This is a genomic window from Chryseobacterium taichungense (assembly GCF_900109935.1).
In the GTDB taxonomy this organism is placed as follows: Bacteria; Bacteroidota; Bacteroidia; order Flavobacteriales; family Weeksellaceae; genus Chryseobacterium; species Chryseobacterium taichungense.
In genome coordinates this window covers 115343-173013 of the sequence record NZ_FOBV01000005.1, presented here as the reverse complement: position 1 = coordinate 173013, position 57671 = coordinate 115343, and the positions used below count along the sequence as shown (strand labels likewise).

At 36.7% G+C, this 57671-nt stretch carries 53 protein-coding genes and 7 tRNA genes (2 of these 60 running past the window's edge); 9 read left to right on the top strand and 51 right to left on the bottom strand.

Going from position 1 to position 57671, the window contains the following annotated elements:
• From BMW64_RS12490 to dapA, 4 genes are all read right to left on the bottom strand, one after another.
• Positions 1–263, bottom strand: partial view of a response regulator gene (locus tag BMW64_RS12490; RefSeq protein ID WP_090000291.1) — the 5' portion only. 181 nt of this gene lie to the left of the window's left edge; the window shows 263 of its 444 coding nt (coding positions 1–263); it begins with the start codon at positions 261–263; its stop codon lies beyond the left edge, outside the window.
• Positions 260–838 carry a helix-turn-helix domain-containing protein gene (locus tag BMW64_RS12485; RefSeq protein WP_090000290.1) on the bottom strand — a complete coding sequence of 193 codons (579 nt, stop codon included), beginning with the start codon at positions 836–838 and terminating at the stop codon, positions 260–262. The genes BMW64_RS12490 and BMW64_RS12485 overlap by 4 nt, the downstream gene beginning before the upstream one ends.
• A gap of 289 nt (positions 839–1127) precedes the next feature.
• Positions 1128–1634: a GNAT family N-acetyltransferase gene (locus BMW64_RS12480; protein WP_090000289.1), complete on the bottom strand. Its 507-nt coding sequence runs from the start codon at positions 1632–1634 to the stop codon at positions 1128–1130.
• 132 nt (positions 1635–1766) lie between these two features.
• Positions 1767–2639, bottom strand: a complete 873-nt coding sequence (gene dapA, locus BMW64_RS12475; protein WP_090000288.1) for a 4-hydroxy-tetrahydrodipicolinate synthase — start codon at positions 2637–2639, stop codon at positions 1767–1769.
• 183 nt (positions 2640–2822) lie between these two features.
• Between dapA and BMW64_RS12470 the strand changes: the two genes are divergently transcribed.
• The 4 genes from BMW64_RS12470 to recO are packed head-to-tail and all read left to right on the top strand — an operon-like array spanning position 2823 to position 7505.
• Positions 2823–3581: a 5'-nucleotidase C-terminal domain-containing protein gene (locus BMW64_RS12470; RefSeq protein WP_090000287.1), complete on the top strand. Its 759-nt coding sequence runs from the start codon at positions 2823–2825 to the stop codon at positions 3579–3581.
• Positions 3581–4531, top strand: coding sequence for a bifunctional metallophosphatase/5'-nucleotidase (locus BMW64_RS12465; protein WP_090000286.1), 951 nt, complete (start codon positions 3581–3583; stop codon positions 4529–4531). Before BMW64_RS12470 ends, BMW64_RS12465 begins: the two co-directional genes overlap by 1 nt.
• A gap of 2 nt (positions 4532–4533) precedes the next feature.
• Positions 4534–6819: a type IX secretion system anionic LPS delivery protein PorZ gene (porZ, locus tag BMW64_RS12460; RefSeq protein ID WP_177175285.1), complete on the top strand. Its 2286-nt coding sequence runs from the start codon at positions 4534–4536 to the stop codon at positions 6817–6819.
• Positions 6819–7505, top strand: coding sequence for a DNA repair protein RecO (gene recO / locus BMW64_RS12455; RefSeq protein ID WP_090000285.1), 687 nt, complete (start codon positions 6819–6821; stop codon positions 7503–7505). The genes porZ and recO overlap by 1 nt, the downstream gene beginning before the upstream one ends.
• 231 nt (positions 7506–7736) lie before the next feature.
• On the opposite strand, the gene BMW64_RS12450 is transcribed toward recO, so the two are convergent.
• Complete coding sequence (locus tag BMW64_RS12450) at positions 7737–10394, bottom strand: MGH1-like glycoside hydrolase domain-containing protein (protein WP_090000284.1); 2658 nt, start codon at positions 10392–10394, stop codon at positions 7737–7739.
• A 268-nt stretch (positions 10395–10662) separates the two neighbouring features.
• Between BMW64_RS12450 and BMW64_RS12445 the strand changes: the two genes are divergently transcribed.
• The gene (locus BMW64_RS12445) at positions 10663–10851 is read left to right on the top strand and encodes a hypothetical protein (RefSeq protein WP_090000283.1); all 189 of its coding nucleotides are present in this window, start codon (positions 10663–10665) and stop codon (positions 10849–10851) included.
• A gap of 115 nt (positions 10852–10966) precedes the next feature.
• Here the strand turns inward: BMW64_RS12445 and BMW64_RS12440 are convergent, their stop codons facing one another.
• The 6 genes from BMW64_RS12440 to BMW64_RS12415 all read right to left on the bottom strand — a co-directional run bounded on the left by BMW64_RS12440 (position 10967) and on the right by BMW64_RS12415 (position 16888).
• Positions 10967–11776 (bottom strand): glucose 1-dehydrogenase, encoded by an 810-nt coding sequence (locus tag BMW64_RS12440; RefSeq protein ID WP_090000282.1) that lies wholly within the window; start codon positions 11774–11776, stop codon positions 10967–10969.
• A 544-nt stretch (positions 11777–12320) separates the two neighbouring features.
• On the bottom strand, positions 12321–12794 hold the full coding sequence (locus BMW64_RS12435; protein ID WP_090000281.1) for a GNAT family N-acetyltransferase: 474 nt from the start codon (positions 12792–12794) through the stop codon (positions 12321–12323).
• A 3-nt stretch (positions 12795–12797) separates the two neighbouring features.
• Positions 12798–13412: a DUF1684 domain-containing protein gene (locus tag BMW64_RS12430; RefSeq protein ID WP_090000280.1), complete on the bottom strand. Its 615-nt coding sequence runs from the start codon at positions 13410–13412 to the stop codon at positions 12798–12800.
• Between the two features lie 224 nt (positions 13413–13636).
• Positions 13637–14041, bottom strand: a complete 405-nt coding sequence (locus BMW64_RS12425; protein ID WP_090000279.1) for a hypothetical protein — start codon at positions 14039–14041, stop codon at positions 13637–13639.
• Positions 14042–14113: 72 nt separating this feature from the next.
• Positions 14114–15619: a malate dehydrogenase (quinone) gene (mqo, locus tag BMW64_RS12420; protein WP_090000278.1), complete on the bottom strand. Its 1506-nt coding sequence runs from the start codon at positions 15617–15619 to the stop codon at positions 14114–14116.
• Between the two features lie 231 nt (positions 15620–15850).
• On the bottom strand, positions 15851–16888 hold the full coding sequence (locus BMW64_RS12415) for an NAD(P)H-dependent glycerol-3-phosphate dehydrogenase (protein ID WP_090000277.1): 1038 nt from the start codon (positions 16886–16888) through the stop codon (positions 15851–15853).
• A 227-nt stretch (positions 16889–17115) separates the two neighbouring features.
• Between BMW64_RS12415 and BMW64_RS12410 the strand changes: the two genes are divergently transcribed.
• Positions 17116–18117: a M23 family metallopeptidase gene (locus tag BMW64_RS12410; RefSeq protein ID WP_090000276.1), complete on the top strand. Its 1002-nt coding sequence runs from the start codon at positions 17116–17118 to the stop codon at positions 18115–18117.
• Positions 18118–18188: 71 nt separating this feature from the next.
• Here the strand turns inward: BMW64_RS12410 and BMW64_RS12405 are convergent, their stop codons facing one another.
• From BMW64_RS12405 to BMW64_RS12380, 6 genes are all read right to left on the bottom strand, one after another.
• A complete protein-coding gene (locus BMW64_RS12405) occupies positions 18189–18839 on the bottom strand; it encodes an NAD(P)-dependent oxidoreductase (protein ID WP_090000275.1) in 651 nt (216 codons plus the stop codon).
• Between the two features lie 59 nt (positions 18840–18898).
• Positions 18899–19309, bottom strand: coding sequence for an Rrf2 family transcriptional regulator (locus tag BMW64_RS12400; RefSeq protein WP_090000274.1), 411 nt, complete (start codon positions 19307–19309; stop codon positions 18899–18901).
• 60 nt (positions 19310–19369) lie between these two features.
• Entirely contained in the window at positions 19370–20836 is a 1467-nt protein-coding gene (locus tag BMW64_RS12395; protein WP_090000273.1) for a serine hydrolase, read from the bottom strand.
• Between the two features lie 86 nt (positions 20837–20922).
• The gene (locus BMW64_RS12390) at positions 20923–21498 is read right to left on the bottom strand and encodes a helix-turn-helix domain-containing protein (protein WP_090000272.1); all 576 of its coding nucleotides are present in this window, start codon (positions 21496–21498) and stop codon (positions 20923–20925) included.
• A gap of 38 nt (positions 21499–21536) precedes the next feature.
• Positions 21537–22487 carry a hypothetical protein gene (locus tag BMW64_RS12385; protein WP_090000271.1) on the bottom strand — a complete coding sequence of 317 codons (951 nt, stop codon included), beginning with the start codon at positions 22485–22487 and terminating at the stop codon, positions 21537–21539.
• A 107-nt stretch (positions 22488–22594) separates the two neighbouring features.
• On the bottom strand, positions 22595–23029 hold the full coding sequence (locus BMW64_RS12380; protein WP_090000270.1) for an FKBP-type peptidyl-prolyl cis-trans isomerase: 435 nt from the start codon (positions 23027–23029) through the stop codon (positions 22595–22597).
• A 185-nt stretch (positions 23030–23214) separates the two neighbouring features.
• Between BMW64_RS12380 and BMW64_RS12375 the strand changes: the two genes are divergently transcribed.
• On the top strand, positions 23215–24216 hold the full coding sequence (locus BMW64_RS12375; protein WP_090000269.1) for a catalase family protein: 1002 nt from the start codon (positions 23215–23217) through the stop codon (positions 24214–24216).
• Between the two features lie 494 nt (positions 24217–24710).
• Here the strand turns inward: BMW64_RS12375 and BMW64_RS12370 are convergent, their stop codons facing one another.
• The 8 genes from BMW64_RS12370 to BMW64_RS12335 form a co-directional block, all read right to left on the bottom strand.
• Complete coding sequence (locus BMW64_RS12370; RefSeq protein WP_090000268.1) at positions 24711–25754, bottom strand: TerC/Alx family metal homeostasis membrane protein; 1044 nt, start codon at positions 25752–25754, stop codon at positions 24711–24713.
• A 160-nt stretch (positions 25755–25914) separates the two neighbouring features.
• Positions 25915–26526, bottom strand: coding sequence for a TerD family protein (locus BMW64_RS12365; protein ID WP_090000267.1), 612 nt, complete (start codon positions 26524–26526; stop codon positions 25915–25917).
• 79 nt (positions 26527–26605) lie between these two features.
• On the bottom strand, positions 26606–27532 hold the full coding sequence (locus tag BMW64_RS12360; protein ID WP_090000266.1) for a hypothetical protein: 927 nt from the start codon (positions 27530–27532) through the stop codon (positions 26606–26608).
• Positions 27533–27568: 36 nt separating this feature from the next.
• Positions 27569–28741, bottom strand: coding sequence for a toxic anion resistance protein (locus tag BMW64_RS12355; RefSeq protein WP_177175284.1), 1173 nt, complete (start codon positions 28739–28741; stop codon positions 27569–27571).
• 7 nt (positions 28742–28748) lie between these two features.
• Entirely contained in the window at positions 28749–29303 is a 555-nt protein-coding gene (locus BMW64_RS12350) for a TerD family protein (protein WP_090000265.1), read from the bottom strand.
• Positions 29293–30117: a phosphoribosyltransferase family protein gene (locus BMW64_RS12345; protein WP_090000264.1), complete on the bottom strand. Its 825-nt coding sequence runs from the start codon at positions 30115–30117 to the stop codon at positions 29293–29295. Before BMW64_RS12345 ends, BMW64_RS12350 begins: the two co-directional genes overlap by 11 nt.
• A gap of 3 nt (positions 30118–30120) precedes the next feature.
• Entirely contained in the window at positions 30121–30795 is a 675-nt protein-coding gene (locus tag BMW64_RS12340) for an HAD family hydrolase (RefSeq protein ID WP_090000263.1), read from the bottom strand.
• Positions 30796–31039: 244 nt separating this feature from the next.
• Positions 31040–32575 (bottom strand): SulP family inorganic anion transporter, encoded by a 1536-nt coding sequence (locus tag BMW64_RS12335; protein WP_090000438.1) that lies wholly within the window; start codon positions 32573–32575, stop codon positions 31040–31042.
• Between the two features lie 185 nt (positions 32576–32760).
• Here BMW64_RS12335 and BMW64_RS12330 point away from each other — a divergent pair, with 185 nt between their 5' ends.
• The gene (locus BMW64_RS12330) at positions 32761–33210 is read left to right on the top strand and encodes a VOC family protein (RefSeq protein WP_090000262.1); all 450 of its coding nucleotides are present in this window, start codon (positions 32761–32763) and stop codon (positions 33208–33210) included.
• A gap of 63 nt (positions 33211–33273) precedes the next feature.
• Here BMW64_RS12330 and BMW64_RS12325 read toward each other — a convergent pair whose 3' ends face one another.
• From BMW64_RS12325 to BMW64_RS12230, 20 genes are all read right to left on the bottom strand, one after another.
• Complete coding sequence (locus BMW64_RS12325; protein ID WP_090000261.1) at positions 33274–34371, bottom strand: slipin family protein; 1098 nt, start codon at positions 34369–34371, stop codon at positions 33274–33276.
• 913 nt (positions 34372–35284) lie between these two features.
• A complete protein-coding gene (locus BMW64_RS12320) occupies positions 35285–35824 on the bottom strand; it encodes a 3'-5' exonuclease (RefSeq protein WP_090000260.1) in 540 nt (179 codons plus the stop codon).
• An 84-nt stretch (positions 35825–35908) separates the two neighbouring features.
• Complete coding sequence (locus tag BMW64_RS12315; protein WP_090000259.1) at positions 35909–36472, bottom strand: metallophosphoesterase; 564 nt, start codon at positions 36470–36472, stop codon at positions 35909–35911.
• A 7-nt stretch (positions 36473–36479) separates the two neighbouring features.
• On the bottom strand, positions 36480–36857 hold the full coding sequence (locus BMW64_RS12310) for a cyclic-phosphate processing receiver domain-containing protein (RefSeq protein WP_090000258.1): 378 nt from the start codon (positions 36855–36857) through the stop codon (positions 36480–36482).
• Positions 36858–36938: 81 nt separating this feature from the next.
• Complete coding sequence (locus BMW64_RS12305; RefSeq protein ID WP_090000257.1) at positions 36939–37424, bottom strand: ribonuclease H-like YkuK family protein; 486 nt, start codon at positions 37422–37424, stop codon at positions 36939–36941.
• Positions 37425–37512: 88 nt separating this feature from the next.
• Positions 37513–37583 (bottom strand) — tRNA-Trp (locus BMW64_RS12300).
• Positions 37584–37590: 7 nt separating this feature from the next.
• A tRNA-Gln gene (locus tag BMW64_RS12295) sits at positions 37591–37663 on the bottom strand.
• A 105-nt stretch (positions 37664–37768) separates the two neighbouring features.
• A tRNA-Phe gene (locus BMW64_RS12290) sits at positions 37769–37841 on the bottom strand.
• 108 nt (positions 37842–37949) lie between these two features.
• Positions 37950–38031 (bottom strand) — tRNA-Cys (locus BMW64_RS20700).
• Between the two features lie 281 nt (positions 38032–38312).
• A tRNA-Asp gene (locus tag BMW64_RS12285) sits at positions 38313–38387 on the bottom strand.
• A 95-nt stretch (positions 38388–38482) separates the two neighbouring features.
• Positions 38483–38556: transfer RNA gene (locus tag BMW64_RS12280), tRNA-Lys, on the bottom strand.
• Between the two features lie 94 nt (positions 38557–38650).
• Positions 38651–38723, bottom strand: a tRNA-His gene (locus BMW64_RS12275).
• Positions 38724–39476: 753 nt separating this feature from the next.
• Positions 39477–40496, bottom strand: coding sequence for a tetratricopeptide repeat protein (locus tag BMW64_RS12265; protein ID WP_090000255.1), 1020 nt, complete (start codon positions 40494–40496; stop codon positions 39477–39479).
• Positions 40493–42169, bottom strand: coding sequence for a hypothetical protein (locus tag BMW64_RS12260; RefSeq protein WP_090000254.1), 1677 nt, complete (start codon positions 42167–42169; stop codon positions 40493–40495). The genes BMW64_RS12265 and BMW64_RS12260 overlap by 4 nt, the downstream gene beginning before the upstream one ends.
• Positions 42153–44552: a hypothetical protein gene (locus tag BMW64_RS12255; protein WP_090000253.1), complete on the bottom strand. Its 2400-nt coding sequence runs from the start codon at positions 44550–44552 to the stop codon at positions 42153–42155. Before BMW64_RS12255 ends, BMW64_RS12260 begins: the two co-directional genes overlap by 17 nt.
• Complete coding sequence (locus tag BMW64_RS12250; RefSeq protein ID WP_090000252.1) at positions 44543–45286, bottom strand: hypothetical protein; 744 nt, start codon at positions 45284–45286, stop codon at positions 44543–44545. The genes BMW64_RS12255 and BMW64_RS12250 overlap by 10 nt, the downstream gene beginning before the upstream one ends.
• Complete coding sequence (locus tag BMW64_RS12245; RefSeq protein WP_090000251.1) at positions 45259–46392, bottom strand: AAA family ATPase; 1134 nt, start codon at positions 46390–46392, stop codon at positions 45259–45261. Before BMW64_RS12245 ends, BMW64_RS12250 begins: the two co-directional genes overlap by 28 nt.
• Before the next feature lie 81 nt (positions 46393–46473).
• On the bottom strand, positions 46474–47112 hold the full coding sequence (locus tag BMW64_RS12240) for a hypothetical protein (RefSeq protein ID WP_090000250.1): 639 nt from the start codon (positions 47110–47112) through the stop codon (positions 46474–46476).
• Positions 47113–47485: 373 nt separating this feature from the next.
• On the bottom strand, positions 47486–48196 hold the full coding sequence (gene deoD / locus BMW64_RS12235) for a purine-nucleoside phosphorylase (RefSeq protein WP_090000249.1): 711 nt from the start codon (positions 48194–48196) through the stop codon (positions 47486–47488).
• A gap of 397 nt (positions 48197–48593) precedes the next feature.
• The gene (locus BMW64_RS12230; RefSeq protein WP_177175283.1) at positions 48594–49151 is read right to left on the bottom strand and encodes a dual specificity protein phosphatase family protein; all 558 of its coding nucleotides are present in this window, start codon (positions 49149–49151) and stop codon (positions 48594–48596) included.
• A 280-nt stretch (positions 49152–49431) separates the two neighbouring features.
• Here BMW64_RS12230 and BMW64_RS12225 point away from each other — a divergent pair, with 280 nt between their 5' ends.
• On the top strand, positions 49432–49935 hold the full coding sequence (locus BMW64_RS12225; RefSeq protein WP_394332263.1) for a hypothetical protein: 504 nt from the start codon (positions 49432–49434) through the stop codon (positions 49933–49935).
• A 670-nt stretch (positions 49936–50605) separates the two neighbouring features.
• On the opposite strand, the gene BMW64_RS12215 is transcribed toward BMW64_RS12225, so the two are convergent.
• The 6 genes from BMW64_RS12215 to BMW64_RS12185 form a co-directional block, all read right to left on the bottom strand.
• Positions 50606–53569 carry a VIT domain-containing protein gene (locus tag BMW64_RS12215; protein ID WP_090000246.1) on the bottom strand — a complete coding sequence of 988 codons (2964 nt, stop codon included), beginning with the start codon at positions 53567–53569 and terminating at the stop codon, positions 50606–50608.
• Positions 53570–53814: 245 nt separating this feature from the next.
• On the bottom strand, positions 53815–55227 hold the full coding sequence (locus BMW64_RS12205; protein ID WP_090000244.1) for an MBL fold metallo-hydrolase: 1413 nt from the start codon (positions 55225–55227) through the stop codon (positions 53815–53817).
• A 355-nt stretch (positions 55228–55582) separates the two neighbouring features.
• Positions 55583–56305, bottom strand: coding sequence for a metallophosphoesterase (locus BMW64_RS12200; protein WP_090000243.1), 723 nt, complete (start codon positions 56303–56305; stop codon positions 55583–55585).
• 34 nt (positions 56306–56339) lie between these two features.
• Positions 56340–56702 (bottom strand): hypothetical protein, encoded by a 363-nt coding sequence (locus tag BMW64_RS12195; RefSeq protein ID WP_143052694.1) that lies wholly within the window; start codon positions 56700–56702, stop codon positions 56340–56342.
• Between the two features lie 125 nt (positions 56703–56827).
• On the bottom strand, positions 56828–57241 hold the full coding sequence (locus BMW64_RS12190; protein WP_143052693.1) for a hypothetical protein: 414 nt from the start codon (positions 57239–57241) through the stop codon (positions 56828–56830).
• Between the two features lie 6 nt (positions 57242–57247).
• Positions 57248–57671: the 3' portion of a hypothetical protein gene (locus tag BMW64_RS12185; protein ID WP_090000240.1), read on the bottom strand. The gene runs 41 nt beyond the window's last position; only the last 424 of its 465 coding nucleotides appear in the window; its start codon lies beyond the right edge, outside the window — the gene reads right to left on this strand; the stop codon is at positions 57248–57250.

Below are 57671 nucleotides of genomic sequence, written 5' to 3'. Positions count from 1 at the left end.
ATAATGGTAATCATATGATCAAATCTGCGATCAGCCCTAATTTCAGATAAAAAATTCAAACAGTTTTTTCCCGGAATGTGATAATTCATAAACAGAACCTCCGGAACTAAAATATTGTGCTGAAGATAATCTAATAAACTATTCGAGCTACTGAAAGTTTTAATTTTAGAATGAATCTTCAAATCCCGCAATATTTTCTCTAAAAGTATAAGCTTCCCTTCATCATCGTCCGCTAAAAAGATATTAAGGTACTCTTTATTCATATGACTTGAGAATATTGATGACCATATTGCTGGACTTTCCTTCTCATTGCAACAATTTTTTGAAACTGGGAAGGAGTGATACCTGTTGTATTTTTAAACTGCGTGCTCAGATGTGCAACGCTGGAGTAATTCAGCTTTTGGGCAATTTCTGTAAGATTTTGTTTGCTGTTAATGATCAGGTCCTTGGCGTACTCTATCTTTTGAATAATGATAAAATTTTCTATCGAAGTATTTGCAACCTCAGAAAAAAGGGTCGAAAGATAACCGTAACTATGATTAAGCCTTTCCGCTATGTAGATTGAAGCCTTCACTGGAATAATGTCATCAGATCCAACAAGTTCTGAGATGGCATCTTTTATTTTCTGAACTAATGCAGTTTTTTGACTTTCAATAATTTCTATTCCGTAATCCTCAAGGTTTTCCTTAAAAGCCTTGCATTGTTCGTCGGTAAGAGATTCATACAACTCTACTTCTCCAAAGTTGAGGACTCTGTATTTTATCCCCTGGTCCTTAAGTTTTTCCTCCAATACCTTCCTGCAAAGCGTATTGAAATCGAATTTTACATACATTTTCATCCCTATTTTATGTATTTAATGTTAATGGTAAATATAATATTTTTATATCAATTACAGGTGATATAAAATAAAAATAGTATTCTTTACATGTGAATAAAAAAATTCCTGCATTAATACTACAGGAATTTAAACACTAAGGATGAAAAAAAATATACTGATAAAAGCTAAAATCCAGCTTAAAATCAAGCATATAAATATTGTTACATGTGATTTGGTTCTTTCACAAAGATGAAAAAAATAAATACATCACATTTTATAGAATTACAATAAAATATTACAAAATTTTAAGTCATATCCATGTGATATAAAATTCCATTTCATAATCATCCATTATAAACCCTTCTCCAATATCTACAACTACCTCATTATAAACACAAAAGCCTTGAGATTCGTAAAATTTTCTTGCTTTATTTTCTTTATTTACATTCAGAATTATCCTTGCATCCAAACTTTTTGCTACTTTTTCTTTTAAAAAGTCAAGTGCCATTTTACCAATTCTTTTTCCTTTGCTTTCCGGTATAAGATAAATTCTGTGGAGTTTTGTAGTTTTTTCTTCGTAGCCATGCTGATAACCTAAAAAACCATCGAATGAACTATTAACTTCATCAAAAATCAGATAATAATGATAGTCCGGATTCTGTAAATGATTTCCGATCTCTTTCTCAGAATACATCGTATTTAGCATATATTCTATTTGTTCCGGTGACAGTATTTCTGCGTATGCATGCATCCAGGATCTTCTCGCAAGATCCTGAATAACTGGAATATCTTTTTCTGTTGCTTTTATAAATTTCATGATCTTAAATTATGATTAAAAAAGGTGAAAAGACTTTGCCTTTTCACCCGTTATAAGTTGTCATTGTTCGTTTAAATAAATCGTTATTTAAATTGCAAATGATATTCACAATTAAATTATTGGCACATGACCTTAAATATTTGCCATTTCAGCTTTAATTTTTGCATATAATCCTTCTGATGCGGGAACTAAAGGAAGTCTCAAATAATTTTTAATAATTCCTTTTTCAGTTAGAATAACTTTAATTCCGCACGGATTTCCTTCTGCAAAGATCAGTCTTGTAATTTCAACCAGTTTGTTATGAATTTCATAAGCTTCTTTTACTTTTCCTTCAAAAGCCAGCTGAACCATTGTTGAAAATTCTTTAGGATATGCCTGGGCAATTACGGAAATCACCCCATTTCCGCCCGCAAACGTTACCGGAAGTGTAAATTCATCATCTCCTGAAACCAGATTGAATCCTTCAGGTTTCTTTCTTAGAATATCAAAATACTGTAAAATATTTGGTGCAGCCTCTTTAATTAAAAACAAATTCGCAAATTCTTTTGCCAGACGTAAAGTTGTTTCAGCTTCAATATTTTGTCCGGTTCTTGACGGAACATTGTAAATAATAATATTTTTTCCTGTGGAAGCCAACGCTTTATAATGCTGATAAAGACCTTCCTGATTAGGTTTATTATAATAAGGAGAAACAGAAAGTACCGCATCAAATGCAGAAAGATCTGCCTCTTCAATCTGTTTTTTAACTTCAAGAGTATTGTTGCCCCCGATTCCTAAAACCAATGGCAGGCGTTTATTATTAACCTTAATGATATGCTCAATCACCTGTTTCTTCTCTTCAGCAGAAAGCGTTGCAGCCTCGGCTGTAGTTCCCAAAACAACTAAATAATTGGTTCCGTTTTCGATGTTGTATTCAACTAATTTTGTTAAACTTTCAAAATCTACGGATAAATCTTCATTAAAGGGCGTCACCAACGCAACACCTACTCCTTTTAAAATGCTCATCTGTTAGAATAATTTTTTCCAAATTTAATAATTTACCCTAAGAATTTGTTATAAATAATAATGTTTTATTATACATATAATTATATTTGCATATACTAAAAGATATTATGGATTGCTATGTCCGAAAATTGTTTTTTATAAAAACATGCCGGTATAAAGTTTCATGATAATAATTTGATGCATATGAAAAATAAATTCTTGTTATTAGGAATTGCTCTGACTGCTCTTTCTGCCTGCAAAACAGCTTCACCGCTGCAGGTAGCGGATGTACAGACCCAGAAAAATATTTCTATTAATAATGAGCTGAAAAATGATGAGGAGTTTGTAAAAGTTATTGAACCCTATAAACAGAAACTGGATAAAGAAATGAACCAGAAGATCTCACATACAAATGTAGATCTTACCAAACAGGGAGATAACAGTAATCTGGGTAATCTTTTAGCTGACTATACATTTGACGGAGCTGATACATGGGCAAAAACAAATCTTAAAAAAGAAGTTGATGCTGCTTTGATCAATATCGAAGGAATACGAACAACCATTGGAAAAGGAGATATTTTGCTGAACAGCGTTTTTGAGGTGATGCCTTTCGAAAATGAGATAATCATTGTAAAAATGAAAGGAACAGATTTACAGGGACTTTTTGATTATTATGCAAAAACTCAGGTAAATAATCCTGTTTCTCATTTGTATATTGAAATCAATAATGGACACGTAACTAAAGCTTTGATCAATGGAAAAACAATCAATCCGGATCAGGAATATTACATTGCCACGTCAGATTATCTGGCTTTGGGTGGTGACAATATGAAGTTTTTTTTGAAGGGAGAAATGATTCATACAGGAATCAAAATGAGAGATCTTTTTATAGATTATTTTAAGAGATCTCCAGAAGTAAATCCTAGTACAGATATTCGTTTAAATTTTATTGGTAAAAAGTAATGGATAGAAAAAGTTTTTTAAAAGCAATAGGTGGCGGAACTCTGGCAATGGCTTTAGCTCCCAATATGATGATGGCGGAAGAACTAAAGATTTTCGATCTGAAATCCGCAAACAAACTTACCATTCTCCATACCAATGATCAGCACAGCAGAATAGAACCTTTTGATGCAAGCTATACCAAAAATCCCAATCAGGGAGGGTTTGCAAGACGGGCAAGCCTGATTCAGCAGATCAGAAATCAGGAAAGTAATGTTCTGCTTCTTGATTCAGGGGATATCTTTCAGGGCACTCCTTATTTTAATTTTTTTGGAGGTGAGCTGGAATTTAAATTAATGTCCATGATGAAATATGACGCCTCAACCATGGGAAATCATGATTTTGATAATGGTCTTGACGGATTCTTAAAAGTGTTGCCAAACGCTCAGTTTCCATTTATCTGTTCAAATTATGATTTTAAAAATACCGTTCTAGACGGAAAAACTTCACCCTATAAAATCTTTAATAAAAACGGAATTAAGGTAGGAATTTTTGGGGTAGGCATTCAGCTTGACGGGCTGGTAGGAAAAAAACAATATGGAGAAACGGTGTATTTAGATCCTGTAGATGTTGCTCAGCATTATTCTAACTTCCTTAAAAACGAACAGAAATGTGATCTTGTGATCTGTCTTTCTCATATCGGATACGATTACAAAGATGAACCTGACAAAATAAACGATAAAATCTTAGCCGCTAAAACAGAAAATATAGATATCATTCTGGGTGGCCATACCCATACTTTTTTGCCTGAACCTCAGACTTTCACCAACAGACAAGGCAAAAATGTTCTTGTAAATCAGGTAGGATGGGCAGGTCTTCTGTTAGGCAGAATAGATTTTTTCTTTGATTCCAATAAAAATGTAAAACATATTGCCTGGAATAATCAGGTGATAGACAGCAGCATAATAGCATAAGTATGAAAAAACTCTCTTTAATTTCTCTTGGTGTTTTAGCATCCCTGCAAATGGCAAATGCACAAACTATTTCTTCAAAAAAATGGGCTGACCTTTTTTCTTATAACAATGTCACCGCCATGAAAGAAGATAATGGAAAAATAGTTGCAGCCGCAGAAAACGGGATATTTTATTATACAATTTCATCAGGTGAAATTACCAAGCTGTCTAAAGCAAACGGTTTGCATGAGGTTAAAATTTCAGCATTTGATTACAATCCACAGAACAAGATTGCCCTTATCGGGTATCAGAATGGTTCGCTGGATGTAATTACTCCGGATGGTGTCACTTATGTTGTAGATATTCCTATTGCAACGGGATATAATGGAAGTAAAAAAATTAATCACATCTCGATAACTGGAGACCTTGCCGTAATTTCTGTAGGTTATGGAGTTTCTATTTTTGATTTAAAGAAAAAAGAATTCAAAGATTCGGCTTTCTTCTTAACAGGAGGAATCTATGAAGCGAGCAACGAAGCAACTATTTTCGGAAATAAAGTATATTCGGTTACAAATACAGGGCTGAAAAGCCATGAAATGAACACCACATTTCCTGTTTTTTCAACATGGAATACAGAGATGGCAGGATCTTTCAGGCATATTGATTCGGAAGGAGTTTTAAGTTTTTCGTCAGCAACAACGGCATATCTTTACAGCGGCGGGGTTTCATCTCCTCTATCCCAGACTTTCGGTAATGTAAGAGATGTTGTTGTAAACAGTAATAATATTGTTGTAACAGATGTTAACAGAGTTTATACATTTAATACTAACGGAAACTTTACTAATACTGTCAGTTTCGGCGAAGAATGTAATACGGCAACAACTGTCGGAGGCAGCGTGTATGGCGGAACCGTTTTATCCGGAATAAAGAACGAAAGTAGTAATTCCTTCAAGCCAGATGGCCCTTACTTTAATTATGCTTATAAAATGAGTCTGTATGGTGATAATCAAATTCTGGTATCTACGGGAGGAAGAGAAGGAAGATTTAATACCGGCATTAACAATCCGAAAAATCCGGGCTTCTATTATTTCAATGGGATGGAGTGGATCTATCCTTCATATTTCATAGGAAGTACAACTTGGTTCAACATTTTGGATGTGGTTTCAGACCCGGCAAGTCCGGATGACGTTTTCTTTACAAATTATGTAACATCTCCGGAACGTGGTATTTATAAAATGAAATATAATGCCAGCAGCAAAGATTTTACTTTCACCAAAAATTATAACCTGGGAACCACCGACAGTTTTACAAGACGACCGGTAGGCCTAACTTTTGACGATTCCAACAATCTTTTTGCAACAATTGCTTTTTCGGGAGAAGGATCGGCACAAGGCCCTTTTACAGCAATTGGTGCTTACGACAGAGCAACCGATGATTTTCTCATAAAAAATACCACCTCAAGTTTTGGTGCCGCACAAAAGCCTTTGTTTTATGAAGGTTTATTATGGATACCAATTCCGAGGGTTAATAGTTTTATTGCTTATGATGCAAAAAAAACAGTAAACACGTCTGACGATACAGCTTATATTTTAAATCAATCCAATGGTTTTGCAACAAATTCAGGAGGAACAATTTCTGTAGCTCTCGACAAATCAGGAGATGCATGGATCGGTGGAGATATGGGATTAAGAATTTTATCGGATGCTGTTTCAGCTGTTAAAACACCTGCTACTGCGACCGTAGAACCAATCATTATCGAACAAAACGGCTTGGGAGAAGAGCTTTTCAGAGATTCTCAGATTTTGCAGATTGAAGTAGACGCAGGGGATCATAAATGGGTTTCTGTAGACGGCGGCGGTGTTTATTATTTATCTGCTGACGGACAACAGACGGTAAAGCATTTTACGAAAGAAAACTCTCCTCTTCCTACCAATAGCATTACAGATATTAAAGTAGATAAAAAAACAGGAAAGGTATATTTTGCATCTTATGACGGAATTGTAACTTATCAGGGAGATGTCGCCGATGTAGGATCAGGTTTCGGAAACGTGCTTGTTTACCCGAATCCTGTTGTATATTCCAATTTTAAAGGGAAAGTGACCATCAAAGGGCTGGCAGAAGTAACGAATATCAGAATTGCTGATGCTGCGGGTAATGTAGTGCATTCTGCAGTAGCAAGAGGTGGATATTATGAATGGGATCTTAATAATCAGAGAGGGACAAGAGTGGCTTCCGGTGTATATTTTGTCCTGATGACTAATGAAGACGGCTCCGACAAAGCAACAGCAAAGATTGCGGTAGTTAATTAATGAATTCACAGAACGGATTTTTATTATCATATATCAAATACGGTGAAAACGATGCAGTTCTGCATTGTTTTACAGAAGATGAGGGCTTTCAGTCTTATTTTTTAAAGGGGATCTATACCCGGAAAAATAAAAAAAAGGCATTGCTTCTGCCATTAAGTAAACTTAATTTTTCCCTACTTCCGGCAAGAGGAAATGGGATACAGACCATTTCTAAATTTGAAATGATAAAAAGCAACGATATCTATTCAGACATCCGATGTAATTCTGTTGTATTTTTCGTTTCAGATTTTTTAAATCAAAATCTAAAGCACGAGAATAAAAACCATCATATTTTCTTCTGTCTGGAAGAATTCATTGATGAACTGGAAAACCAGAATTACCAGTCACATCTGATTTTTTTGATTAAAGTTTTAAAAATTCAGGGCGTTGCACCTTTATTAAATGATGGAAAATTCCTGGATCCTGAAACAGGAACCTTTTCATTTGAGATCATGCATCAGATTTTTACTGAAGAAATTTCCGTGATATGGCAAACGCTTTTGTCTTCAGAAAATCCTTATCAGATAAAAATTCCTTCCGCATTCCGGAAAGACTTCCTGGATAGTCTCTTGGTCTATTATCATTATCATATTACCGATTTCAGAATCCCTGCATCGCTTGAAGTAATACAGCAGATATTTGAATAAAAGTGTAAGAGCCTGTTTAAATTTATAAATTATTTTTAACATTAAGAAATTAAGAGCCTTTAGCTTAAAAAACTTAGTAAAAATCAATTTATTGATTCGTTATGGGAAGTCTAACTCACTAAAATTCTTAATGTTAAATTAAAGAATAAACAAAGTTTATTTAATTAAAGAAATTAAGAAAAAACTATAAAAATTTAAGCAGGCTCTAAGACGGGCATTAAAATATGGGTTTTACGATTTTGTCTCTCCCGGCATCTCTGTTTCAGACTCTGCAATTTTCTTTTTAGAAAATCTTGGCATCAGGATCTTTGCAATGAGGCCTGTCCATCCGGTTTGATGTGATGCTCCTACTCCACGGCCATTGTCACCGTGGAAATATTCATAAAATAAGATGTAATCTTTAAAATCAGGATCAGTCTGAAATCTAGGATATTGTCCGTTAAAAGGTCGATTTCCATTTTCATCCTTTAAAAATATCTTTGCTAGCCTTTTGCTCAGCGCATCAGCAATCTGATCCAAACTTGAATAATTCCCGCTTCCGGTAGGATATTCAACCAGAAAATCGGGGCTATAGTAAAAGAAAAAGCGCTGTAGACTTTCAATAATTAAAAAATTAACCGGAAACCATATTGGTCCCCTCCAATTGCTGTTTCCACCGAACATATGGCTGTCACTTTCGGCAGGAGTATATTTTACTGTATAATCTGTACCATCCAGATTGATGTTGAATGGATTTTTTTCATATTCTTTGGAGAGTGCACGAACCCCAAACTCACTGAGAAATTCATCAGTATTGAGCATTCTGTTAAGCAGTCTTTTCAAACGGTGGCCACGCAGAAGTGACAGAAGATGTTTGGATTCTTCACCTTTCACTTCCCAATGCGATACAAGAGCGGCAAGCTGAGGTTTATTATCCAGCACCCATTGCATTCTTTTCTTAAAATTAGGCAGTCTCTCGATCATTTCATCATCAATCACCTCTACGGCAAACATCGGGATAAGACCAACAATCGTTCGCATTTTTAAGTACATATGATTACCATCTCCCAGGGAAAGCGCATCATAAAAGAATTCGTCCTGTTCGTCCCAGAGGCTGAAGCATTCGTCGCCCATATTATCCAGCGAGTTGGCGATTGCGAGGAAATGTTCGAAGAATTTTATAGCCATTTCTTCGTAAATAGGATTGTATAAAGCGAGCTCCAGGGCAATTCTCATCATATTCAGGGCAAACATGGCCATCCAGCTGGTACCATCCGATTGTTCGAGATGCTCACCATTAGGGAGCTCAGTATTACGATCAAATACCCCAATATTATCAAGTCCTAAAAAGCCTCCCTCGAAAATATTGTTGCCGTTATTGTCTTTTTTATTGACCCACCAGGTGAAGTTCATGAGTAATTTCTGGAATGCGCTTTCCAGAAACTGGATATCCGGCTTATCTTTCAGGTATTCGTCAATTTTAAACACTCTGAAGACCGCCCATGCATGGACTGGCGGATTAACATCATTGAAATTCCATTCGTAGGCCGGCAGTTGGCCGTTGGGATGCATATACCATTCAAAAAGAAATAATTTCAGCTGATGTTTTGCAAAATCAGGATCGATCAGGGAAAAGCTTATTGTGTGGAAAGCCAGATCCCATGTTGCATACCAGGGATATTCCCATTTATCAGGCATGGAAATAATATGTTCATTGTTGAGGTGCTTCCACTGGAAATTACGGATTTTCTCACGCGACTTTGGCGGCGGAGCTTCTGAGGGATCTCCTTTCAGCCACTTTTCTACGTTGTAATGATAAAACATTTTGCTCCACAACATCCCGGCAAAAGCCTGCCGCTGTATCATTTTTTCGTCTTCAGACTCAATTCCTTTCTGGATCTCTTCATAAAATTCGTCAGCTTCCTTTTTTCTGTTATTAAATATTGTGTCAAAATTTTTAAATGGCTGGGACAGTTCCTTATCAGTAAGTCGGAATTCAAAAGTTTTGGCTTCCTTTGGAGTAAAGTTTTCATCAATCACAAATGCGGCTTTGGTTCCGGTGTGATTCGGATTGACGGAATGTGAATTTCCGTTTATTATAAAATCATTGATTCCGTCTTTGCTGTAACGGGTTTCATTGGCACACTGATAAAGCTTCTCATTATTGGTTTCATTATCACAGAAAAGAACTTTTTGGGAGTTTTTTGCATATAGGTTTTTAATTTGTACATCCTGATGATTAATTTTTATGGAATCCGGTTCATCGGAAGTCAGCTGTGGAAGATAATCATCATATCCCCATCGCCATGTGTTCCTGAACCATAATGTCGGAAGGATAACCAATGGTGCTTCGCTCTCAGATTTATTAATAATGGTCAGCCGGATCAGAATATCGTTTGCATCGACCTTTGCGTATTCGATGAATATATCGAAATATTTATTATTGTCGAAAATTCCGGTATCAATTAGTTCGTATTCTGGTTCCTGCTTGCTTCTTCTCGCGTTTGTCTGGATGAGATCTTCATACGGAAATGCCTTCTGAGGATATTTGTAGAGCATTTTCATATAAGAATGCGTAGGCGTAGAATCGAGGTAATAATAATATTCTTTTACATCTTCACCGTGATTTCCCTGTCCATTGGTAAGGCCAAAGAAGCGCTCTTTTATCATTTTATCTTTTTTGTTCCAGAATCCTACCGAGAATACCAGTTTCTGAACATCATCACATATTCCGCAGATGCCTTCTTCTCCCCAGCGGTATGTTTTGGCTTCGGCTCCATCATGGGTGGTATAGTTCCACGCATCACCATCGGCACTGTAATCTTCACGTACCAATCCCCATTCCCGGTTACTGACGTAAGGACCCCATTTTTTCCAGGCAATATCGGAGAGTCTTTCTTTTTCTTTCATGCTTTTATAAATGATGATTGATAAATGATAGTTGATGGTCTAAATTACAAACCTCTTTCGAGAAATGTATAGTTTTTAAGTTATAAGTTTAAAAAATAAATCTTCATTGATTCTGTCATTCTGAATGAAACGAAGTGGAATGAAGAATCTCAACATACAATAGATTCTTCCTTCGGCGGAATGACAAATAAAACAATTATTTCTTAATCACAAGCCTCTTTCGAGAAATTGTGTAGTTTTTAAAAGTTATAAGGCTTAAAAATAAATTATGCCTGTCATTCTGAATGAAACGAAGTGGAATGAAGAATCTCAACATACAATAGATGCTTCCTTCGTCAGAATGAAAAATAAAACAATTATCTTCGACATCCTTTTAATTGACAGTAAAACGAATTCACTTTTCACAATTGACTATTTATCGCTGACTTCAAATGTCTGCCATTTCTATTTTGTCTAAAATGCGCCCCGGATTGAACGGCCTGTCTGAGCTCTTTTTGGTTTTCGGCGGCGGCTTCGCCGCCGCCGAAAACCAAAAAAGCGAGTAGTGAAAGCCGGAAATGTGCGCCCAAATATTAGCCACCAGAAGCAAAACTTTCGAAAGTGGTCATTCCACCGTCTACAAAAATGCTTGCTCCGGAGATGTAGTCGGAAAAATCACTGGCCAGGAACACGGCGAGGTTTCCGATATCTTCCGGTTTTCCGATCCTGTTATAGGGGATAAGAGTCATCAGGGAATGTAAAGCCTGTGGAGTATCCCAGGCGTCTTTATTGATCGGGGTTTTGATGGCACCCGGACAAATGGAATTGACACGAATCTTATCGGGCCCGTATTCTTGGGCGAGCGTCTGCATCAGCATACGGATGGCCCCTTTACTGGCTGCATAGTTGGCATGTCCCGCCCATGGAATAACCTCGTGAACCGAGCTGATATGAATGATTTTCCCGCAGGCTACGGATCTTGAAGGATCAACGCCACGTCGAAGAAATTCTTTGATGGCTTCCCGCGCACAGAGGAACTGACCAGTAAGATTGATATCGATTACGGTATTCCACTGTTCCAACGTCATTTCCGTAAATTTTGCATCTTTCTGAACACCGGCATTATTAACAAGAATATCCACTGTACCGAATTGTGAAATAACATCCTGGAACATGCTGATGACCTGATCTTCCTTTGAAACATCGCATTGATAGGTAATACCTTTTCCGCCTGCATCGGTGATTTGTTTTAAAACGGCTTTTGCCTCATCGGTTGAGCGTTCAGATGAATGATTAACGATTACGATCGCACCGGCTGCGGCAAGTGATTTTGCGATTCCTGAACCTATTCCGCTTGAGGCTCCGGTAACAATGGCAACCTGATTATTGAGAGAAATTTCCATGCTTTATTATTTGATGTTATTCGGATACTGCTGAAAGGATCACGCCAAACACGAAAATTTTCACTTAAAAAATTCTTAAAGTTGCAGGGATAAAGACAATTAGCTGTTGGTTTTTGCTTCTTTGTATATGATTAAAGCTGTTTTGCAAATGATTAAAACCGTTCTGCATATGATTAAAGTGATTTTCATAGGATAATGGCTTACTTCACATGGTTAAAGCGAATTTGCACATGGTTAAAACCGTTCTGCATACGATTAAAGTTAATTTTCATAGGGTAATGGCTTACTTCACATGATTAAAGTGAATTTGCAGATGGTTAAAACCGTTTTGCATATGATTAAAATTGATTTTCATAGGTTAATGGCTTACTTCACATGATTAAAGTGAATTTGCACATGGTCAAAACCGTTCTGCATATGATTAAAGTTGATTTTCATAGGATAATGGCTTACTTCACATGATTAAAGCGAATTTGCACATGGTTAAAGCAGTTTCTATATAATTAAAAGCTTACTTCACCAGGAGCAAACTTTCTTTTCTATCTTATAACTTTTTAGACATGAGATATTGCGGTCCGCTTCTTCCTATTCTGGTTTTTCCTTCGTATTGATAACCGACTGCGAGATAAAGCCGGTAGGCGGAAATATTGTTCTGGTTAACGGCAAGAACGATCTCATCACAATCTTTGAAATTTTCCCTAACGAAATCATCAACCTGAACCATTGCTGCTTTTCCGATTCCTTTTCCCTGTCGTTTGGAATTTATAGAAAATGACCGCAATAACATAGAATTGTGATTGTCCGTTAATTCCAGTTTATCATTCCCGAAATCCAGCACAAAAAAACCTGCAGGCTCATCATTTTCAAAAATAGTGATCGGAAAGGCAAGGGTATCCTTGCGTTCTTCAATTCTTTTTAATGCCTGCTCTGCAGTTGCCGTATATTGTAACTGATTTTCATCCAGAGTGTAGCTCACCTCGGGAAAATCTTTCTGTTCAAAAAACTTTAATTTTACCATATTTTAATGATGATAGATGTCTTCATACATTACTCCGGCGCGGATCTCAGTCGAAAGCCTGTTTTCTTCTGGAACTACCGGACAGTTGTAATCGTAAGCATTATATGCACAATACGGCTGGTAAGATTTGTTGAAATCCAGAATGATCGAGTTTCCTTTTGGGATCTTTAAATCCATATACTTTCCGCCGCCATAGGTTTCTTTTCCGTTGGTCAAATCACGGAACGGCAGAAACAGATAATCTCTGTACTTTTTTTGTTTGATTAAATCTAAACTTTGATAAAGGATTAAAGTATATGTTTGTCCGTCAAGTTCAAAGGTTGCCTTCCCATATTCTCTGTAAGATTTTGTTTTTCCGGAAGAGGTTGGCAGATCAAAAGGTTCTGCATTTTCCGTTTTAGTAAATTTTGCAGTTACCCTGTATTTTAAATCAATCGGAAAGAAGGGATGCTGTTTGAAATTGTTGAAATTATCTCCACGCAAAGGTGTTTCTTTCGGATTGAGATATTCTGCATTCAGTTCCTGCTGGAATTTTTTTATTTCAGATTCTTCTCTGGAAGTCTTTTGTGAAAAAACCAGAACAGGCAAAAGTAAGAGTATGAATAAATAGTTTTTCATGATAAAATATTTTTAACCATTAAAAAAATACCTGCAACAAAAAGATCAACAAACCTCAATCTTAACCTTTCTTTGAACACAAAGTCCACAAGGTTTTCTATATGCTTACTGCTTCAAGTTCACAAAGCCGTTACACTTATAAGAGAGCGCAGAGATCTTCTACAATATCGTCAGGCTGAAGTTATAGGATCTTCACAATCTTAGTCTTTATCTTAGCCTCAACCTTATACATACGATTCTGAAATCTTCACCCGGTAAATATCAGAAGAATTTCTTTTGATCGATTCTACGAAAAATCCGCCTTCTTCGGGGATTACTTCTTTCAAATCAAAACTTTTGCAATCTTTCGGCAGTCCTGAAAAAATCAAAGTAAACCAGAAATCACGCATAAATGGCACCGGCGTCCAGTTGGGATAAATGGTAATATTTTCCGCATGAATCAGCCTGCTTTTATGATCCGACTGGTTATCGAACAAATACGTGGAATGCCATATCCTGATAAGGTTTCCTAGAAATGGTGACGCCGGAAAACAACAATGCACGATGACCTGCTGTTCTTCCTGCACATCAGTCTGAAGCGATTCAAGTAATTCTTTAACGATAACAGGTTTGACAATGGTTTCTGACATATTCTTATGGTGAATAGTGAAAATAGTCAATAGTCAATTTTAAATTCACAACTGACCATTGACTATTCATTTTTAATATTCGAGTTCTAATTTTTCTTTAGTATAATTTCTCATCTTTTCGGTAAGCTCTGGATTGTCCGCCAATTTTTGTCCGTAAGAAGGTATCATTTCCATCAGCTTATCTTTCCATTCTCCGTGCAGTTTTTCAGGGAAACATTTTTCAAGGACATTCAGCATGGCATAAACTGCTGTTGATGCTCCCGGTGAAGCTCCCAATAAGGAGGCAATGGTTCCTTTTTTATTGACCACTACTTCGGTTCCGAATTCCAGTTTTCCACCATTTTTTTCGTCTTTTTTAATGATCTGAACTCTTTGTCCTGCTACTTTAAGTTCCCAATCTTCTTCTTTGGCATCTTTAATAAATTCTCTCAAATGCTGAATTCTCTGAGCTTTGGTCATCGCTACCTGCTGAATAAGGTATTTCGTTAAAGGAATATTGTGCCACCATGCTCCGAAAAGAGATCGTATATTTTTTGTATTCACACTTTCAGGAAGATCCAGATAACTTCCCTCTTTCAGGAACTTTGTTGAAAATCCTGCAAAAGGTCCGAAAAGCAAAGCTTTTTCACCATCGATAATTCTGAGGTCAAGGTGAGGAACTGACATTGGTGGAGCGTCTACGGTTGCCTGAGTATATACTTTTGCCTGATGTTTCTCCACCAGCTCCTGATTATGACTTACCAGCCATTCTCCCGACACAGGAAATCCTCCGTATCCCTCGCTTTCTTTAATATCCGAGCTGTCCAGCAACGGCAGTGCATATCCTCCGGCACCTATGAATACAAAATCAGCTTCCACTTCCTGCTTATGGTTGTGTATCCTGTCCTTTACTTTCATTTCCCAGGTTCCGTCTTCTTTAGGATCTATATCTTTTACCTCATGATAAAGGAAAACCTCAACATTGGAATCTTCCAGCAAATGTCTTCCCATTTTTCTGGTAAGCGTTCCGAAGTTGACATCCGTTCCCAGATCCATTTTGGTTGCTGCCATCACTTCCGAAGCATTTCTTTTTCTCATGATGAGCGGAATCCATTCCTGCAGTTTTCCGTGATCTGTTGAAAATTCCATTCCTTTGAACAAGACTGATTCCGACATTTTCTGATGGCGTTTTTTAAGATATTCAGCATCTTTTTCACCAAATACCAGACTCATGTGCGGACATGAATTGATAAAATCCTTTGGCCTTTGAATGTATCCTTTGGTGATCAGGTAAGACCAAAACTGTTTTGAAATTTCAAATTGTTCAGCTATACTTTCTGCTTTTGAAATATCGATGGTCCCATCTGGTTTTTCGGGAGTATAGTTAAGCTCACAAAACGCTGAATGACCTGTTCCTGCATTATTCCAGGCTGCCGTGCTTTCTTTGGCAAACCTTCCCAGTCTTTCGAAGATGGCGATCTCAAGGTTGGGATCAAATTCATGTAATAATGTAGCTAACGTGGCACTCATAATTCCGCCACCTATGAGAACAACGTCGTATTTTGGTTTCGGCGTTCTGTTTGTAAGCGATTGTGACATAATTTAAATTTTATTATATCAAAGTTCGTGAAAAGTTCTTAAAATAAAGGGCTGTTTATGGATATTTAACATCATTTTTGAAGCAGGTTAAGATTGAGGTTGAGGTTTAGGTTGAGATTAATGAGGAGGAAACTGCATTTCTTGGTACGATGCTAAAAGAACAAGCATGATATCAGTAAATAATCTCAAATTATTTGCGATGATATCATGCTGGGCTTTATGTAATAGGGATTAATTCAATTTCGTTGTCAGTTTCTTGAACTGTTTTTCAGCATTTTTCCCCTCGTAAAGGATCCCATAAATCGTATCAACAATTGGAAGTTTCAGCCCTTTATCTTTAGATGTTTTATAAATAGAATCTGCTGCATAATATCCTTCTGCAATCATATTCATCGACTGGATCGCTGATTTTACAGTATATCCTTTTCCGATAAGGTTTCCTAGATTTCTGTTTCTTGAGAATAAGGAATAAGCCGTTACAAGTAAATCTCCCAGATATGCGCTTTCGTTAACATCTCTTGGTGCTTCATAGATGGCTTCCAGGAAGGTTTCCATTTCACGGATGGCATTGGAAACAAATACTGCGGTAAAGTTGTCCCCATATCCTAACCCGCTTGCAATACCCGCACCTATCGCAAAAATATTTTTAAGAATTGCGCTGTACTCATTTCCCAGAATATCTTTACTGGAATGAACTTTAATAAAATCGGAGTTGAAGATATCCAATAGTTTCGCAGAAACCTCATCTTCTACCGTTGCCAGCGTAAGATAAGAAAGTCTTTCCATCGCAACTTCTTCCGCATGACATGGCCCGGCAATAACGGCCTGATTGCGGAAACCTATTTTAAATTCGTCTCTTAAATAGTGTGCTACGACATCATTTACCTTAGGAATGATTCCCTTAATGGCGGAAACAAAAACTTTATCTTTATAATCACAAGTCATTTTATCCAGGGTATCAGATAGATAGATCGAAGGCGTCGCCAAAACGATGGTATCACAGGAAGAAACAAGCTCGTTGATATCAGTAGTAAGCTTTAGATTTTTAAGGTTAAAATTGACCGCAGTAAGATACGTCGGATTGTGCCCTCTTTGTTCAATAGCTCCTTTTACATATTCGTTTCTTACGCACCAATGCACGACTTTGCAGTTTTCAACCAGCATTTTTACGATAGCCGTTGCAAAACTTCCGCTTCCTACTACCCCAACGGCGACGTCATTTTTGCTTTTTTTTGGATTCGATTCTGTATTCGTTTTCTTTTTAGCCATAATAGAAATGTGAACTGCAAATATATTAAAACAAAGAAAGATGAGACCTTTTCATTACATGATAAAAGCTATTTTATTTTAAAATTAATATATCAGGACAATTAAATATTTAATTATACGTTAATTATAGAAATATTTATTTTTTTGCTAAACATAAGTACCAAAGTTTAATTTTAATTAAATTTGCAGGCTTAAAATCGTTTTGTAATTATACTAAGAGAAGAAAAATGAAAAAATTTCTAAGCAGCAAAAAGAACGTAAATGTACTTTTGGGAGTCCTTTTACTTATTGTTTTTGCGCAAGGCATCTTCATTGCAAAGTTATATTCTGAAAAAGACGACAGGAACTATGAAGTAAACCTTGTAAAAATAAACACTGAAAAAGACAGTGTGGATTACTTAAAAATGAAGACCGATCTTGAATTGGTAGATCAGACCGTAACACAGCTTAATTCTTTCCTGAGATCTAAAGATGTTCCGAATGTAAAGCTGGCCGTTCTCAGCAAGGACAGTATCTCAAACTCTATTTATCTTGCCAAGCAGGCTAACCGATATAGCCAGTACCTGATGGATATTCAGAAAAAGCTTCTTCAGGTTCCTTTGGGAATGCCGACAGAAGGCTATATTTCTTCTAATTTCGGTGTCAGAAAAAATCCTATTCCTTTTAAAACCGTTTTTGCTTCGGTGAAAACCAATACGGGAAAACCTGCGGCAGTAGCTGTTGCTCCTGAAGTGAAGGCTGAACCTGTTGAGAAAATCATTGAAGTCACTGACAGCTATGGTGAAAAAAGACAGGTGAAAGTGATGGTAACACCAAAAGCCAATCCTAGTCCTGCTGCACAAGGCTCTTCTAATGCAACCGCCGCCGCAAATTCAAACCAGACAGAGAAAAACAATGCGCCTGCAGAAGCTGATCAGATGCAGTTTCATAAAGGATTGGATATTGCAGTTCCTTTTGGATCTGATGTGATGGCCACAGCTGCGGGAACCGTGATATTCTCCGGCCAAAAAGGAGGCTATGGAAATTGTGTGATAGTTTCTCACGGAAATGGACTGGCAACACTTTACGGGCATCTTTCACAGCTTGTTGCTAAAGTAAATGATAAGGTAAAAGTAGGACAGGTGATCGCAAAATCAGGAAATTCCGGTCGCTCTACAGGGCCTCACCTCCATTATGAGGTGCATAAAAATAACAGCCCGGTCAATCCGAAGCTGTTCATGAATCTTTAATTTATGATTAATTGTATTGATATGAATTTCGGCGGCACCTTTGGTGCCGCCGAAATTTTTTATTTTTAAAATTAATAAGCCGCAGTAAAACGTTCTCTGATGTGATTGTTTTGCTCTAGCTCATCGACAAGCACTACGGCAACGTCTTCAACAGAAAGAACGCTTCTTCCGTTTTCATCAAATACAGGATTCTCCAGGGCTGTTCTGTATTTTCCGGTTCTTATTCCGGCTGTTCCCTGATGCATTTCAATAGCAGGGCTGAAGAAAGTCCAGTCAAGCGTATTATTTTCTTTGATTTTATTTAAATAGTCTCTTGCCGCCGTTGCACCAGGTTTGATCTCTGCAGGGAAATCAGGACCATCAACCAGCTGTTTTCCATCTATATACAAACTTCCTGCTCCACCTACGGTAATGAATCTTTTTACGCCTGATTTTTCAACAGCTTTTTCAATGTTGACAGAACCGTTCAGGAAATCATCATATAAATTAGGATTTGTCCAGCCGGCATTGAATGTATTTATTACGGCATCATTACCTTTCAGAGCTTCTGCCAACTCATCCACATTATTTACATCAACACTTTTTGCTGTTACCTTTTCATTTTGCTGAACTTTTGAAGCATCTCTGGCAATAGCTTCTACTTCATAACCTCTGTTTGACAATTCATTCACAACCTGTGTGCCTACAAATCCTGTAGCGCCAATTACTGCTACTTTTTTCATAATATTTTATTTTTAAATTAAATTGTAATAATTATTGTTACATTAATAGTTAAATTTTTTTATTTAAAATTATCCGTAAATTCCTGCAGCGTTTTATTTCCTAAAAACCTGATAACCAACTGATCCGTCTCGGAAAACAACGTCTGTAAATGCTCATTGATTTCTTTTCCTACAGTACATGCAGGATTAGGATTATTGTTTTTTTTACCTAACACTTCAGTATTTTTTACCGCTGAATAAATATCGGAAATTTTAATCTCATCTGCATTCTTTGCCAACTGACTGCCTCCTACTTTTCCCTGCCGGCTGATAATTAATCCCGCTTCTCTTAAAACGCTTAATTCTTTACGCACCATCACAGGATTAATATTAATGCTTCCCGCCATCCATTCGGAAGTGAGCCATTCACGCGGACTTTCCGCCAATAATGTCATAATATGTATTACCGTGGCAAATCTTGTATTGTTCATTATAATTACAGAACAAAAATAGAAAAAATTATTAATGTAACAAAATTTATTACAATTAAATTATTCAGTTTCTATTTTTACGATTTTTTTTCCTGCTTCCCCTAAATAATGATTAATCAGTGGTTCATAGATTTTATAACCATCATCAACATTGGTAAAAATCACTAAACCTTGCTTTGTTTTCGGCAGCATTACAGCTATTGTGTTTACGCCTTTATCCGAACCGCCGTGTGAAAGAGCAATCTCTCCATTACCAAGATCAAATATTTCAAAACCCAATCCGAAATATTTATTTTTTTTTGTATCGACCTGTCTACTTTCCATTTCTTTAAACACTATTTTTGAAAGCAAATCGTTATTCATCACTGCAATTAAAAACTTACCATAATCTTCTACAGAAGTCATAAGATCATCTGCAGCATTGGGCTTAGAGTTTTTCACAATTTCATAAGGTTTGCCATTTTTATCATAACCGGTAACGATTCTTTCTGCATCTTTCTTTTCATTCCAGATATAGCTTGTATCATGCATATCTAAAGGCTCGAAAACCAATTCTTTTGCCAACACTTCCAGGCTTTTATGAAATTTATTCTCTACAGCTTTACGCAGGTATTCATAACCTTCGCCTGAATATTGATATTTTGATCCGGGATCAAACTCAAAGTTTAACTTATGATCTGACTTTTGCCATCTCCAGTTTGGAAAACCTGTCTGATGACTCAAAATAATTCTGGTAGTTAATTTCTTATGTCTCGGATCTTTTGCAATATCAGGATCAATCCAATATTTATCCAGTGATTCATCAAGATTCCATTTTCCTAAGCTCACCAAACGTAAAACCGTCATTGCAGTTACCGGTTTGGTAAGGGATGCAACGTTAAAAAGACTGTTGTAGGGTGCAGCTGTTTTTCCTTCCAGCGTTCCGTAAACTTTTATTTGAGTTAATTTTCCGTTCTCGATGATTCCTAATCCTAAAGTCGGAATGTTATTATCTTTCAGCAGCTTTTCGATAGGATCTTTAATTTCTGCATGGTTAGGTTCTCCATGATCATAACTTAGAACATCACTCATCACCCAATTTCCCTTTTTCTTTGTCCAGACAGTCGTGAACTTTGCCCTGCCACCTAATACGTCTTGTTTATCAGGCTCACGGATGTAAAACTGATGTTCTCCAGTCTGTATAGCACCGTACAGATTACCGTTATCATACAGCGGAAAAACTTCGAGACTTCCTGGAACAACTTTGCGAATCGGCTTCTTAAGAGGATTGGAACAGATATTTTCTTTTGTTCTTTCTAAAAACAATTTTTTATCCTGAAAACCTCCTTTATCATGATAAAACTTAAGATTATCATCCATTGATTTTTCCAAATATGCCATATCACAATTATTGAAGCCTCTTTCGAAAAAAATACTGTCCTGCTTTTTCAATTCCAAAAACAATTCGGAACTTTTATCGATCTGAGCATTTGTATTTCCAAAGAAAAATAAGAAGAACAGAAAATAACAAGAGAATCTTTTTGCCATTGTTTAATTTTTTGACAAAGATTCGGAATTATTAAATTTTAATTGAAAAAACAGCCCGACAAAAACCTGACAATCTTGTGACTTCTTTATAAAAAACTGAAATTCAGCTTATAGTAGAGACTATTCTTCTTATCAATTTCGTAAGCATTTCTCAAGATAATGTAAATATTAGCGAGCACTAACAAAACCATAGTCACCATTACAGAAGGAGGTCCGAGTTTTAAAAGCACAACGATCATAAAGATTACAGGAGAAAGAATTGCCAAAAATATTTGAAGAGAAATAATCTGTTTTGTAATCCGGGATTTCTCTTTTGCAAAAATCATAATTAATAAAGGTGGGATAAAATTCGCAACCGGAAACCATGCAAGAGGAAGTGAAGAAAGGTTAATGATTTTGATTAAAGTAAAGTTTTCAGATGTATCTTCTTCTTTCACTACAGGAATTTCTTCGACTTCAGTTTCCTGCTGTACAACAATCTCTGGAGTCCATAAATCCTTTTCAGAAACATCCAGGTTTTTCGCGAGTGTTTTTAAAGTATATCCTTTCGGCCGCATTCCAGCCTCGATCCGTTGAATCGTTCTCACCGAAAGACCCGACTTTTGCGCCAGCTCTTCTTGGGTTAGATTTTTTATTTCTCTTATTTTTCTTAATTCCGACATGTAAAATAGTGAATAAGAACAAATTTACATTTTAAAGACTACAAAATCAATTTATCCAAATCCAGCAACAGATAATTGATATTCTGATTAATCGTCCGTGTCGCCGACTGCATCTGATTGAGCATAGCCGCCCGATTATGAAGGTCGTCTGACCTGTAATAGCCACCATCGCTAAAAATAACAGACTCATTCGCTGCTTTCAAATTATTATCAAACTGAAAATGAAGCCATCTTTTTTTAATACTCTGCACGATAGGAACTCCATCTTTACTGGAGAATTTTCTTTCTGTATACATATACCAGACAAATGGCGGAAAATTAGGTGATTCAAGCTTTTCATTCCACACATCTCTCAGTAAATTTCTCTGATGAATGAATTCCACCTTTTTACCTTTCGGATTTAAAGTTGCCAGACCAAATCCAGCTCCTAAAGCACCACCGCCGATATCTATGGCATTGCTCCATCCGTTATCCTTTACAATTCCGCCGGCGATGGAAGCTGCCGCACCTGCTACAATAGAATAGAGAATGAGCTTATTGTTCCGGGAATTATTGAGATTATCTACGTAAGCTCCGATCTGGGCTACTCTTTCTCCTTCACAGTCGAATTCTGCGGCAACAGCATCCAGTTCTGTGAGTGCAATGGTTATTTTACTGTTGATCTTACTTTTAAGCTGTAATATTTTTACCTGAGATTCAAGTGAATTGTCTTTCTTAAGTTCCATGATATCATGTATCTCGTCCAGGTTATCAAGTGCATTCAGGATGAGGATACTCTGATCAGAAAAATGAGGTTTCAATTCCTGATTGGCAGCAATGATAGAATCTGAATTGTAAGAAGGAAGTTTGTTGGAATAATTATATTTAAAAGGAGCTTTGCAATAGCTGTCTTTAAGCGTCAGAATATTTTGTCTGATCGCCTGATTTTTTTTAGAAACACATGAAGTCAGTATATTTAATAAAGCTAAAAAATAAAAAAATTTCCTCATTCTCGCAGTTATGATAAAAGTAATACATGAAGATCAACACGAATATACACAAATAAAAAAATTTACCCGAAAGTCAGGTAAATTTTAATTTTATTTTAAAAAAATTATTATTTGATCTCAAGCAATTCCACTTCAAAAATGAGTGTACTGTTGGGACCGATTTCTTTACTGATCTGCTGATCTCCATATGCCAAGTGCGGCGGGATGATCAATCTCCATTTGCTTCCCACGGGCATCAACTGAAGCGCTTCCGTCCATCCTTTAATTACTTTATTCAGCGGAAATGAAGCTGGTGTTCCTCTTTTTACAGAGCTGTCGAAAACTTTTCCGGAAATTGTTGTTCCGTGATAGTGGCATTTTACAGTAGATCTCGGGCCAGGTTTTTCACCGTCGCCTTCTTTGATGATTTCGTATTGCAATCCGCTTGGCAACTCAACCACCGTTTCTCTTTTCCCGTATTCTGCCATATATTCCTGACCGTCTTTCAGGTTTTTCTCTGCCTGTTCTTTTTTGCGTTTAAATAACATATCTGCTACTCCCATATTGATATTTTTTACAAAGATAAGATTTTACAGCTGGAAGGTGGAAGCATGATGCGGGAAGTTTTTTTAGATAAATTATTAACTAATTATGGCTGTGGGATCTCATTTCAGAAAATTCAGATATGTTTAATACTGTGTTAACAGCATTTCCGAAACTTGGCTTTATAATTGGATTTAAAAACTGAATGCCAAGTCCACTAAAATATAATAAGAAGTTTGATAAGCTGACTGACGAGGAAAGAGAACTCCTTGAGATCAATAAAAAAAGCATTGCCGATTTTGTTGAGCAGTCACCTTCCGTGAGTGATGTAGAGTATGCCACCAGAAATGCTCACGCCAAAACATACGCCGTCACCAGTGGCGAATTTATCATTGATAAAAATATTCCTGAAAAACTTCAGCCGTTTTTTGATAAGGATAAGTATGATTTGAAGATCCGCTTTTCTAACGCCCATTTAAAAATAAATAAAGGTAAAAAAGATATTCCGGCTTACGGATTTGCCGTAAAGATCAAAGACGAAAATGGAGACCTGCTTGCCAATTTTCCTTTGGTCAACTTTCCTTTATTTCCAATTAATTCTGTAAGCACCTTTTTAAAGCTGTTCACATCTGTCAATCGGTTTTTTGTGAAAAAATGGAGCTCTTTTTCTTTGATGATGCAGATTATTAAAGTGATTCCTTCAACACTTACAGGATCTTTTTTGAAAAATATAGCTAAGCTATGGAGTAAAAGAAATGATTTTTTCCTGTCATTCGATTATCATTCGGTGGGAGCCTACCGATTGGGAGAATATATGATGAAAATTAAACTTAAACCATTATCTGTCGATAAGAATTTTGGGAAAAGATTAAAAACAAAGAACGCGCTGGAAGCTTATTTAAAGACAAATGATTTTGCAGCAGATGTTATGATTCAGCTTTGTTATAACCTGGAAGACCAACCCATCAATAAGCTCAATGTCGAATGGAAAAATGCACCTTATATAAAAATCGGGCAGGTAAGAATTAAAAAAAATGATCTTCTGGATCCGGAAACCTGCGAAAATGAACTGCTTTCATTTAATCCTTTTGAAAGTAAAATATTCTTCCAGCCTGTCGGAAAAATTCAGAAGCTTAGGGATGAAGCGTATAAAGTTTCGATGCAGACAAGGCTTAAAATGAATAAGCTTTTGAAATATAACAAGTGAAAAAGCAAACAAACTTCAGATAGAATATCAGATACACAAGCAATTGTTCATTTCAATCAGGCTTTAACCTATGCAAGAGTAATTTCCCTGTGCAAATCCATTTTAACCTGGTGCAAAGAGCTATTAACCTACTGCAAAGAGTAATTTCCCTACTGCAAATTCATTTTAACCATATGCAAAGCGTCATTAACCTTTAAAAAATGCTATTAACCTATTGCAAAGCGCCATTTATCATGTGCAAATTCATTTTAATCATATGCAAAGCGTCATTAACCTTTAAAAAATGCTATTAACCTATTGCAAAGCGCCATTTATCATGTGCAAATTCATTTTAATCATATGCAAAGCGTCATTAACCTTTAAAAAATGCTATTAATGCAGTGCAAAACGCTATTTTATCCAGAATATTTAACCTTTGTTATTCATAGATTTGAACCAAATAAAAAGGCTCTATGAAATGTAAAGCCTTTTCTATGTATTCATGTTTATAAAAATTATTCCTCAATTTTTTCTTTCCCATCATCTTTTTTATCAGGGAAAATAATAGAAAGAATGACTGAAATCACCAAAACTCCTCCAACGATTCCCAGAGAAACCGGTGACGGGATGTGAATCCACGGGGCAATCAGCATTTTTACTCCGATAAATGACAGGATAACTGCCAGTCCGTAAGGCAATTTGCTGAACATATGGATAAAATTGGCCAACAGAAAATATAAAGACCGCAAACCTAAAATCGCAAAAATATTCGATGTATAAAGGATAAACGGATCATTGGAGATGGCAAATATGGCAGGAATAGAATCTACGGCGAAAAGTACGTCTGTAAATTCAATAACGGCTACCACCACCAAAAGCGGAGTCGCCATTTTCATTCCGTTCTGTACGGTGAAGAATTTATCGCCGACATAGTTATCCGAAACTTTCCAGAATCTTTTGATTAATCTCGCTCCGGCCGTATTGCTGTAATCTTCTTCTTCGTCATCATCTCCGTCACCCCAGGATTTAATTCCTGCGTATACGAGGAACAGACCGAAAAGAGCCATCACAATATTGATTTTTACAGGTTCCCCAAAAATATTCATTTCAGGAAGATAGGTAAGATTGATCAACCCAACTCCTGCGAAAATAAAAATTGCCCTGAAAATGAGCGCCCCGATAATTCCCCAGAACAGCACTTTGTGATGAAGATATTTCGGAACTTTAAAGAATCCGAAAACCAGGATAAATACAAATAAATTGTCCACCGAAAGGGCTTTCTCGATCCAGTATGCCGCCTGATACTGTGTAAACTTTTCTATCGCCAGCGCATGGCTGCCGGGCCCCAAATCTGAATTGTAAACCCAATATACGACTCCTGAGAATACCATTGACAGGGAGATCCAGACGATCGTCCAGATGGTAGCTTCTTTGGAAGAAACTTCATGACTTTTTTTGTTGAAAACTCCCAGATCGAGGAGCAACATGATAACTACCGTTATCGCAAATCCCCAGACCAGGCCAGGATGCAGATCTAAAATGCTAGTATTTTGTCCCACTTTTATATGTGCTTATTATATGATAAAAGCAATAGCTGTACGGGGTACAAATATTGCCATTCGTTTTGATTGTAGATAGATAGACTTTAGATTTTGGCTAAAGCCGTTGAAAATCTTTTTTATAAACGGGCTAAAGCCCGTTCCTATTAATTTTAGCCTATTACAAATATTTTTGTTTTACAGTTTCAATGGTTTCCTGCAATTTTCTGTCTTTTGTAGGATCTCCGATCGCGTTGAACTTCCACTCGCCGTTTCTTTTGTAAAAAACGCCCATCACCATCGCTACATGTCCTTTGAATGATGCATCGTTGGCGATATCATATTTAGCGAAGACTTCCCTCACATTCGTTGGAGTCCCTTCATAAATCCTGATCGAAGCAAAAGGAATGGTACCAAAATCCTGGCCTTTATAGCTGTTCAGAACAAGGGCAACATGCTCTACATTTGAATCAAGATTACTGAAATCTACAGTAATTACCTCATTATCTAAGCCGTCATTTCCGTTAATATCTCCTGTAAGGTCGTCACCGCTGTGTCTTACGGCTCCGTTTTTTGATTTCAGGTTTCCAAAATAAATAACTTCAGTTGCATTTTTGTTTGAGTCGTACAGAATGCAGCTTCCGTCAAGATCCACTGCCTCTCTGGTAATACCTCCGAAAAAACCTTTTTTCTCGATTGCCCCCCAGTTTATTCCTACACACGCTTGGCTAAGCGTTGTTCCGTTTTCTTTTGTAAGGTTAATTCGTTGACCTTTTTGTAAGTTAATAGCCATCTTTTTATGTTTAGTTTTGTTTACTATTTTGTGAATCGTAATTGTTAACTCGTAAAAATAAACGATGTACGATTTACCTTTAATTATTATTTAAATTTAAATTCAGCATTGCACGAAGAATATTTGTTTCTTCATTAATATCAAATATTCTGCTCATAACATCCGTATTTTCAAGATTTTTAATATAATCTTTTAGCACACTTTGCACCTGATCTGGTAGTATTTTTTTTCGCTCGTCCATCGCATTTTCCAGCTCTTCATTTTTCTTTTTAAGCTGATTGATGATTGCTCCCTGATTCGATTCATTCGGTGATGTATTTAATTTTTCCATTCTTTTAGGATCTGTTAAATACATTTTTTTACCTTCAATATCAAAGACAAAATGATCGTCTGTCTGAAAAATTCTAAAAAGCTCATATTCATTTCCCGAAACTATAAATCCACAGATAAAACGAACTTTAAAGTTCTGAATATTAAGTTTCCCCAGCAGCTTTCTTTCAATCTGATAATCCTGATATTGGTAAGCAGGAAATGCAGCAGATTTCAATAAGTCTTCATTAACTTCAGACCGGTAGAATTCTTTTGCATATTTTTTATTAAAATACAGAATATTTTCCCAATTGATTCGGAATTTATTTTCTGTAAGATCCTGATAAATATTTTTCAGATGATTGGAAAAAATACCGCTGTACATTTTACGGTCTGTTTCAAAACCGTCTACCTGTTTTTCTTCAAAACCTGAAATATATTTTTTATTGATATCAATTTCGTTGAGTACCGCCAGCATATCATTTTCCTTTTGTCTTTTTATTTTGGTTAAAAGTTCAATAAGGCTATCGGTGTACTGCAGATGGAAAAGTTCAAGTTTACTATAATCAAGTCCTTTGTCTTCCTGAAAAAGATTATGAATAATATCCGTCTTAATGTAGATGGAAATAATATCAACATTCTCAAAAAAATTTGCAAGAAGTTTAAGTTTCGTTAATCTTCTCTTGCTTTGTGACATTATATTTACAGCATCTTCATTCACCTGATATCAATGTTATCCTCGTACGTTTGCTTTTAGTTCGTGCTCTAAAGTCATCAGATCCTGATCCAATTTTCGTCTTCCTTCTGCGCCCTGCTTCTGGATCTGTTTTACTTCATTTAAAGTATTAATTAATTTCGATGTTGTTTCTCTCAATGTTTCGATAGAAACTACCGTCTGTTCGTTGGCTCTCGCCACGTTGATTGAATTCTGCCCGAGACGTTCTGCATTTTTTCTTAAAATCTCTTCTGTTGTAGAAGAAACTTTCTGCTGTATTTCAATATTTTGCTGCTGTCTGTACATGGCAACAGCTAATGAAAGCTGGTTTTTCCAAAGCGGAAGTGTCGTTGTTAAAATGGTCTGTGCTTTTTCGGCGATCGAAACATTGTTATTCTGCACCAGTCTGATCTGCGGAAGTGACTGCATCATGATTAAGCGAACCACTTTAAGATCGGCTAATCTTCTGTCTAATCTTGCAATAAAATCTCTTTTATCCGCGATCTCATAATCCTGATAATTCTGTGGAGCGGCTTCCATAGCGGCAAGTTCCGTTCCAGCTTTTTCCATTCTAAGATTTCCGGCAATCACAAGTTCTTCGATTTGTTTGATCGCTGTTATATTGCTTTCAAAAATCGTCTGCAAAACTGCATTATCTTTTGTAGAAGTAATGATTCCTGCGTTTACTTTATACGAAATCTGGTCGATATTGTTGATGATCTTATCATATTTTGCAAATAAATTCTCAATCTGCGTCATTACGCTTTTCATGAAAGGCAATTTGCTTAAAAAGCTTTTAAATTTATTCTGATTTAATTCTTCTACATCAACGTAATTAAGTTCTACCAATAAATTATTGATCAGCTCACCCACTTCTCCTGAGTTGGATCTTCTTACATTCCCCAGGAAACTATCACTTTGGTTTGATAATGTTCTCTGAAGATCTGCCCCAAAGTTTACGATGGATCCCGGGTTGGTTTCATCGATAGAATTGGCAAGCGTCTCGTATTTCTGGCGCTCTTCGGATTGCAGCTGGGAAAGATTTACATTCCCTTCTCTGTCTACTAAAGGAGCAGGAGGCGTATTTGGTGCTTCCATATTGGTAGGCGGCGCCATTGGAGTAGGTTCGAAAGTTTTTAATGGTTCGATTGATCCAAGCGGATCTATAGGTTGATTAGATTGGTTATCCATAATAAAATTATTGATAGATTGCTACAAATTTTTCAAGTCCTTCTCGCTGGCCTGCACCAACTGCTTCGAATTTCCATTCGCCGTTTCTGTTATAGATTCTTCCGAATTCTACAGCCGTTTCGATGGAGAAGTCTTCATCCAGTTCGTATTTTAAAATCTCTTCATTGGTATCTGTATTGAAAATTCTGATGAAAGAGTTTCTCACTTGTCCGAAATTTTGTCTTCTCGCATCTGCTTCGTGAATGGTCACTACAACAGTGATCTCCTTTACAGCAGGATCTATTTTGGTTAAATCTATTTTAATCTGCTCATCATCTCCTGAACCTTCACCCGTAAGATTGTCGCCCGTATGTATTACGGCTTTATCCGGAGATTCAAGGTTGTTGTAAAAAATAAAGTGATTATCTGAAACCAGCTTTTTATTTTCACCTAACAAAAATAAAGATGCATCTAAATCAAAAGCTGTTCCTGTAGACGTATTATTGATATCCCACCCTAAACCTACGGTGAATTTTGGTGCGTTTATATTTTCTCTTTGTCCTTTCTGTAAGTTAATAGCCATAGTATAGTTCGGTTTGTGTTAAAGTATTTATATTATTTTCGTATTCTTTTATTAAATGATAATTGTTGCTTATTGCAAGTTCAAGAAGGTGATCCATCTGTTCCTTTTTTACTTTAGACGTAAGATACTCAAAATTACCTGAATCCAGACCTAAAATATATTTTACAATCCTTGTATTGAACTGAAAGCTTGGTTTTTTCATAACTTCTGTAATGTGTTCAATATTTTTTACCGCATAATAATTAAAATAATTTTCAATTTTAGGATCCAGATCAAAATTCATGAGTTCCGCATAATACATGAATAAAAAATCTGCTTCTACATTATACTGATCCAGAATTTTATTCACCGTAAACTCATGACTTCCTGTAATCTTAATATCATCTATAAAAATACAAAGTTTTCCTCTAAGAAAATCTTTATCAAGATAATAAGTATCGTTTGCGATCAGATTTTTACGATCTTCAAAGCTTAAATTTCCGTAATCAGTCGTGTACGTATGATTTCTGTTAATTTTTGAAAGAATACTTGATCTTTTCCCTTTTTGAAATAAATAAAAGTCCAAATGCTTTTTAAAGTAAAAACACAGAAAATTAGAAGCCGTAGGAATCGCCATATAAGGACTTGGTAAAACAACAATCTCTTTATCTGTATCTAAAATATTTTCATGTTCGGAAATAAATCCTTCGAATAGTTCTTTTGCAAATTTCTCAGCATACGACTTATCGCCGTACTTGAAAAAGCTGTATTCTGCGGGTGAAAAAGTGAATTCATCAGCCGAATGAATGTGATGTAGACTATACCTTTTGTTCATACGTTATATTTTGTGTGTGAGTAAGTGTGCGTTGAAACCAAAATCCTTTGCTCCTTTATAATCTGCTATCGGATTGTCACCGATGTGTAAAATCTGATGTAAATCTAAATCCTGATTTTTTAATAAATTTTTCACTTCCTGAAATATCTTCGGGTCTGGCTTGGAGCAATTGATTTCGTCAGAATATATATGAAAATCTATGTATTGATCGAGATTTTCACCGATCAGAAATTTTCTCATTGTTTTTCCTTTAATAAAACCCGTATTGCTAAGAATATTTATTGTTTTTCCCTGACTTTTAATTTCATCAAAAAGCTTATGGAGATTTTCAAAAATCACAACAGGCTTATAGTTTAAAAATAAGTCTTCACTTTTTTGATAGAATTCGTTTAACTGTGCCTTATTTACTTGTTTTAAATCTACTTCCAAAGCATGTAAGATCAGTAAATAAATTTCAAAAGTATCTACATTACCGCCAATGACTTCATTGATGGAATTGCAAAGATCGTCGTAATATTTTACCGCTTTGGCAACCTCATCAATCGGTTTTTGTATGTCAAAAAATGAGGAGAAAAGCTCAACTCTTTTTGCTTTAAATTCAGGGTGAGATTTTATTAAAGTAAGCCACAGATCGAAAGAAAAATGTGAATGATTGTGGATGTCGATATCTGTTTTCAAAATGGGTTAGTTAAAGTTTTTATTTAGCTTTTTTCTTGAAAAAGATTTTTAAATTGGTTATTGTTTGTCCTCATCAATTTGTGTAATACATATCAATTCATCCCAAAGATAGAATTTTTAAATTAATGTCTAAATCTAGTTCGATGTTTTAAGATATTTTTATGATTTTTCGTAAATCGAATTTATATCAATGAAAGAAAATGATATACAAAAACACTCTAAAACTCAACGCCTTTTAGTACTCTCACTTCTCCGGCATCACCTTATATGTAGGATCTTCTTGGATATTCACTTCTATTACCGCTTCTGCATTTTTCAGCATTTTACGGCAGTCTTCACTGAGATGCTTTAAATGTAAAGTTTTATTCTGCTGGGTATATTTTTTAGACAATTTATCCAAAGCGTCAATGGCGCTCATATCAACGATGCGGCTTTCTTTAAAATCAACAACAACTCGTTCAGGATCATTTATAGGGTCGAATTTATCCATAAAGGTCGTCACGGAACCAAAAAATAGCGGCCCGGAAATCTCATAATATTTAGTTCCCATTTCATCAGTATGCTTACTCACCCGTATTCTTTTCGCATTATCCCAGGAAAAAACCAATGCTGAAATAACGACGCCTACCAATACTGCCAAAGCAAGATTATGTAAAATGATAGTGATTAAAGCTACCGTGATCCCAACAAAAATATCCGATTTCGGCATTTTATTGACAATCGTTATCGAAACCCACTGGAAAGTACTGATGGCCACCATCATCATAACACCAACCAAAGCCGCCATCGGAATTCTTTCAATGAAAGGTGCACCCACTAAAATGATAATCAATATCATAATCGATGCTATAATTCCGGAAAGCCTCGCCCTTGAGCCTGCATTCAGGTTTACCAGGGTTTGTGCTACCATGGCGCAACCTCCCATCCCTCCGAAAAATCCATTGGTGATATTTGCCAAACCTTGAGCTATGGATTCTTTGTTGGCATTTCCTTTTGTATTGGTAATTTCATCCACCATTGATAAGGTTAAAAGTGACTCGATCAGTCCGACTCCAGCCATTACCAGCGCATATGGAAAAATGATCTGTAAAGTCTCCAGAGAAAAAGGAAGATCGGGAATGTGAAATTTTGGGAGATTTCCACTGATATTGGCAATATCTGCAACCGTTTTTGTATGAATTCCAAAGCCTACAACAACTCCGAATACAATGAGAATAGCAACAAGAGAGGCTGGAACAACTTTTGTGATTTTAGGAAAAAAGTAAACAATAGCAATCGTAAGCAAGGTCAATCCCAACATGATGTACAGCGTTGTTCCGTGAAGCCATTCGGTAACTCCGTTTTGGGTGACTTTAAACTGCCCCACCTGAGCCATAAAAATGATAACTGCCAATCCGTTTAAGAAACCATACATAACAGGCTGGGGAATCAATCTCACAAATTTTCCCCATTTGAAAATCCCTACCAACATCTGGAATATCCCGGCGAGCACCACGGTGGCAAAAAGATATTCTACCCCGTGCGTTTTTATTAAAGCGATCAAAACCACAATCGTTGCGCCGGCTCCTCCGGAAACCATTCCCGGACGACCTCCGAAAATGGCAGTCACGAGCCCCATCATAAAAGCCGCATATAATCCTGTCAGTGGAGAAAGTCCTGCAAGAATAGCAAAAGAAAGCGATTCCGGGATCATGGTCATCGCTACCGTAAATCCTGCCAGCAACTCATTTTTATAATTTATTTTTTTCGAAAAATCGAATAAAGCAATGGTATTTTTCATTTCAGGGCAAAGGTAGTCACTGGAAGTCTTGTCTCCAATTTTAAATTTATAAATCGATCTGATCATCCACTTCAATATATAATCCGGCTTTATAAAATATATCTATCATCTGTTTTACCTTAAAAAATCAATGGTGATCAATTTTAGAAAAATCGTTTTATAGTTTTGTTGAATAAATTAATGTTATGATTAAAGGTTTATATGAAACACATGTTCATGTAAGTGATCTTGAAAAAGGCATCCAATTTTACACTGACATTTTAGGATTAGAATTGGCCCACAGAGATGAAAACCGCCCGATTGCCTTTCTGTGGATCGGTAAAAACAAAGAATCTATGCTGGGTTTATGGGAACAGAAAGAAAATCTGCAGACAAGACATTTTGCTTTTACAGCAGATAAAGAGGATATTTTGAATTATTCTGTTAAATTTCTGAAAGATAAAAATTTAGCTCCCTACAACTTCCTGAAAAACGGAACAGAAAAACCTATGGTTTTCGCATGGATGCCGGCATTGGCGATCTATTTTAATGATCCCGACGGAAATCAGCTGGAATTTATTTCTGTATTGGAAGGCGAAGGAAAACCGGAATGGGGTATTCTTTCTTATGAAGAATGGCTTGAGAAAACTTTATAATATAATACGGGCGATCCGGGCTTTGCAAAGCAAAGCCCGGATCTATAGTGATGATTATTAGTTTTATTTCGCAAAGATCTCCTTTAGCTGAGACACAATATTGCTGTTTCCTGATACGGTAATATCCCCGATCTTATCGGCAATTTTCTCCATATATTCCATTTCTTTCAGTTTCCAGAGAACCTCGTTTTCTTCCATAAGTTTTGCTGTGTTCAGCAAACTTCTTGTAGAAGCAGTTTCTTCACGTCTCATAATGGTGTTAGCCTGAGCTTTCTTTTCAGCAATCAAGACCTGGTTCATGATTTCTTTCATTTCCCCGGTCAGAATCACATCCCTGATTCCGGCATCGGAAGCTTTCAGACCAAGATCTTCTGCTTTATTTCCGAGATTCTGAAGAATTTCTTTTCCCACGGAATCTTTCTTCAGAAGCAACTCATCGAGGGTTAAAGCTCCGACAAATTCCCGTAAAGCCAACTGCATCAGGATGTATAATTGTTTATCATATTCCTTATTACTCATCACCGCTTTCACTATATTTTCCACCTGGAAACGAACGTAAAAGTTGATCCGTAGCATAGCTTTATCCTTCGTCAGAAGCTCCTGCCCTGCAATTTCCATTTGCTGCATTCTCGTATCAATAGCTTTCACCTCAATAGAAGTTTCGTTGTTCCAGAAATAATACGTTCCGGCTTCTAAGACCCTATCCAGCTTTCCATCAATGAGCAAAAGACCTTTATATTGATTGGTGATGACAAACTTTCTTACAAAAGTCTTCAGCTTAGCATTTTCAAGAATCGTCTTGGAAACATTTTCTGTAATCTCGACTTTCGTTAAATCAACTTTTTGGAATTCCCTGTTGAAAATGCCTTTCCAGAATGCGTATTGTCCTACATTCAATACTTCCTTGAAAATTCCGTTTTCATATACCAGAACGATTTCGCCATCTTTTACTTCAATCACTTCCAGCATAGATTTCAGGCCTTCATTTTTCAGCAAAAGACTAAGATCGGTGTTGGATTTAAATAAAACTTTCATATCATAAACCTCTACAGATTTACTTCCGAAAATCCAGAAATTCCCTTCATTCAGAATATCAATCAGGTTTCCGTTTTTGAAAACAAGTCCCCTTTCATAAGCTTTAATTTGTAAATTTTTTATCATTGTTTTTATTTTAAATGGTTATTAATTCAATTAAAAATGGAAAATCCGTGATCTCTTCTTCCAAAAATGGCGGAAGGAAAGCATTTCAGAATAATCATTGTTTCAGAACCTATCTTTCAGTGTATTCTTAAAAGTTTAGATTTTTTGGGCGTGTCCCTCGCCATGGCATAACCAGCAACTCGGGTCGCTACGTTCACTTCTATCTTTTTTGCAGGCAAAAAAGGATATCCGTTACCATCGCTCACGCAGAAATCGTCCTTTTCAGAAATTATTCAAATATAATAAGCTCTTTATGGCAATTTTAATTTCAGAAAACATCTTTTCTTGCAGGCTTTTTCAAAATGTTGATTCAACAACTGAAAACATCCCGGATCTTTCCATGAATATTTTTGATGAGAACATTCAAACTCGCGAAAAAAAATAGATTTTGAGTCTATTTCAAATAATCTACATTCGTAATGTAGTGCGTATACCATTTCCGCCATACCAATCGACTTGGTAGTGGGACTCGAACCCACAATAAAAAAAAGCTATTACTCTAACCTGACTGAGTTATATTCCCCCGAAGGAAATAGGAGGATTCGAACCCCCGACCCATAGCGAATGGTAGAAGTTTTTTGGAAAACTCCTCAAACCTTCAGATCAAGCTGAACAGAACCAACTGATGTTTCTCAACAAGTTCTTCTGCAATGGTGCCGTAAACCGAAGCACTCAACAAGACCTGCCTGATATTTTGACTAAAATTTATTTTCAAAATTTTAGTATTGTTTCATTTTGATGATGCAAAGTAAAACTGCCGTTGCGCAACCTTTTTGCGCTTTAAAATAATTTACAAAAAAATAGAACTCTGCTTCCATATCATCCATTAAATTGTAATACTGCCAGATTGCTACATTGTTACATTATTACATCGTTACATTTGTTCCAAACACCAATGCAAAATCTTCGCATCATCTACTCCACGGTGATGAGTGCCTTCAAGTTTAAGATTCAACTCGCTTAACGCTCTTGCCATCCCCACACTTTTGCGGACAGTCGGATGCAACTCACCAAATAATGTTTTCACATTGATATGATCATCGCTTAAAGGATAATCTACTTTAAATCGTCTAGCCTGGCTCTGAAGCATATGCAGGTCATAGTTTCCGTAACTCGCCCAGGTGAGATTTTCAGCATCATATTCTGCCCTGAGGATATCCAAAGCATCTTCTAGCAAAACGCCTTCATCATCCAGCATTTGTTGAGTAATGCTCGTCAGTTCCGTACAAAACGGACTCACTTTTGAGAATTGAGGTTTAACTAAAATCCCTTCATTCTGTGAGATCGTTCCGGTTTCTGCGTTCATGATACAGACTCCGATTTCAATAATCTCGCTTTCCTGACCTCTTGGCGGCCGGTCGTTCCAGCACGTTGCTTCAAGATCTATAATTAATATATTTTCTGTTGTTTTCATTTGTTTAAATTTTAATATTTGAAAGCTTGGTGATAGAAGCTGGAAGCTTTTACAGTTGCGGCCTCGATCCCGATCTTCTGTTCTTTAATTTCTTGGAGGAAACGGCGGCGTCCATTTTTTCTTTTTCATAATTTCCTTTACTTCTTCGTAAGAAACAGGATAGAAATTATGAAAATCGACTCCCACATCGAAACTAAGCTTCATTTCATCATCAGGTAAAGTACCGTGCGAGTGGCCGTAAAGTTGCCATATTCCGCGATGCGAGCTATTCCAGGTTCTCATGGCGTAATGAAAAAGAATTATTTTTTGCTTGCCATTGCCGTTTTCGGGCTCATCAATCCTTAATTCGTGATAATCTCTTATGGATTCGAATCTTTTAGGATATGTTAAAGCCGCACCTTCATGGTTACCTTTTATCAGATGGATATTTCCGTTGAGGCGATCCAGGACTTCTTTTGTGAAATCAGGTTTGCCTAAGCTTATGTCACCTAAATGGTAGACCACATCGTTTGTTCCGACTTTCTCGTTCCATCGTTTAATAAGTTCTTCATTCATCTGATCTAAAGACTCAAATGGCCTTTCGGAGAATTTTATAATATTTTCGTGACCAAAATGATGATCAGCGGTAAAAAATATATTGGGTTTCATTGTTTGTTTAATTTATAATGTTTTTGAAATTTTTTAAAAGGCTTTCAATATTTTCCTTCCCTACAGGATTCATCGAATGGCAATAAAATTCCGGTAAATCTAAGTCGTTATCCATACAGTAATCAATTAACCATTTTGCACAATCGTATCCTGTTTTTTCGACAAAACTACCAGCATCATTGTTCCAATAATGTTCATCAGCAAGGTCATGGTCAAAAGAGATCATTTCCGGAAGTCCATTTTCCAAAATTCTATTGACAAATTGTTCGTAATTTCGAGCAATATGCCAGTCTTTTCGAAGGTAGATATCCTGTTTTGTGTAATGATATACATCAACCGGATATCTTATATCATCTAGAAACAATAATCTTTTTGTTAGTTCCATGATTTTACTATTTTAACATAAAAAAACTTGATGATAAATATTGCTTAAACTTCCAGCTTCCTTCATCCAGCTCCCGTCTTATTACACCATCATATCAGCACAGTTGGAACTCGCGAATGCAAAAGGTTTTGCTTTAAAGACATATCCCATTCCGAGAATATATCCCATCGCATCCTTTAATGCGACATTGGATTTGAAATCCGGATCGGTATTGATATCTGCGTGCACCTCCATTTCCACACCATAAGCATCCAGCACTGCGCATATTGCATAGGCAATTTCTACAGATTTATTGACCTCATTCAGCATTCGTTCTTTGATAGTGATATTCTGTATTTCTCTTTCTTTTCTGATAAAGGTAAACGCTCCTTTTCCTTCACGGATAAAGACAACTGCCGTAGCATAATTAATGGCTTTCCCGTAAACGTGAGAATCGGAGCCCACACATACTTTCAGTCGGTGACCATTAGCCTGTTCGCGGATGATGGCTTCTTCTACCAGCTGCGTGATAGGGCTTTGGAAGATCTTTCCCGTCATATTCTGCCATAGTTGTTGTTGCGTTTCCATTTTTTCTACATTTTTTAAGTTTTATATTTTTTATAATTCATAAATGATTTTAAATATGGTTATTTTCTAACCTATGCATTATTTCCTGCACTCCGAACCGGACTCGAACCAATACCCTCAGTTTTGGAGACTGAAATGCTACCATTACAACATCGGAGTAGTTTTGTTGATTCATCAGGACTCGAACCTGAACAACAAGAGTCAAAGTCTTGTGTGCTGACCAATTACACTATGAATCAGTTTTATAAGTAATGAGCAATAGGTAATGAGTAATATTAAATTGTACCTAAATAATTACTTTTAACATATTTGCACATCCTATATTAATTATTGCTCTTATTCTGCGGAACAGACAGGAATTGAACCTGTACCTTTAGTTTTTCAGACTAACGTGCAGACCATCTACACAACTGTTCCTGTTATTTTTGAAGAAATAAAGCCTGTCTTAATTTTTGTTTGATATAAGAACTTCTGCGCTTTGACAGACTTTTCTTTCTTCGGAACTAATCTCATTTTAGTTATTTGAGATGGTTGTGGGACTCAAACCCTCTCAGCTTACGCAACGGTTTTGCAGACCGCCCCGACTCTTCTACTTCGGCGAACCATCGTTTTGATGAGTAATGAGCAATTTTCCGCTTTACTAATCATTCATTTTAAGTTTCATTTAAAAATAAAGCCTGTCTTAATTTTGTTTGATATAAGAACTTCTGCGCTTTGACAGACTTTATTTATCTAAAATTTATATTATGTTTAAACTTTCAATTCCTTTATTACAGCATCAAATTTGAGTTGAGAAAAGCCTGTCTGTAGTTTGTGTTTTTGGCTAAAGATCGTCTGCGCTTGACAGACTTTTCCTTTCTCTTCTTTGAAACAATTAAATTCATCATCTGGCGGTCTATGCGGGAATCGAACCCGCAGTGCCCGAGAGACAGTCGGGAAGGTTAGCCATTACCTCAATAGACCTTTCTTTGTGAATTGTCAATGGTCAATTCGCTTTGCTTGTCAGTTTTTTAAATTCACCTGTGAAACAAACTCACCATTAACCATTCACCTTTTTGTAATCCCAGAAAGATTCGAACTTTCAACCCCCGGTTTAAAAGACCGGTGCTCTAACCCATTGAGCTATGAGATTGTTGATGTTGTGAATAGTCAGTTGTCAATTCGCTTTACTTGTCAATTTTTAAATTCATTTGTGAAATATATTCACCATTGACCATTCACATTTTTGGGTATCTCCGGGAATCGAACCCTGTTCTCCGGTGCCACAAACCGACGCTTTACCAATAAGCTAGAGAAACCATAAAAAAAGCGCCTCTTTTTGGGAGGCGCTTTATATTTTTCAGACGTGTCAGTGTACTAGCTGACCCATTTATATAAGCACCTTTTATTTAAAAATCCATTATCAAGAACATATGCACACACCAATCCCATCGGTTTTTGTCCGCGTAATTCTGAATGTTGATGGAATATGTTTCTAAATTGTTTCATTTTATTATTTTAAAAAGTTTTGAAATGCTGAAAACCTGTTGCTTTCAATTTTCGGTTGCAAAGTAAATATGATTTTTTTTAACTCACAAATTTATTTTTCAATTAAATACTTGAAAATCAACCATTTAATTTTAAAATTAAAAATAAAAAATACCTGTCCGCAATACTTTGCAGATACCTTTATTACCTAAATGACTGTCTCTCATCGGTTTATTTATCACTTCTTATTTTCTTATTAATTGTTCATCGTTGATTAAAAAATTTTCACTTTTATGGTTATTTTTTTTCATTCTAAATAATTTCGGCCCTAAAAACACAAAAAACGCCCCGGTTATCGAGGCGCTTTTGCAATATTTTGATTTATTTTTTACGAGATTATTGTAAATAATTTTCAAAGCAAGCACATTTCGCCTCATTCAATACCATCCATTCATATCCAAACGATCCCTTTACTATAGGGCGATCGCATAGATTTAAACTGATATGTGCTCTTTGTATTGTCATAATTTTGTTGTCGCAAAGATAATTCTTTTTCGTAAAATCTTTTCTGAAGTTATTGGATTATCAATTTCTGAACATCTTATTCCTTCCCGTTTTATACCTCGAAATATCTTTCAGAATGACCTCATCATCAGGATTAAAATGTTTTAATTCATTCACAATTTCCGAACGCGTCTTTACTTTTTCAGCGACGATCTCATACGCAATATTTCTTGTAGGTATCTGAAGTTCTGGACTTTTTTTAAATTCCTGTTTCATCGCTTCCAAATAAATGATCTTTTTTTCCGAAGGTGTCCGGCTATAGATCTGCTGAATTTCATGCCCGAGTTTTTTAACATCAGCAATATTTGCAAAATACTGTTGCAGGCAATTGAGCGGATCATGATTTTCTTCCCAACCTCTGAGAAGGGTTTTCTGTGCTTCATCGGGCATATCCATTTTATGCCGGTATATCTTTGAAGCGCTGATCATCTGAAAACTGGCGAGATAATCGTCGACAACCATCTGGTAAAACAGCAGAGCATTTTCCCGGTCGTCAATAATTGTGTACAGATCTCCCACTTTTTCTTTTTGCTGAAGCTCCTTATAGAGGGTAATCGCTTTATCATATTGTTTAGCGAACACATAGCAGTTTGCGGCGTCCGCTTTATTGGAGAGCTTTTTGAGATAAATAGCTGCTGCTTCGTTGTAAAATCCACCGTTCTCCAGTGTTTTGGCAGCCCTGTAATAATCTTTAAGCAAATTCATATAGACCACTGCTGCTTTTCTGTATTCATTATTCTGAATATGCTTTTCGGCAATATCTTCATACATGCTTTTTAAGCGATCGAATAACGATGAATCCAAAGGAACTCCGCGATCTCCATATTTTTTATGTGTAGGTGGCAGAGGATCTTTCTCTTTATTCTGCAGTAAAATAATTAAAATCACCGACAGGCAGGCAACGAATATAAATTTAAAGATGCTCGCCGCCGCGTTCTCCAATGCTGCCTGAGACCATTGCGCGATCATCGCAATAATCTTAAATGCCACAAGGATAAAAAAGGCAACCAGGAATTTTTCTAAAAACTTTGTTTTCCTCATTTCTTTCCTGATTTTAAAATGTCCATATCCTCACTGAATAATCTGTACAGTAGTACAATAACACCGATGATCAGCAGCCATACCAGCCAATTGTAGCCAAATGTTTGGATCAACGGATAGAAAATATACAGCAATGCGGCCGCCAATATCATAATAAGAATCATTTTTATTCCTTCTGAAACATATTCACCGCCCATATACAATGGCTTTTTCCTTACAAAATAAGAATACCCTGCTACCAACCCGATTATCGCCAGAATCATCCAGGTAATTTCTGAAATGGAAGTTTCTTTTCTTTCAACATCATCTACGTTTATGTAAGAAGCTTTCCCTCCGGAATCTTTATTGAAAACAACCATTGGATCTGTTGTACGAGAGGTGCCGTAAACTCTGGATAAAGAATCATAAATTGTTCTTCTTCTCATTTCCACAATATCATCAGCCATAAGTTTCTGTGAGACTTTTGACATCGTATTGGCGGGATCTTTCCTTATCGAATCGAGGATCTTCGTGTGATAGCCTTGCGTTTTAAGCCTCACCAGATCTTCTGTTTTTTTAAGATAAACATTCTTTAAGGAATCCCTGGATTTTTTCTCTTTTAGCCTGTACTCTTCAATTTTCCACAGAATTACATCTCCGGTTCCATTCACCTGTTCATATTCCTGTATCAGCTGTCTTCTTTCTTTTCCGTACAAAGAATCGATCACCATGTCAATTTTGGTAACTCCGGATTCAAAAGCAAGCTTGTTTTCTGGTGCCGTCTCAACAGCATGATGATTGTAAAGATCTGTTGAGACCTGAGAGACTGTAGGTTCCTCAGGATTGTTTTTCTTTGAATCTAAGACAAAAATGATAATAACAACAAGCACTATAAATCCGATTAATACTTTCCACGAATCTTTCGATTTTTTAGATGAATTTTGAGATTGCTTATCCCCACTGATAGGATCGCCGCCCATCCCGAACATGCCGAAATCAAAATTAAAATCTCCCCAACCTCCTCTCGAAGCACTGTGAATATCCAGCGGAATGCCAAAATAAACCGCCCGTTCAGGATATCTGGTAATGTAAGCAATATATTTTTCAATTTCTTCCAGATTTCCAGCCTTTACTTTTTCCAGGTCAAAAGGAAGATTTTTCATCCATTCTTCATCCGTTTGAGGATTCATCAACTGTTCCAGCAAATCGTCGTCATTCATATGTACCTGAAAGCTCCGGATTTTTTGTGGAATGCTTATTCCGTTTAACGGTTTTCTGATGATTGATTCTGTTTTAGGAGAATCCTGCAAAACGGTTATCCAATCAATCTCTTCCGTTAATTTTACAAGCCCGAAGTCCGGATGCATAATGATATATTGAGCGTCCTGATATTTCCAATCCTCAGCAATAAGCTTAGGATAGAAATCGGTATTTTCCGGAATGAACAACCGCTTACTGAAGCATTGAAAGTATCTGTGCTGCCCGATATCAGCGGGAGCATTATGAGTAAAAACCAGCAGACATCCGTATAAAACATTCGGTTGCTGCGAAGGTACCGCAAATGACTGCACTGCATTAAGATCAATATCCAGCAATTCCATTTCCTGCAGCCATACCCGTGGCGAGGCGCTCCTGATCAGCACCCCTGTTTTTGGGTAATTATTTTTCGGAAAAGGCTTAATCTTCAGTTCCATATTCCAGTATTTGATGGATAAATCTTTTCAGGTAATCTTCATACATTTCCGGCATTTCTTTTACTTTAAGCAATGTATGCTGCGGCAGATAATATTCTGCACCACTAAATTCGGTATCCGAAGCCAATGCGGCAGCGCGATATTCCAGAGAAGGCATATAAAACACCGGAATATTGGCATTAATGCTTTTGAATGTAATTATGCCTCTTGAATCTGTAATAATCTCACTTCCTTCAGAAAAAGTAAATTTATTTTTAATCTGATTTGCCTTAATGATAATCGGCAATTTATTTTTCATGAGATAAAGCGTACCTCCATAATTTTTCAGCTCGCTTTTAGAAAAAACGAGATTATGCTCATTATTGATTCCTACTAAAGTGAAATTGCTTAATATTTTAAATTTATTAAACTTCAGCTTATCCAGTTCAATCTGTACTTTTCCGAAGTTTTTAGCGATTTCTGCATCATTGGGTACCAATTCCATGGAAACTTCTCCTTCTACTGTCATCCCAAAGATTTCATCCAGTCGTTCTTCGTGCAGATAAAAATGTTTATCAAAGTACACCAACTCTACGTTGGCAGGAATATCAAATCCTGCGACATTGAGCTCCGAATATTCTTTCGTTTCGATGTTGAGTTTTGAGATCAAATTCTTGGCAGGCTGATACTGGCACAAGATAAATTGCTGTTGCTTGTTTTTTGCCAGAGCAAATTGTCCCTGATCTTTAACGGAAATATTTTCATACAGCACTTCACAACCCCGATGGGTCCAGTAGCTTCCATAATACCCTTTATTATAGTAGTTATCCGTAAGATGTGTCCTCAGCAATTGCTTTTTACTGCTCAAAATAAAGAATTCGCCCTCATAAAGAAAAGTAGCAATCTGCTGTTTGGGAGCCGGGAAAAGAAGGGGATAATTTTTAGGCACCTCCGTTTTAACGCCCTGTTCTGAAACATTATTGGATCTTTTTCTCTTTTTTGAAGGCGGATTAGCCCATAATTCTTTCAGGGGAAGCACAATTTTCTGAATATGTTTTCTGATTCCTTTCTGATGTTTAAAGAAGTTCAGCTCACCGCTAGCAGAAGTTGTAACCAGAAACTTGAGCCGGTCACGATTCTCATTAATAACTTTCTGAAGATGTTGATTTTTTATATTATCCTCATGAGTAATAAAAAAGACTTCCAGATCCTTACTCGTATGTTCTTCATTAAAAAACTTTTCCAGCGCTTTTGAAACTTCCAGAACAGGGCTCACGAAATTCAGGTTGTCAATGACATCTTCCACTTTATTCAGTGATAAGGGGATAGTGTGCTCTCCCAGGGCAAAAACTTTACATTCGGAATGCGCCTTCGGATGTTTGATAACGGCAATGGCAGAAGCAAAAGCCAATACTTTCGGAGTTCCCCAGTTTTTCAGGGAAGTATCGATCAGGATGATCCTTTCAAAGATATTTTCTTCAGGCGGAATTTCCCTCTGGATATACAATGCTTCATTGTTGGCGATACGATTCATAAAGATTTCATCATCATGAGCAAATTCCGACAACAGCATTCTGTGAAGTTCGCCTTTATTAGTCATATCAGAAATCCCACCGATGGGCTGATCTCCCGGTGAGAGATGACGCATTGGGATTTTCAGTCCGCTCCAGATTCTTTTGATGAGGCTTCCGACCTGAAACGTTTTCGGCTCTTCGGTCAGTTCTTCAATAAATTCCGCCCCATTTTCGATGGTCGTTTCCTCTTCCAGGACTTCTTCTTTTAAATCAGGAAGACCAATCTCATCTTTCATGGCATTGATGATAGACTCCGTGGTAGGGAACTCGTTATAGAGATAAGCGAGTGTTTCAATATCGTTTCCAAAGACCGTTACGTTCAGCTTTTCTTTAACAGCACATTCAGCAATAGAATGAGGATTACGCTCAAACTTCCGGATAATTCCTTCAGAATATTCCGGGGATATCCGGATGGGAGCATAACTGAAAATTGTTCTTAACAGAATAATTTTATTGGCGGATCTTTTTAACGAATTCCCGAGATGCATCAGATTCTTTAAAAAGCTTTGCGCATCATAGACGTCATTCTCCATATCTGTTCCCGGAAATGCATTTTTGTATTTTCTGATATAGAAAAATATCCCATCCATGTTTAGATGCCCGTCCTGAATTGCGTAGAGTACGAGCAACAATGAACCGAACGGCGGCAGTCCCTGGCCTTTTAATTCTTTGAGAATACCCATGACATACGCCCTGTACGCAAGAGATCCTACATTCGGAATTACGATGAGGTTGTTTTCATGGTAGCCGGAGTCATCGTGAACATCCTCATCGGTCGTCCACTCCCAGAAATAATTCTCGTAAGACCGGAAATATTCTCTTACATCCATTCTTTTGCTTTTTCGGTGAGACGGAACGAACTTACAGATAACTTCCGGAAATCACTTTTAAGAACAGGAAAAAAGCTGCCGTTTTCACTCCATAAAAGCCAATGGTCGCGGTTCGCATTATATTTTCTTTGCAGTAAAGAACTCAGATTTTTAAATTCAAAATCAAAACCTGCCGGAATGAGATGATCATCCTTTGTCCAGTACGTTTTTCCGGGAAGGCTTAGTAATGGTGTTCCCAGAAAAAGCGCTTTATCATCAATGATAATCCAATCCAGTTTTTCGAGCTTAAATTTGGGTAAAGCAATCAGGCTGTCTTTTATTTCATCAATTGAACTTACTAAAGCAACAACAGGTTTCTCATCTTCACCGGCTTTTAATTTGACCTCAACTTTTTCATCAATTCCGAAAAAATTGTTGTTGGAAACCGGGAATGTAAGTCGTAAGGCTTTGTCAATAGGCGTCCAAAGTAATGCTGATCTTATTTTTTTACTGGGAACCAAAGCATTTTTGCGAAACAGCAATCCGTCCCGCAGTTCGTACAATATAAAATTAGGCAGCTGCTGGATTTCGGGTGAAACAGCCTGCTCAGCCGTAAAGCCTTTAAGCCAGATCATTTCATCATCCAATGCAACCTGAAGATTGCTCCAGTCGCGGATCGAACCTAAATATTCTTCATTCGGGCGAGGGATTTCGGCCCAGAATTCTTTTATATGCTCTGAAGGATCTTTTGCCATAGACTTTCAATTTCCTGTTGAATATACTGTTTCTGTTCAGGATTTCTAATCCAGTCGCAGCGGGTCTGAAGATATCTCAGTTTATCTTTGATCACATTCTGTTCTTCAAAGCTCAGTGTTCCGCTATTCCACTTCTCCACGAGAATCTGTACGTCTTTCATGACCTCTTCGGGATCCGGAGTTTTATTCTGAAGTGCCTGTGGATGGGCTTTCGGATGATCGTCTTTTTCGATGGTCCTGTTGATGATGCCTTCCAGGATTTCGATCTGCTCTTCTGTATCCCAGATATGTTTCAATACCCAAAGATCTGAAATAACAGCCTCATCTCTCCCGCAGATCAGGGCGCTTGCAGCGATAAGATTCTGCATCTTTACGGCTCTTCGGTCAGATATGGCAATTCCTGTATTGCGGAGGCTGATGATCGTGTTGAGGTACACTTCATAAATCGGCTTCAGATCTATCGTTTTACAAAGATTTTGTAGTTCTCTGATCTCATGGGAAAGGATTTCCGGCATTTCCGTTTCGGTATTATTTTCGAGCTTTCTTCCGGCCAGAAGCACCTGATGAAGAAGCTCCGGATTTACATAATCGACATTGATTCTGATGAGAAAACGGTCAAACAACGCATTCAGCGCTTCATCTTCGGGAAGGACATTGCTGGCACCGACGAACATAAGCGCCGGAAGATGCCTGGTTTCCTTTCCTCTTTTAAAGATCTTTTCATTTAAAGCCATTAATAAGGAATTCAGAATGGCAGAATTGGCATTGAAGATTTCGTCCAGAAAAACCATGGATGCTTCGGGCATCATGCCTTCGGTATTGGTTAGCAATTCACCTTCTTTTAATTTCCTGATATCGAAGGGGCCGAAAATCTCATTCGGTTCGGTGAAGCGGGTCAGAAGATATTCGAAGTTTTTACCGTCTTTTACAGTTTTTGCTAATGTTCTTACCATCGCTGATTTTGCGGTTCCCGGAGGGCCATACAAAAAGGCATTTTCCCTTGCCAGCAGGCAGATTCCCAAAAGATCGATGACGTTATCTTTTCCGACAAAGGTATCTTTAACGTATGTCAGAACCTTGTTTAATTTTTCTATATTCTGAGTCATTGATTATTATATTTTATTATCTGTTGTAAGAGATTTTGTATAAGGATTCAAAATTCACAACAGGCTTTTTATTGTACTTTTTTAATTGTTTATTATTTTTAATTCTCTCCAAAACACATCTTTATGTAAACCAAATTCAGAAATCAACAACTTGTTGATATAAGGAATTTCAGCGAGCTGATAGGATTTTTTTTCGACGATTTTTTCCAGATATAGCTTTCGGTAGGTGTTGTCTTTTAATTCTTCTTCCCAGCTGATGTTTCCCAGTTCGAGATCAAATCCGACTGCTGAATAATGGAAGCGTATTAAAATATTTTCCAGTAATTTAATCAAACGATCTTCGGGATCGGCCCGTTGCAAAGCCAGAATGATCTGCGGTACAAATCGTAAGGATAAATCTGCAGATAAGATGGCTGAAACATCTCTCTTTCCATTGAAAGGCGGAATTAATTTGTTTAAATCCTTTGCCGTATTTTCTCTTATTAAATACAGCTGGGCACTGTGATACAAAACTTTTGCAGCCCAGATTGCAGCTTCTTTGTCATAACTGATGGTATCGGATAAAAACTCCAGCCGTTCTTTTTCAAACTCAGTTTCCAGATATTCGGCGGCATCATGTTCTTCTTTCCGGGAAATTTCCTGAAGGTCTGTGAAAATAGTGATGCATTCTTCTTGTCGAAGCAGAAATAAAGTGTCTAAAAACGGCGATTGGGCTTTCATGATGTAACAAAAATATAATTATTTCTTTGAGAATAAAACTTTTTAATGCTGATTGGTTTATTATTTTAATAAATCTATCTAAAAGAATATCACCTGAGTTCGTGATAGAATTACATTCAATAGCGTCGGGCTTTAGCCCGACATTTCAAATAATGAACAAAATACAGGCTTTAGCCGAAACTTATAATAGGTTTTGGCTAAAGCCTGTATGGTTTTTAATCATTATAAAATGGGCTAAAGCCCATTCCTATTGATGTTACAAAACTTCCCTTACGTTCAAATTGAGATTAATTGATATTCTAATACAAAAAGAGCTTTACCTAATCCGTAAAGCTCTTGTGTGTTTATATTTTTATGTAACGACGGCTATGTCTTACAAACTTTTCAAAGCAGATTCCAGTGCAAGCTCCATCATCGGTTTCAACGCTCTTTCCCTTTCGTCGGCAGAGATCTTTTCATGCGTTGGGATGATATCTGTAACGGTAAGAACCGTCGCTGCATTTTTGCCTAAGTGTTTCGCATTGGCAAATAATCCGAAGGCCTCCATTTCTACCGCGGGGCAGTTGTATTTTGTAGCGATTGCAGGTACCGCAGGATCTTTCCTGTAGAAAATATCGCTGCTGTGAACATTGATGGCTTTTGTCTTTAACGAAAGTTCTTCTGCTGTCTTATTAATAGTGTCATAGATATTTCCCTGGTGCGGAAGTATTTCATCATCTATTTCCCAGGCATATTTGGCGTAGGTACTTTCACTGGCTGCGTTTTCAACATTTAAAATATCAAAAAGCTTGAGATCGGTACTGTAGGCGCCACAGGTTCCGATTCTGATGATCGTGTCTACCTCATATTCTGTGAATAATTCGAAAGAATAGATCCCAATGCTCGGAAAGCCCATTCCACTGGCGCCAACGGTGATTTCTTTTCCTTTATATAATCCTGTATAATAAAAAATGCCTCTCGTTTTGCTTACCAGTTCGGCATGTTCAAGATATTTTTCGGCGATAAATTGTGCACGAAGTGGATCTCCCGGCTGCAATACGACTTTGGCAATATCTCCTTTATTTGCACTAATGTGAATACTCATAACTTTATTTTCAGTGTGGCAAAGATAACAAGAAAATATTTTCGCGGCTTCGGCAACGAAGACTTTTAAGTTTTAAACATTAAGGAATTAAGGATTGATTCCTTTTTTGGCTTAAGAAACTTAATATATTAATGTTGAAATCTAAGAATAAACAAAGTTTATTTGATTAAGCAAATTAAGTATTATGTAATTTCCTGTGGGGAAATAACAAGAATATATTTTCGCGGAAGTCTCTTTTTATCCGGAATCGTCTTTGTTGTGAAGATGCTCTCGCGGATTGAGCGGATTGTGCAGATTTTTTTTATTTAGATCTGCATTTACCATAATCTGTGGGAGAAATATTTCAGGTAAATTTAAAAAGGCTTTACTTCATTTATCTCGTTAAGCAAATTAAGATTTACTGCTCTCTTTTTCTTTTCTTATAATGGGTAAGATAGATGCCTTTCTCTGAGTTTTTTGAAAAATTGGTTCCGAATTCCCAGAACAAACGGGCATTTTCCCTGGCTTTTTCGTTGGTGAAGTTTTCATATTCGATTCTGTAAATAGAACTGAACAAGCGGGAACGCCCAACCCCGTGATGACAATGGATAAGAACAGGATAATTTCCCGGATCATCCATGATTTTCAAAAACTTCTGTACCGTGCTGTCCTGAGGAATCTGGTCAGTGGGTAAGTTATAATAATGGAGGCCTGCAATTTTATCGGCTGCAAATTCTTCGGCATTTACCTGTTTTTTTGTTTCCGGATTCAAAGCGGTCTGTACCAGGCCGTCGCGTAAATCGACAATGGTTTTTATTTTGTGATCGCTTACGAAATCAGCCAGCTTTTCCGGAGGAACAGCACCCGAATTATAAACCTTGTTTTCTGATATCGTAACGAGATTATAACGCACTTTTTTCTGATATAATACAAATGCAAGAATCAGCACAGCTAAGATCACTAATGAAATTATCATTCTTTTAACAATATTATTTTTAAAACTCAGATTCATAATCTCTTTGAAATACAATTCGATCGTGCGAATCTACAATCTTTTTTTTAAGAAGAGAACAAAAATATACTGTTGATTGTAATATCTACGCCCTCTATACATTCCTGCAAATTTATTTACTTGGCTGCGTCTCGGTCATGCTGTAATTTGCTTTCATTTTTTTTCTTTTAAAAATTTTCTTACTTTCGTTTCTCTTAAAAAAACACAAGGTTTTATATCAATTAGTATTAACATAAAATCAAAAATGATGGGATTAACAAATTTGAACTCCACCCATTTGAGCAGTACAAAGATTACTGCGGCACAAGATGCCATTGCATTACTTGAAAGCGCACTTGCTGAAATTACAATCAATCTTTCAGCCGCTGACCGTAAAAAATATGGCAGCATCAACGAGCAAAACAAGCTGTTTGTCAACAAAGTTCACGACTATTTCCAAAATCAGCCCAACCTCAGCTCTCCTGATGTCGACTGGGCCGAATTTGAAAGGGATTACACTTCCCGAAACCACATGGAAGGAATGATCAGCAGGCTTGAAAGCATCATTACACGGCTGAACAACGCCAAAACTCTCCATGATTTTGATAATTATCAATATGCACTGGATGACTATTCTTTTACAGCTTACAGAGCAGGAACTGCGGCAGTGGGATTTGAAGACAAGTTTAGAGATCTGAAACAGTTCTTCGTCAAACCTACTCCACCCGAATCCGATTCGTCAACCAAAGAAAATAAAGAGAAAAAATAATATTAAATACCCCTTCGATTAACACGGAGGGGTATTTTTATACTCTCAATTAACGTTTACTTCTCCCGACATGTGTTTGAATGGTCGGGAGACGTTGTTTATGTGTCATGATACGTCCGGGAAGGGTCCGGTGATGTCTTTCAGCGCTCCGAAGAGGTTTTTTATGGGTCCGGCGGGGTTCTTTACCTGTCGCGATACGTCTTTCACGGGTCCGGAGACGTTGTGTAACGTGTCCGGAGGCGTCCAAGACCCCGTTGGAGACGTCGATAACCCCGCCGGAGAGGTAATGAACGTGTCGAAAGGGGTTATACAACGTGTCGGAACCCTTACAGAACGTGTCTGGACCGGTCCGGAACGTGTTGCGATAGGTTCGGGACGTGTCGGGAGGGGTTGGGAACGGTAAGTTTGTTTTTAAAGGACACGAGCGGGACGCTAGCGCCAGCGGTGCTTTTATGTAAATCTGAATTTAGGTTTTGGCTAAAGCCAAACGAGTTTGACTTATAAAAAACGGGCTAAAGCCCGTTCCTATTGAAAATATTATTACAATAAAAAAAGTGCCTGCATTGCTGCAGACACCTCAACTCAAACTTCTTCTTACACATTGATCATTATATTAACACCATCATCTATAATTTATTGTGTATAATTATCAATTTTCAAAAATTGTTAATTAAAATTCGAACTCACCAATGAGAATACCATCCTCATTTCTTCCGTTTTCTTTTTGATTCTGGAACACTACTATTTTTCTTTCCTGTTTACCGGTCGCATAATTGATGTAAATTTCCGCCATAATGGCTGTCGGACCGGCAATTCCTACCTGCCGCTCTCCGAAGAAATTGGTCTGGATCTTATATTTACCTTTCAGTGCTTTTTTCAGGAGAAACTGTTCGGGACCGAAGCCTCTTGTAAAATCGTCACTTAATCTGCCTCCGATTTCTGTTTCTTTATTTGAATAATAGCAGCGTTCATTGTTGGGATCGGTTACCCAGAGATCGATATCCGTATCATCTTTGTTCCAGTTGATCACAACGCGGATGTTGATCGGAAGATCTGCCATGATTTTTGGGTTGATATTGTTAAGATTCAATTGTTTTCCATGATTTGCGATAAGCTGATTGATTTCCATGATGATAATTTCTTCAATTCCGTTGTCACGATCGGCCAGCTCTTTTGTATAAGATTGGGTGAGCACTTTATACAGATTATCAAGAGCAGCCTGGTAGTTTCCGTTGTCTTCAAAAGCCAGTGCAACGTCCCGGTAACTTTGAGGATCGAAAGGCCTCCATTCCAACACTTTCTGAGCTGCGAAAAGCTCTTTGTCGTACACTTCCGCCTCCTTTAGTTTATAGGCTAATAATTTATAGAGCTCTTCATTCTCCAGATCAAGGTCTGCAATAGCGCTCAATACTTTCAGTCCAAGTTTCCTGTCATTGTTTTTAAATAAAAGCTGTGCAACATCGAAGTAATATTGAGGAAGGTTCTCATATTCTTTTCTGTTTTGAAGATAAATACCGTAAATGGTTTCGGAATCGTTTGCTCTGCTGAAAAGCTTCATATATTCCGCTTTCGATTCTACCTCAATGGTGGTGATTCTTCCGGGATTGATGAGCGCAGCGCTGTTTGAATATTTATTTCTGTATCCGACCTGAATTCCTGCAACTCTTCCTTGAAGTGCCTGAGGTGCATTTGATGCGATATAAGTCATTTCCTTCAGACTCATTTGTGCCTGCTCGCGCCTTCTTTCAGAAACTGCTGATGTTCTCATTTCTGAAACGCCGGTTACCACTACTTCTTCAAGATCATTTTCTCTTGCCGTATCACTTCTTGAAACCGATGTAGGCGTAGGATATCGTTTTGGTTTTGGGGTATATTCTTTTTTCCACCATGCCTTCAGGTTTTCTGTCATCATTTCAGCTTGTTCCATCAAATCTTTCAGCCTTGCCTCTTTAGCAGTCCTGTTGTTTTTAACCATCGCATCAAACTGTGTTTTAAGCTCCAGTGGCGGCGTGATGTCATATCGGACATAGTCTTCAACATTTTCGAGAACCATTAAGCTCATGTTGCTGCTGACCAGGCCGAACTGCTGACTCAGGTTTTTAATTTCGTCTTTATTTTGTTTTGAAAAAATTTCCAGTTCGTTAAGTTTTTTCTGTGCCCAGAACGCTGAGATTTCCCAGTCTTTTACGGATTGCTCCTGTGCATTTAAAGTTATAATCCTGGTTTCGGTGACTTCATTCCCATAACCGAATTTTACTTTAAGGCTTGTCTGATTTCCATTTAAAATTCCGGCCAGCACAAAATCCTGTGAAATGGTTTCAGACATTGAGGGATATATTTCAGAAACGGCTGAATTACTTTCAATTCCTAAGAACTTCAGCGGTTGAAAAAGTAGTTTTCTCACTTCTTTTTTTGGATCATTCTCATTTAAATTTAAAAATTCTCCGTTTGTTTTGTTGCTGATGTACTTCAACTGATTAAAATTGGCCGTGTTGGATGATGAGATGGTATAAGTGGGCTTATTCCAAATTATTTTCATTTCGCCAAAAGAGGATATTCCGTCTGTAAAGAACAGGATTTCGTCTTCTTGCAATGGTTTTAATTCTCCGAAATCAGTTCCCCCATCGTAAGAAATTTTTGATAAATAAGATTTGAGTTCATTCCAGTTTCCATCTTTTATTTTAAATGTTTTTCCTTTATCGAACGTATTGCTGATGAAATATGTTTTTACGGTAACATTTGTATTGGCTTTAAAATATTCATCCAGCAGTATAAATTCCTTGGCGTGATCGCGGTTTTTTCCACTTAAAGAGTTATCCCAAACTACAGCAATCTGATTAGGCAGCTTTTTGACTCTTTCATTCGGAAGCACATTTAGATTGGCCAGAAAATACGAAGAATTACCGGAAGCCGGCTGCATCAGAATGTTCTGGCTGCCTTCACGCTGCGGAAAATTGATCTTCAGATTATTTCCTGTTCTATAATTGGTTTTATGGGTTTCTGCGGTCCAAACATTCCCCTTTTGTACGAAATTGTATTCTCCGTCCGGTTTTTCTTCCAGTATGGGAGTTTCCGTACTCTGAAAGACCGTCGTTTTAATGATAAATTCAGGAATTTGCTGCGTATAATTTAGCGGCAAAAAGTATTGATAAACATTCCCGGATTTCTTGAGTTCATCATGATAGGTAATTTGCAGGGTTCTTTCGCCTCCGTTCGGAGCGACGGGATATACCGTTGTCCGGAAATTATTTCCTTCCACTTTTTCCAGCACACCGGGATCAACATTTCTTTTTTTAATGGTTTCATATACCTCCTTTGCCTTTTCTTTTTCTACCGGAACAGCATTTCTAAGCTTTCCGTTAATATCGAGTGCATAACCGCTTGCGCTGATTCCTTCCGGCAAAGGAAAGGTAACCCTTCCCTCCCTCAGACGCCCGGAATTGTTCTTCAACACCATCGTGATGGTATTGGTGGAAATTTTCCCAACGATTTTTGTCTCAATCTGTAATTTCTGAAGGATGACCTGATCACTATTTTTATATCCTCCTTTACCATTTGATATTTCAATTCTTGGAATCTGGGCAAGGCAGAAAACAGGCAATAATAAAAGGAATTGTAGATACAGCCTTTTCATAGATTTTGTATTTCATTGTTCTATAGATATAGATGCATGAAAACGAAGAAAGGTTGGAAATTTATATTAATGATAAATTCATTAAGAAATTATGAGTACTGTCATAAAGCGAAAAAGCCTGCTGTTTCTAACTTTGAAATAATTAGTCATCCACTTTTTGCGGCTTATTTTATTTTGAGAACTCTCCTTTTTTTAAAGGAGAGTTTATTTTGTTGAATAATAAAAATTGTATAAAATACAGGTATTTACAGCAATGTAGTCGGCGCTGAATAAGCCGTTCTCGGAAGGTCATTTTTCCTAATGTCTGCAAAACCTCCTGTGACATCTGCAAAATCTTTAAAACCATTTTGTTTTAGGATTGATGCTGCGATCATACTTCTATATCCTCCTGCACAATATACAATAAATGATTTGTCCTTTGGAAAAGAATCGAAATGTGAATTTATCTTATTTAAAGGAATATTAATAGCATTGACCACATGCTCGGATTCGAATTCACTATTTTTCCTTACATCAAGAATAATTATTTTATCATCATAGATCTCTTTAAACTTTTCGGCTGAAATTCTTTCCACCGTTTCAATATTTTTACCGGCATTCTTCCAGGCATCAAAACCTCCTTTAAGATAACCTATCGTATTGTCATATCCTACTCTTGATAATCTTACTATACTTTCCTCCTCTCTGCCTGCATCAGTTACCAAGATTATTTTTTGATTAATATCGCTGATCATTTCCCCTACCCAAGTAGCAAAACTTCCATCTAACCCGACATTAAGGCTACCCGGAATAAAACCCTGTGCAAATGCTGATGCATTTCTGGTATCTAAGATCATTACATCATCAGCTTCCGTCATCTTTAGAAAATCATCAACAGTAAGTGGATTCTTTCCTTGAATCAGTATCGAATCAAGATGATTATAGCCATTGATATTTAGCAAAACATTTTTTGGGAAATAGCCGGGTGGGTCGGTTAGGCCGGAAAGTAATTCTGAAACAAATTCATCTTCCGTCATATCCTTTCTCAGGGCATAATTGGTTTCTTTCTGGTGACCTAACGTATCGGTTGTTTCTTTACTCATCATCTTACCACAGGCGCTTCCTGCTCCGTGATTTGGATAGACGATCAGATGATCATCAAGGGGCATTATTTTTTCTCTTAAAGAATGAAATAGCAGCCTGGCCAATTTATCCTGTGTGAGTTCACTGTTGACATGCTGAGCGAGATCCGGTCGCCCCACATCACCGATAAATAAAGTATCTCCGGTGATGATAGAATTTTGATTACCATTTTCATCGAAGATCAGATAGGTTGTGCTTTCCATGGTATGTCCAGGTGTATGAATCACTTTTACCATACATTTGCCCACATAGAAAACATCTCCGTCATTCGCTGCTATTGCATTGTAAGAAGGTTTTGCTGTCGGCCCAAAAACAATGTCAGCTCCTGTTTTGTCTTTTAATTCAAGATGTCCGCTTACAAAGTCAGCATGAAAGTGCGTCTCAAAAACGTATTTTATTTTAGCATGTTCGGCTTCTGCTTTTGAAATGTAAGAATCCACATCACGTAAGGGATCAAAAATGGCAACTTCTCCCTCACTTTCCAGAAAATAAGCTGCATGAGAAAGGCACCCAGTATAAATTTGCTCGATCTTCATTTTTTAATTTTTAATAAAGTTATAAACTTCCTATGAAAGCAGGTATGATAAGTGTCACTAAAAAGTACAATTTAAATCAAAAATTGAAAACATTGTAAATTTCACTTCAAAAAGTACTTCAATTTCTAATGTTCTATTCTAAAATAAAATCTGGCAACATCAATGAAGCAAGGTAAATTATTGGAAAATCAGCTTTAATAAACAAAAAAGCACCTCCATTTCTGTAAGTGCTTGATTTAAAAAGTGGTCCCACTTGGGCTCGAACCAGATCATATTTCATATTGATATTTAACATTTTACATATTTTCCTTAATGAATGGATACCTAAATGGATACCTTTTAAGCTTAAACTTTACTAATACCTGTTATCAGTATACAAATCTTCAACTGTATCACTCTGCCAAAATTCTTTACTAGCAACATCTAGAATTGTGATCTTTCCTCCAAATCCTGCACCAGTATCTAGATTCCAAATATTATATTTATTCATAGGTTCTGTTTCATCCCAATTAAGTGTTGGAGTATGACCTATAAATATTTCTTTATGAGATTCATATATTCTCCTTTCTTTAGAAAGCTCTTTATTTTCATTGTTTAGAAGAGCTAGCTCCCATAAAGTTCTATCCCAATAATATGTATTAGGATTGTCATGACCTAGACCACTATGAGATGTGAACCCTGCATGAACATATCCCCTGTTCTTAGTGTCAATATAGAAATCAAACATTTCATTAAAAAAGTTTAAATGTACTTCACTATCCAAATAGTCTGTTCTAATATAAGAATCAATAGTTTCTGTACCTCCATTCATTAACCATTCCATATTAATTTCACCTGATTTTAACCATTTCTGACAGTAATCATCATGGTTTCCTTTAATGAATAAAGGTTTATAAAGACATTCTTCTGAAAGTTCTATGTAGAATTGGACTAATTCAGCACTTTCTGTGCCTCTATCAACTACATCTCCTAAGTTTATTAATAAGTCTTCATTTGGATTGAAATTACACCTTTCCAAAACCTGTTTTACAGCTTTTAAAGCCCCATGGTTATCAGTTGTTATAAGTATTCTTCCCATTTTATATTTTTATATTAATAATGATTTCAAAGCTTTATTCCAGTAAGGTTTTGATGTAAGCAAAGGAGTTTGAAAAGTAAATCAACCTTATTTCTTTATTTACAGGAAAGTAGATATTCCAATAAGTCACTTTGCTAGTTATAAACTTGTGAATAATCATACCATCAGGAAGAACTTCAGGGTTCACTCTAGTGGCTCTTTCTGATAAGGCTTTATTGAGCCTTTTGTAATAGTGTTCAGATTTCTTATCAAACTCAAGGATTACAACTTCTAGTATATCCCAATAGAATATAAGCTCTGTTCTGTGAGGTATGAAGTTTAAGAACTTCTTAATTTCACTTCCTACCCATATATAGCTACAATAAGAATTATCAGGGATGCTGTCTGATATGCTCATTAGGTTTAGTTCCCACTTATCATATTGGTAGCCTATACGAAATGGTATTTTGGGTTTCATATTAGTTTTGAGATTAAAAAACCACCTGCTTTGAGGTGGTTATAAGTATTATTGTTCTGTAAAGCTTATTCTTTTCTACATACAGTTTTATAAATGGTTTCAATAACTGAGTTTGGTACAACAGGTTTGGGTTCTTCAGATATAGGAAAATCATGTGTCCCTATAACTTTTCCAGCACTATCATACTTGATTGTATTCTTGAACAAATATGTTTTTTCTAAACATGAGATTCTCATCAAAGTTAAAAAGTATCCTCCTCCAGTGGTAGAATATTTTCCTGACTTGGTTTTTATTTTCTTTACTGAGATTCCTTTTTTTAACCAGAAGTCAGTGTATAATCCCATATTACTATCTACATCACTTGATATTTGGTAGTAATAATCAGTACCATCTTTGCTAGTTGTAACATACTGGAACCCATCTTGTGAATAAAGACAAACTGATATTGTCATTATGAATAATAGTAAAATCTTTCTCATATTACTTTAGTTTACATATTTAACTTTAGGTTGTGGGAACTTTTTAATGTATTCTTTTGCTTTTTCAGGCTCAATAATATCAAAAGAAGCTTTTCCTGTTGTCAGACCATAAGCAGGGCTAAGTCTTATGTAATAGGTCTTTCCTTCTTTAGCATTTACAGTAAAGAAATCTTTGTTTTCAGTCTGATCCTTTCTAATCTTATTACCCTCAAAAGCTCCTTCTAAATTATATGTACCTGCATTTACATCCCAACACAGGTAGTTCTTATAATCAAGTCTGCCTATCATATCCCCATTAGATGATAGAGTTATATAGTAATGGCTTAACTTTCCTGTTGGTCTTATAACATAGATTCTAGCCTTATTAGGAGATACATCAGAGTTTATATCTGGAAATGATACATATTGAGATGTTTGAGAGTAAAGGTAA

Coding starts and splice junctions, on each gene's coding strand:
- dapA (WP_090000288.1), bottom strand. CDS start 2,639: ATGAGCATTTTAAAAGGAGTAGGTGTTGCGTTGGTGACGCCCTTTAAT.
- BMW64_RS12325 (WP_090000261.1), bottom strand. CDS start 34,371: ATGATAAAAAATTTACAAATTAAAGCTTATGAAAGGGGACTTGTTTTC.
- BMW64_RS12320 (WP_090000260.1), bottom strand. CDS start 35,824: ATGAAAACAACAGAAAATATATTAATTATAGATCTTGAAGCAACGTGC.
- BMW64_RS12410 (WP_090000276.1), top strand. CDS start 17,116: ATGAAAAAATTTCTAAGCAGCAAAAAGAACGTAAATGTACTTTTGGGA.
- BMW64_RS12190 (WP_143052693.1), bottom strand. CDS start 57,241: ATGAGAAAGATTTTACTATTATTCATAATGACAATATCAGTTTGTCTT.
- BMW64_RS12375 (WP_090000269.1), top strand. CDS start 23,215: ATGCCAAGTCCACTAAAATATAATAAGAAGTTTGATAAGCTGACTGAC.
- BMW64_RS12440 (WP_090000282.1), bottom strand. CDS start 11,776: ATGGAAATTTCTCTCAATAATCAGGTTGCCATTGTTACCGGAGCCTCA.
- BMW64_RS12255 (WP_090000253.1), bottom strand. CDS start 44,552: ATGGATGTAAGAGAATATTTCCGGTCTTACGAGAATTATTTCTGGGAG.
- BMW64_RS12430 (WP_090000280.1), bottom strand. CDS start 13,412: ATGAAAAACTATTTATTCATACTCTTACTTTTGCCTGTTCTGGTTTTT.
- BMW64_RS12205 (WP_090000244.1), bottom strand. CDS start 55,227: ATGAAGATCGAGCAAATTTATACTGGGTGCCTTTCTCATGCAGCTTAT.
- BMW64_RS12225 (WP_394332263.1), top strand. CDS start 49,432: ATGATGGGATTAACAAATTTGAACTCCACCCATTTGAGCAGTACAAAG.
- BMW64_RS12215 (WP_090000246.1), bottom strand. CDS start 53,569: ATGAAAAGGCTGTATCTACAATTCCTTTTATTATTGCCTGTTTTCTGC.
- BMW64_RS12465 (WP_090000286.1), top strand. CDS start 3,581: ATGGATAGAAAAAGTTTTTTAAAAGCAATAGGTGGCGGAACTCTGGCA.
- BMW64_RS12380 (WP_090000270.1), bottom strand. CDS start 23,029: ATGGGAGTAGCAGATATGTTATTTAAACGCAAAAAAGAACAGGCAGAG.
- BMW64_RS12200 (WP_090000243.1), bottom strand. CDS start 56,305: ATGGGAAGAATACTTATAACAACTGATAACCATGGGGCTTTAAAAGCT.
- BMW64_RS12415 (WP_090000277.1), bottom strand. CDS start 16,888: ATGGCTAAAAAGAAAACGAATACAGAATCGAATCCAAAAAAAAGCAAA.
- BMW64_RS12395 (WP_090000273.1), bottom strand. CDS start 20,836: ATGGCAAAAAGATTCTCTTGTTATTTTCTGTTCTTCTTATTTTTCTTT.
- BMW64_RS12405 (WP_090000275.1), bottom strand. CDS start 18,839: ATGAAAAAAGTAGCAGTAATTGGCGCTACAGGATTTGTAGGCACACAG.
- BMW64_RS12485 (WP_090000290.1), bottom strand. CDS start 838: ATGAAAATGTATGTAAAATTCGATTTCAATACGCTTTGCAGGAAGGTA.
- mqo (WP_090000278.1), bottom strand. CDS start 15,619: ATGTCACAATCGCTTACAAACAGAACGCCGAAACCAAAATACGACGTT.
- BMW64_RS12350 (WP_090000265.1), bottom strand. CDS start 29,303: ATGGCTATTAACTTACAGAAAGGACAAAGAGAAAATATAAACGCACCA.
- deoD (WP_090000249.1), bottom strand. CDS start 48,196: ATGAGTATTCACATTAGTGCAAATAAAGGAGATATTGCCAAAGTCGTA.
- BMW64_RS12360 (WP_090000266.1), bottom strand. CDS start 27,532: ATGTCACAAAGCAAGAGAAGATTAACGAAACTTAAACTTCTTGCAAAT.
- BMW64_RS12315 (WP_090000259.1), bottom strand. CDS start 36,472: ATGAAACCCAATATATTTTTTACCGCTGATCATCATTTTGGTCACGAA.
- BMW64_RS12265 (WP_090000255.1), bottom strand. CDS start 40,496: ATGAGGAAAACAAAGTTTTTAGAAAAATTCCTGGTTGCCTTTTTTATC.
- BMW64_RS12470 (WP_090000287.1), top strand. CDS start 2,823: ATGAAAAATAAATTCTTGTTATTAGGAATTGCTCTGACTGCTCTTTCT.
- BMW64_RS12335 (WP_090000438.1), bottom strand. CDS start 32,575: ATGAAAAATACCATTGCTTTATTCGATTTTTCGAAAAAAATAAATTAT.
- BMW64_RS12445 (WP_090000283.1), top strand. CDS start 10,663: ATGCCTGTCATTCTGAATGAAACGAAGTGGAATGAAGAATCTCAACAT.
- BMW64_RS12390 (WP_090000272.1), bottom strand. CDS start 21,498: ATGTCGGAATTAAGAAAAATAAGAGAAATAAAAAATCTAACCCAAGAA.
- BMW64_RS12310 (WP_090000258.1), bottom strand. CDS start 36,857: ATGGAACTAACAAAAAGATTATTGTTTCTAGATGATATAAGATATCCG.
- BMW64_RS12195 (WP_143052694.1), bottom strand. CDS start 56,702: ATGAGCATATCAGACAGCATCCCTGATAATTCTTATTGTAGCTATATA.
- BMW64_RS12400 (WP_090000274.1), bottom strand. CDS start 19,309: ATGAACAATACAAGATTTGCCACGGTAATACATATTATGACATTATTG.
- BMW64_RS12385 (WP_090000271.1), bottom strand. CDS start 22,487: ATGAGGAAATTTTTTTATTTTTTAGCTTTATTAAATATACTGACTTCA.
- BMW64_RS12450 (WP_090000284.1), bottom strand. CDS start 10,394: ATGAAAGAAAAAGAAAGACTCTCCGATATTGCCTGGAAAAAATGGGGT.
- BMW64_RS12305 (WP_090000257.1), bottom strand. CDS start 37,424: ATGGAAACGCAACAACAACTATGGCAGAATATGACGGGAAAGATCTTC.
- BMW64_RS12250 (WP_090000252.1), bottom strand. CDS start 45,286: ATGGCAAAAGATCCTTCAGAGCATATAAAAGAATTCTGGGCCGAAATC.
- porZ (WP_177175285.1), top strand. CDS start 4,534: ATGAAAAAACTCTCTTTAATTTCTCTTGGTGTTTTAGCATCCCTGCAA.
- BMW64_RS12365 (WP_090000267.1), bottom strand. CDS start 26,526: ATGGCTATTAACTTACAAAAAGGTCAACGAATTAACCTTACAAAAGAA.
- BMW64_RS12480 (WP_090000289.1), bottom strand. CDS start 1,634: ATGAAATTTATAAAAGCAACAGAAAAAGATATTCCAGTTATTCAGGAT.
- recO (WP_090000285.1), top strand. CDS start 6,819: ATGAATTCACAGAACGGATTTTTATTATCATATATCAAATACGGTGAA.
- BMW64_RS12435 (WP_090000281.1), bottom strand. CDS start 12,794: ATGGTAAAATTAAAGTTTTTTGAACAGAAAGATTTTCCCGAGGTGAGC.
- BMW64_RS12245 (WP_090000251.1), bottom strand. CDS start 46,392: ATGACTCAGAATATAGAAAAATTAAACAAGGTTCTGACATACGTTAAA.
- BMW64_RS12330 (WP_090000262.1), top strand. CDS start 32,761: ATGATTAAAGGTTTATATGAAACACATGTTCATGTAAGTGATCTTGAA.
- BMW64_RS12345 (WP_090000264.1), bottom strand. CDS start 30,117: ATGAACAAAAGGTATAGTCTACATCACATTCATTCGGCTGATGAATTC.
- BMW64_RS12260 (WP_090000254.1), bottom strand. CDS start 42,169: ATGGAACTGAAGATTAAGCCTTTTCCGAAAAATAATTACCCAAAAACA.
- BMW64_RS12355 (WP_177175284.1), bottom strand. CDS start 28,741: ATGGATAACCAATCTAATCAACCTATAGATCCGCTTGGATCAATCGAA.
- BMW64_RS12240 (WP_090000250.1), bottom strand. CDS start 47,112: ATGAAAGCCCAATCGCCGTTTTTAGACACTTTATTTCTGCTTCGACAA.
- BMW64_RS12425 (WP_090000279.1), bottom strand. CDS start 14,041: ATGTCAGAAACCATTGTCAAACCTGTTATCGTTAAAGAATTACTTGAA.
- BMW64_RS12230 (WP_177175283.1), bottom strand. CDS start 49,151: ATGATAATTTCATTAGTGATCTTAGCTGTGCTGATTCTTGCATTTGTA.